The organism is Synechococcus sp. O70.2 (assembly GCF_047462135.1).
In the GTDB taxonomy this organism is placed as follows: domain Bacteria; phylum Cyanobacteriota; class Cyanobacteriia; order Thermostichales; family Thermostichaceae; genus Thermostichus.
In genome coordinates this window covers 165,347-210,476 of sequence record NZ_JANSIS010000005.1, presented here as the reverse complement: position 1 = coordinate 210,476, position 45,130 = coordinate 165,347, and the positions used below count along the sequence as shown (strand labels likewise).

The 45,130-nt window shown below is 60.0% G+C and carries 44 protein-coding genes (1 of these 44 only partly in view); 20 read left to right on the top strand and 24 right to left on the bottom strand.

Features of this window, described 5'->3' with window-relative positions; translation table 11 throughout:
• Positions 1–79: 79 nt before the first annotated feature.
• Positions 80–1,204: a 3-dehydroquinate synthase gene (aroB, locus tag NW812_RS07685; RefSeq protein WP_414395577.1), complete on the bottom strand. Its 1,125-nt coding sequence runs from the start codon at positions 1,202–1,204 to the stop codon at positions 80–82.
• 167 nt (positions 1,205–1,371) lie between these two features.
• Between aroB and psbE the strand changes: the two genes are divergently transcribed.
• From psbE to NW812_RS07655, 6 genes are all read left to right on the top strand, one after another.
• Positions 1,372–1,617: a cytochrome b559 subunit alpha gene (psbE, locus tag NW812_RS07680; protein ID WP_414360519.1), complete on the top strand. Its 246-nt coding sequence runs from the start codon at positions 1,372–1,374 to the stop codon at positions 1,615–1,617.
• 62 nt (positions 1,618–1,679) lie between these two features.
• Positions 1,680–1,829: a cytochrome b559 subunit beta gene (gene psbF / locus NW812_RS07675; RefSeq protein WP_414395558.1), complete on the top strand. Its 150-nt coding sequence runs from the start codon at positions 1,680–1,682 to the stop codon at positions 1,827–1,829.
• A gap of 6 nt (positions 1,830–1,835) precedes the next feature.
• Complete coding sequence (locus NW812_RS07670; protein WP_414395556.1) at positions 1,836–1,961, top strand: photosystem II reaction center protein L; 126 nt, start codon at positions 1,836–1,838, stop codon at positions 1,959–1,961.
• 118 nt (positions 1,962–2,079) lie between these two features.
• Positions 2,080–2,199, top strand: a complete 120-nt coding sequence (locus NW812_RS07665; protein WP_414395554.1) for a photosystem II reaction center protein J — start codon at positions 2,080–2,082, stop codon at positions 2,197–2,199.
• 488 nt (positions 2,200–2,687) lie between these two features.
• Positions 2,688–3,158, top strand: a complete 471-nt coding sequence (locus tag NW812_RS07660) for a photosystem I reaction center protein subunit XI (protein ID WP_414395552.1) — start codon at positions 2,688–2,690, stop codon at positions 3,156–3,158.
• Between the two features lie 38 nt (positions 3,159–3,196).
• Positions 3,197–3,310, top strand: coding sequence for a photosystem I reaction center subunit VIII (locus NW812_RS07655; RefSeq protein ID WP_414395550.1), 114 nt, complete (start codon positions 3,197–3,199; stop codon positions 3,308–3,310).
• A gap of 275 nt (positions 3,311–3,585) precedes the next feature.
• Here NW812_RS07655 and NW812_RS07650 read toward each other — a convergent pair whose 3' ends face one another.
• The 3 genes from NW812_RS07650 to NW812_RS07640 are packed head-to-tail and all read right to left on the bottom strand — an operon-like array spanning position 3,586 to position 6,048.
• Positions 3,586–5,151: an Hsp70 family protein gene (locus NW812_RS07650; RefSeq protein WP_414395548.1), complete on the bottom strand. Its 1,566-nt coding sequence runs from the start codon at positions 5,149–5,151 to the stop codon at positions 3,586–3,588.
• Complete coding sequence (locus tag NW812_RS07645) at positions 5,151–5,714, bottom strand: helix-turn-helix domain-containing protein (protein WP_414395546.1); 564 nt, start codon at positions 5,712–5,714, stop codon at positions 5,151–5,153. The genes NW812_RS07650 and NW812_RS07645 overlap by 1 nt, the downstream gene beginning before the upstream one ends.
• 49 nt (positions 5,715–5,763) lie before the next feature.
• Complete coding sequence (locus NW812_RS07640; RefSeq protein WP_414395544.1) at positions 5,764–6,048, bottom strand: hypothetical protein; 285 nt, start codon at positions 6,046–6,048, stop codon at positions 5,764–5,766.
• Positions 6,049–6,466: 418 nt separating this feature from the next.
• Between NW812_RS07640 and trpB the strand changes: the two genes are divergently transcribed.
• The 8 genes from trpB to NW812_RS07600 all read left to right on the top strand — a co-directional run bounded on the left by trpB (position 6,467) and on the right by NW812_RS07600 (position 16,006).
• Positions 6,467–7,729 carry a tryptophan synthase subunit beta gene (gene trpB, locus NW812_RS07635; RefSeq protein WP_414395542.1) on the top strand — a complete coding sequence of 421 codons (1,263 nt, stop codon included), beginning with the start codon at positions 6,467–6,469 and terminating at the stop codon, positions 7,727–7,729.
• A gap of 73 nt (positions 7,730–7,802) precedes the next feature.
• On the top strand, positions 7,803–8,543 hold the full coding sequence (locus NW812_RS07630) for a pantothenate kinase (RefSeq protein ID WP_414395540.1): 741 nt from the start codon (positions 7,803–7,805) through the stop codon (positions 8,541–8,543).
• 35 nt (positions 8,544–8,578) lie between these two features.
• Positions 8,579–9,715, top strand: a complete 1,137-nt coding sequence (gene aroC, locus NW812_RS07625) for a chorismate synthase (protein WP_414395538.1) — start codon at positions 8,579–8,581, stop codon at positions 9,713–9,715.
• A gap of 12 nt (positions 9,716–9,727) precedes the next feature.
• The gene (gene radA, locus NW812_RS07620; RefSeq protein WP_414395536.1) at positions 9,728–11,164 is read left to right on the top strand and encodes a DNA repair protein RadA; all 1,437 of its coding nucleotides are present in this window, start codon (positions 9,728–9,730) and stop codon (positions 11,162–11,164) included.
• Between the two features lie 376 nt (positions 11,165–11,540).
• Entirely contained in the window at positions 11,541–12,611 is a 1,071-nt protein-coding gene (plsX, locus tag NW812_RS07615; RefSeq protein ID WP_414395534.1) for a phosphate acyltransferase PlsX, read from the top strand.
• Between the two features lie 5 nt (positions 12,612–12,616).
• Entirely contained in the window at positions 12,617–13,624 is a 1,008-nt protein-coding gene (locus NW812_RS07610; protein WP_414395532.1) for a beta-ketoacyl-ACP synthase III, read from the top strand.
• A gap of 17 nt (positions 13,625–13,641) precedes the next feature.
• Positions 13,642–14,523 (top strand): ACP S-malonyltransferase, encoded by an 882-nt coding sequence (gene fabD / locus NW812_RS07605; RefSeq protein ID WP_414395576.1) that lies wholly within the window; start codon positions 13,642–13,644, stop codon positions 14,521–14,523.
• A gap of 70 nt (positions 14,524–14,593) precedes the next feature.
• Positions 14,594–16,006: a phosphoglucomutase/phosphomannomutase family protein gene (locus NW812_RS07600; protein ID WP_414395530.1), complete on the top strand. Its 1,413-nt coding sequence runs from the start codon at positions 14,594–14,596 to the stop codon at positions 16,004–16,006.
• A 56-nt stretch (positions 16,007–16,062) separates the two neighbouring features.
• On the opposite strand, the gene NW812_RS07595 is transcribed toward NW812_RS07600, so the two are convergent.
• The 10 genes from NW812_RS07595 to NW812_RS07550 form a co-directional block, all read right to left on the bottom strand.
• Positions 16,063–16,455, bottom strand: coding sequence for a VOC family protein (locus NW812_RS07595; protein ID WP_414395528.1), 393 nt, complete (start codon positions 16,453–16,455; stop codon positions 16,063–16,065).
• Between the two features lie 123 nt (positions 16,456–16,578).
• A complete protein-coding gene (gene thiC / locus NW812_RS07590; RefSeq protein WP_414395526.1) occupies positions 16,579–17,946 on the bottom strand; it encodes a phosphomethylpyrimidine synthase in 1,368 nt (455 codons plus the stop codon).
• 160 nt (positions 17,947–18,106) lie between these two features.
• Positions 18,107–19,435 (bottom strand): nitrate/sulfonate/bicarbonate ABC transporter ATP-binding protein, encoded by a 1,329-nt coding sequence (locus NW812_RS07585; RefSeq protein ID WP_414395524.1) that lies wholly within the window; start codon positions 19,433–19,435, stop codon positions 18,107–18,109.
• A gap of 13 nt (positions 19,436–19,448) precedes the next feature.
• Positions 19,449–21,176: an ABC transporter permease gene (locus NW812_RS07580; protein WP_414395522.1), complete on the bottom strand. Its 1,728-nt coding sequence runs from the start codon at positions 21,174–21,176 to the stop codon at positions 19,449–19,451.
• Positions 21,177–21,255: 79 nt separating this feature from the next.
• Complete coding sequence (cobM, locus tag NW812_RS07575; protein ID WP_414395520.1) at positions 21,256–22,050, bottom strand: precorrin-4 C(11)-methyltransferase; 795 nt, start codon at positions 22,048–22,050, stop codon at positions 21,256–21,258.
• 46 nt (positions 22,051–22,096) lie between these two features.
• The gene (ispD, locus tag NW812_RS07570; RefSeq protein ID WP_414395518.1) at positions 22,097–22,804 is read right to left on the bottom strand and encodes a 2-C-methyl-D-erythritol 4-phosphate cytidylyltransferase; all 708 of its coding nucleotides are present in this window, start codon (positions 22,802–22,804) and stop codon (positions 22,097–22,099) included.
• A gap of 98 nt (positions 22,805–22,902) precedes the next feature.
• Positions 22,903–24,309 carry an ammonium transporter gene (locus tag NW812_RS07565; protein WP_414395516.1) on the bottom strand — a complete coding sequence of 469 codons (1,407 nt, stop codon included), beginning with the start codon at positions 24,307–24,309 and terminating at the stop codon, positions 22,903–22,905.
• 119 nt (positions 24,310–24,428) lie between these two features.
• On the bottom strand, positions 24,429–24,767 hold the full coding sequence (locus NW812_RS07560; RefSeq protein ID WP_414395514.1) for a P-II family nitrogen regulator: 339 nt from the start codon (positions 24,765–24,767) through the stop codon (positions 24,429–24,431).
• A 65-nt stretch (positions 24,768–24,832) separates the two neighbouring features.
• Complete coding sequence (locus NW812_RS07555) at positions 24,833–26,257, bottom strand: IctB family putative bicarbonate transporter (RefSeq protein ID WP_414395512.1); 1,425 nt, start codon at positions 26,255–26,257, stop codon at positions 24,833–24,835.
• An 88-nt stretch (positions 26,258–26,345) separates the two neighbouring features.
• Positions 26,346–26,540 carry a hypothetical protein gene (locus NW812_RS07550; RefSeq protein ID WP_414395510.1) on the bottom strand — a complete coding sequence of 65 codons (195 nt, stop codon included), beginning with the start codon at positions 26,538–26,540 and terminating at the stop codon, positions 26,346–26,348.
• A gap of 238 nt (positions 26,541–26,778) precedes the next feature.
• On the opposite strand from NW812_RS07550, the gene holA reads away from it, so the two are divergent.
• Positions 26,779–27,756: a DNA polymerase III subunit delta gene (gene holA, locus NW812_RS07545; RefSeq protein ID WP_414395508.1), complete on the top strand. Its 978-nt coding sequence runs from the start codon at positions 26,779–26,781 to the stop codon at positions 27,754–27,756.
• A gap of 61 nt (positions 27,757–27,817) precedes the next feature.
• Here holA and NW812_RS07540 read toward each other — a convergent pair whose 3' ends face one another.
• From NW812_RS07540 to NW812_RS07530, 3 genes are all read right to left on the bottom strand, one after another.
• A complete protein-coding gene (locus NW812_RS07540) occupies positions 27,818–28,429 on the bottom strand; it encodes a cytochrome c oxidase subunit 3 (RefSeq protein ID WP_414395506.1) in 612 nt (203 codons plus the stop codon).
• 107 nt (positions 28,430–28,536) lie between these two features.
• A complete protein-coding gene (gene ctaD / locus NW812_RS07535; protein WP_414395504.1) occupies positions 28,537–30,243 on the bottom strand; it encodes a cytochrome c oxidase subunit I in 1,707 nt (568 codons plus the stop codon).
• A gap of 19 nt (positions 30,244–30,262) precedes the next feature.
• Positions 30,263–31,276, bottom strand: a complete 1,014-nt coding sequence (locus NW812_RS07530) for a cytochrome c oxidase subunit II (RefSeq protein WP_414395502.1) — start codon at positions 31,274–31,276, stop codon at positions 30,263–30,265.
• Positions 31,277–31,613: 337 nt separating this feature from the next.
• Here NW812_RS07530 and NW812_RS07525 point away from each other — a divergent pair, with 337 nt between their 5' ends.
• The 3 genes from NW812_RS07525 to NW812_RS07515 all read left to right on the top strand — a co-directional run bounded on the left by NW812_RS07525 (position 31,614) and on the right by NW812_RS07515 (position 35,387).
• A complete protein-coding gene (locus NW812_RS07525) occupies positions 31,614–32,663 on the top strand; it encodes a COX15/CtaA family protein (RefSeq protein WP_414395500.1) in 1,050 nt (349 codons plus the stop codon).
• Between the two features lie 4 nt (positions 32,664–32,667).
• Positions 32,668–33,729, top strand: coding sequence for a heme o synthase (locus tag NW812_RS07520; RefSeq protein ID WP_414395498.1), 1,062 nt, complete (start codon positions 32,668–32,670; stop codon positions 33,727–33,729).
• A 428-nt stretch (positions 33,730–34,157) separates the two neighbouring features.
• Positions 34,158–35,387, top strand: a complete 1,230-nt coding sequence (locus NW812_RS07515) for a TolC family protein (RefSeq protein ID WP_414395497.1) — start codon at positions 34,158–34,160, stop codon at positions 35,385–35,387.
• 6 nt (positions 35,388–35,393) lie between these two features.
• On the opposite strand, the gene rpsD is transcribed toward NW812_RS07515, so the two are convergent.
• The 3 genes from rpsD to NW812_RS07500 form a co-directional block, all read right to left on the bottom strand.
• The gene (rpsD, locus tag NW812_RS07510; RefSeq protein ID WP_414395495.1) at positions 35,394–36,005 is read right to left on the bottom strand and encodes a 30S ribosomal protein S4; all 612 of its coding nucleotides are present in this window, start codon (positions 36,003–36,005) and stop codon (positions 35,394–35,396) included.
• 106 nt (positions 36,006–36,111) lie between these two features.
• Positions 36,112–37,248, bottom strand: coding sequence for a GDP-mannose 4,6-dehydratase (gene gmd, locus NW812_RS07505; RefSeq protein ID WP_414395493.1), 1,137 nt, complete (start codon positions 37,246–37,248; stop codon positions 36,112–36,114).
• Between the two features lie 103 nt (positions 37,249–37,351).
• Complete coding sequence (locus NW812_RS07500) at positions 37,352–38,713, bottom strand: nicotinate phosphoribosyltransferase (RefSeq protein WP_414395491.1); 1,362 nt, start codon at positions 38,711–38,713, stop codon at positions 37,352–37,354.
• Between the two features lie 110 nt (positions 38,714–38,823).
• Between NW812_RS07500 and NW812_RS07495 the strand changes: the two genes are divergently transcribed.
• A complete protein-coding gene (locus tag NW812_RS07495) occupies positions 38,824–39,897 on the top strand; it encodes an isochorismatase (RefSeq protein WP_414395574.1) in 1,074 nt (357 codons plus the stop codon).
• A 1-nt stretch (position 39,898) separates the two neighbouring features.
• Complete coding sequence (locus NW812_RS07490; RefSeq protein ID WP_414395489.1) at positions 39,899–41,128, top strand: ATP phosphoribosyltransferase regulatory subunit; 1,230 nt, start codon at positions 39,899–39,901, stop codon at positions 41,126–41,128.
• Here the strand turns inward: NW812_RS07490 and gyrB are convergent.
• The 4 genes from gyrB to NW812_RS07470 all read right to left on the bottom strand — a co-directional run.
• Positions 41,125–43,053 carry a DNA topoisomerase (ATP-hydrolyzing) subunit B gene (gene gyrB / locus NW812_RS07485; RefSeq protein ID WP_414395487.1) on the bottom strand — a complete coding sequence of 643 codons (1,929 nt, stop codon included), beginning with the start codon at positions 43,051–43,053 and terminating at the stop codon, positions 41,125–41,127. The genes NW812_RS07490 and gyrB overlap by 4 nt on opposite strands.
• A gap of 157 nt (positions 43,054–43,210) precedes the next feature.
• Positions 43,211–43,756: a ribosome maturation factor RimM gene (rimM, locus tag NW812_RS07480; protein ID WP_414395486.1), complete on the bottom strand. Its 546-nt coding sequence runs from the start codon at positions 43,754–43,756 to the stop codon at positions 43,211–43,213.
• 33 nt (positions 43,757–43,789) lie between these two features.
• Positions 43,790–44,797 carry a Gfo/Idh/MocA family protein gene (locus NW812_RS07475; protein ID WP_414395484.1) on the bottom strand — a complete coding sequence of 336 codons (1,008 nt, stop codon included), beginning with the start codon at positions 44,795–44,797 and terminating at the stop codon, positions 43,790–43,792.
• A gap of 82 nt (positions 44,798–44,879) precedes the next feature.
• Positions 44,880–45,130 carry the 3' portion of an LL-diaminopimelate aminotransferase gene (locus NW812_RS07470; protein ID WP_414395482.1) on the bottom strand. Its footprint extends 985 nt past the window's final position, so only the last 251 of its 1,236 coding nucleotides appear in the window; its start codon lies off the right edge, out of view; the stop codon is at positions 44,880–44,882.

Here is a 45,130-nt window from a genome sequence, read left to right as displayed (position 1 = left end):
TCGTGGAAGCAGGAAGAAAGCGTCAACCTGGAGCAAAAGTCCGCTTTTGTCCAGCGTTGTATAAGTCTTTCAGAGCGCTTCAAGAGGTTTCCGTCATCGAAGCCAGAGCAGCCTGCACATCGGCTAGCTCAACTTGATCGGTCAGCTCCGCTTGGCCAATCCGGCGCGGCAAGACAAAGCGGATCCGTCCTTGTTTAACTTTTTTGTCGGCCTGCATGACCTGCAAGACAGCCTCCCAAGGGATCCCGGCAGGCCAGTGGCTGGGCAGCCCTGCCCTCTCGATCAGGTGCCGCTGCCGTTCGGCTTCGGTGGCACTCCACCAGCCTAAGCGACGGGCAATCTCCCCGGCAGCTACCATGCCGATGGCGACAGCTTCTCCGTGCAGATAGCGGCGGTAGCCGGTAACGGTTTCTAGGGCATGGCCAAGGGTATGGCCGTAGTTGAGGATGGCCCGCAAGCCCCCTTCGCGTTCGTCCTGCTGCACCACCCAGGCTTTGCACTCGGCACAGCGCCGCAGCAGATAGTGCAAGTCTGAGGGGGCAAAATCGGTGTAGCGGCCTAGCCTGGGCTGCTCTTCCAAAAACTCAAACAGGTCGGCGGCCTGGATGACACCGTATTTGATCACTTCGGCCAGGGCAGAGGTAAACTCCCGCCGGGGCAGGGTCTGCAACACCGTTGGATCCATCCACACCAGGCGCGGCTGGTAGAAGGCCCCAATGAGATTTTTCCCGCCAGGATGGTTGACGCCGGTCTTGCCGCCAATGGCCGCATCCACCATGGCCAAAAGCGAAGTGGGCACCTGCACCCAAGGGATCCCGCGCAGCCAAGTGGCGGCGGCAAACCCAACCATATCCCCGATGACCCCGCCTCCCAGGGCAATAAGGGTGGAAGAGCGCTCCAGGCCAAAGCTCAAGGCGGCGTCGTAGATCCTGGCCACCGAGCGCAGGGTTTTGTAGCGCTCGCCAGCAGGCAAAAGAAAAAGATGGGCAGCAAATCCTGCTTGTTGCAGGCCCTGCATCAACTTTTCGGCAAAGTGCTTGGCAATGCCCGGATGGCTCACCACCAGCGCCTTGCCGGCAAGTCCTCTGGCTCGCATCTGCGATCCCAAGTGGATGAGGTTGTGGCCCCTAGGGCCTTCTGGAGATTGGATGACGATGTCGTAGGAGCCGTGGGGAAGCTTGACAGGAATCAGACAGGGATCCATGGGCGGGGAATCCAGGGTGGCACGCTCTGTTACTTCACCTTCTCCCACCTGCAGGTTAGGACGGGATCCGGCTTTAACTTGTAGTTGTGCCTCGAAGTCCTTATGATTGAGGTATAGCCTCAAAAAGTTCAAAAAGCGCTTTTGCCCCTACCGCAGGGAGGAGTTTCATGGCTGGCAACACCGGAGAACGACCTTTTGTTGACATTATTACCAGTGTCCGCTACTGGGTCATTCACGCCCTGACCATTCCCGCCTTGTTTTTGGCAGGCTGGCTTTTTGTGAGCACGGGCCTAGCCTATGATATTTTTGGCACGCCGCGCCCCAATGAGTATTTCACCGCAGAGCGTCAGGAGTTGCCCATTGTAAGCGACCGCTTCAACGCTCTTGAGCAGCTGGAGAGGTTGACGCGCTAGAACGGGGTGAGGGCAGCAACTTCGCAACTGTTACAGTTTGTAAAAGAGGCAAGGTCTGAGCGATGGCAACTAAACCAGTTACTAAACCTGATGCTGACGAGCCTGTTTTTTACCCTGTTTTTACTGTCCGCTGGCTGGCAGTGCATACTTTGGCCATCCCAACTGTTTTCTTTCTGGGAGCCATTGCGGCAATGCAGTTTATTCAACGGTGAACCCCTATGGCTGATCAACCTGAAAAGAACCCTAATACCCAGCCGGTAGAGCTAAACCGCACCTCCCTATACCTGGGCTTGTTGTTGGTGTTTGTGCTTGGCCTGTTGTTTTCTAGCTACTTTCTCAACTGAAGCGAGGGTCATCCCTACTTCTAACAGTTGAGGAAGGACTGCAGGGAGCAGTGCAAACTCATTTTTGCTGGAAGTTAGGGGTGTAATCTCCTTTCGGTTCTTTTGGAGGCCAGTTGCTATGACCAGTCAAGCAAGGATCCCCCTATGGATAGTGGCTGTGGTTGTTGGGTTGGGGGTGATTACGGTGGTTGGACTCTTCTTCTACGGCTCCTATACCGGTCTTGGATCGCCGGTGTAGTTTAGAGAAGTAGGGGAGGGCGAGGAGCAGTAATCCTCGCTCTGTTTCGTTCTACCTCGCGTGAAGGGGAAGAGTGGCCGTGCGGCGCAGCTCGCCGTCCTGTCTTATCCAGTGGGGTGGCACGGCGTCGTTAGACCAGGGCGCAAGAGTCAACCTTTGCGTACCTCTATTTTGGGGTGCCCCTTGGCTTGATTTATGGAGGGGAGGATCTCGCGGTAGGAGCCGTATTCTTTTGACCTAGCTGCACTTCAGCTAGGTTTTTTTGCAGGATCTTAGAAACACCTGGGGGGCAGTGGTGCTGGGAAAAGCTGTTTGCCTAGGAAAAAGTCAAGGACTGGGGAGGCGCAGGCAAAAACGGATCCCTTGATGAGGGTCTATATCTCTGTTAAGCGAGCATGAACTTTTTTAACGATCCGGACGGCGGCTGCTAGGAGGAGAGCTGAGGCCCCGTAGAATGAATCCCAAAATTCCAGGCAGGATCTTCGGACATGGATTACGTTCGCACCTTCAATGACGATCCCTGCGAGGGGCATCTTTCAACGCCCATTAGCGATTCTCCTGTCACCCGTCTGTTTATCAACAATCTTGCCATTAACCGCCGCGGCCTCTCTCCTCTGCTGCGGGGGCTGGAGATTGGCTTGGCCCACGGCTACTTCCTGGTGGGGCCGGAGATTCTTCTAGGCCCGCTGCGCGATTATCCTGGGGCAGCCAATTTGGGCGGACTGGTTACGGCAATGGCCATTGTGCTGTTGGGAACCGCCTGTATGTCGGCCTATGGCAGCGTTACCTTTGGAAACAAGCCAGAAACGCCAGGAGCTAATCCTTTGTCCACAGCCCGCGGCTGGGGGGATCTAACAGCGGGGTTCTTCCTAGGGGGTATGGGTGGTGCCTTTGCTGCCTACTTCCTTTTGGAGAACTTTGCCGGGATCGATGCCATCTTCCGAGGACTGGTGAATTAGTTGTCAAGCTTGTCAAGGCACTGGAGGGGAGCAAGACTATGACCGGTTCTTACGCTGCCGCTTATCTTCCTTGGATTTTCATCCCCATTGTTGGTTGGCTGCTGCCGGCAGTAGCCATGGCTGTGCTCTTTCTGTACGTTGAGCGCGACTAACTCTAGTCTCGGTGGGTCTTGGAAGAGGGATCCCTTATCCAGGGATCCCTCCCTTTTTGGCAGGAGGGTGGACTTTGGCAAAACGGCTGTTTCACCATGGAAAAGTTGCTGCTGGTAGAAGGCCAAAAGCTAAAACTGGGTTCTCAACACCATCGTCCTAACCAAGCCAAAAAGCAAGGTTACAATACCCGTTTCCTGGGCGGCCTTGGCGGCGCTGGCGGTCCCACCGCTGGCTCACCAGGAAACCCAGGCAAGTCCAGGCCAGGTAGAATCCTCTAACTCAAGGTGGCTACGGGCTGAGCTTCTACCAAAGGCTGCTGAGTCTGCAAGTCGATAATGGTGGCTAGCAGGCGTCGCGAGGCGTCGATGGCAAATTCTACCCGCAGGCGGTCTTCCCCGACTCGCCCAGGGGGCTGCAGGCGGGCCAGGCAAGCTGGCTCAGTACCAGGGGTCAGGGATCGGAAATCGGTTTGCCGGGTAAGTTGGCGGCTGCTCATGCGCCCCAGCTCGTCGTAAACCACCTCGGCTTGGGCCACTTGGGCCACTTCCCCCACATCGAGGCGAACTTCGGTCTGGCCGTCGTTGGCCACCTGCAAGATCAAGGGCTCGGAGCGTCGGCAGGGGTAGGGGCTGCCCCGCTCGAACAAAGGGTAGTAGATATAGCTTTTTTGCAAGGGATCCCAGAGACGGATGGCGTAGCTGTGGTGGAGGCGATCCTCCAGCTTCACCTGGCAGCCTACCTGCAGGGCGCCCAGGGCCACGGCATCGAAGGGGCGTTCGCAGCGGACTTTCTTTTTGCCGAAGTAGGAGCGGAGCAGCTCCTGGACTGCCGGCAGTTGGGAGCTCCCTCCCACCAGAAGCACTTGCTCAATTTGGCTTTTGGCCAACCCCCTTGCCTGGGCGGTGAGGAGGACATCGTCTAGGCACTGGCGGATTTGATCCAAGAGCTGGTGGGCTTCTAAAATCTCCTCCAGCGCCTGCCGATCCAAGCGCAGCTCATAGGCGGTTAGGGCCTCGTCGTCAAACCAACTGCTCACGGCCTCGGGCTGAGTGGAAAGGGCAATCTTGAGCTGCTCTGCCTGTTCCAAAAGCGTAATCCAGCTCAGGGCCCCAAGCTGCTGTCGGCTCAACCCCAGTTGCCCCAGCAGGTATTCGGCAATCCAGATGTCGATGTCCACCCCGCCTACGTAGGCATCGGCTTTGGCAATCACCTCCGCCTTGAGAACGGAGTTACCTGCCTGGGGGGCCAGGGTGCGCACTAGGCTGAGATCCAAGGTGCCGCCGCCGAAATCCACCACTAGCACCACGGATCCCGGCTGGCCGACCGCATAGCCCAGGGCAGCGGCAGTGGCCTCGTCCACGATTTGAATGGGATCCCAGCCACAGGCGCCGGCCACCCTCCGCAGCCAGTTCAAGTAGCGCTCAAAGGAGCCGACAGGGGCTGTAAACACCACCTGTTGCGGCTGCAGGCCCTCCTTCTGGACAGCTTCCATCACCGCCTGCAAAAAAGCCTGGGCCACCCTCTCAGCGTCGTAGCGCTCCCCATCCAGAACTCGCGGCGGAGGCACAAACTCTGCCACCAACTCCCGCTTGAAGCCCTGAAACAGCCGCTGCGGATCCACCGCTCCCCAACGACCGGCGCGCACGGTTTCCCCTACGAGGAGCTGGTTTTTGCCCTTCACATAGACCAAGCTGGGAATGGCCGAGTGGGCTTGCTCCTGCCGGGAAAGACCGGGAAAGCTGAGCAGGCGGGGCGCTGCTTGGACGGGATCCCAAACTGCCACCACCGTATTGCTGGTCCCAAAGTCAATGGCTAGCGTCGCTTTGGAGACAGGTGCCATCAGCTCAGTCCTCCGGGCAGAGAGCGGCTGACTTTGGCAGGGCAGAGGATATAGTCTCCCCGGCGATAGCCAACAAAGCGGATGTAGACGGGATCCCCTGGCCGAATGCCCGGCTGATCTGGCTGGTGCAGTTGCGGGTCGAAGGGGACAGATTCAAGAGGGCTGCCGATGGGCTCATACCCCCAGTGCTGCAGCAGGGCATCCAAGGAGCGAAAGAGAGCCGTTACGTTTTGGGCCGGCCAATCGGGCTTGCGGCGGGCGATTTCGCGAACGGTGGGGTAGCTAGTAAGCAGCGGCTGCAGCAGGGAGAAGAGGACTTCCGGTGGTTCGGTGAATCCCATTTTGTCATGTCCGTTTAGGCGCAGCAGGAATCCCAAATCCCACTGCAGGGCGGCAGCCAGCTTTTGTAGTTGCTCCAGACGCAGGGATCCCCACTTCCCCTGGCGCACTTGGTTGAGGGCACGGCGGCTGATCCCTGCCCGTGCTTGCAAGGCCCGCCACGAGGAGAGGCCAACGGCCCGCATGCGTTCCTGCAGCCAATTGTCCAGCGGTCTCTCGGCCATTGAATTTTGCCAGGGATCCCTACGATCATGCCGCAACTTGGGTTTGGGCTCAGGGATCCACAAGGCTCAGGGAACGGCTTATAGCTTCCACATCCCGGTCGTAGCGCTCGCGCCGGTTGGCCGGGTACACGAATTCAAAGCCGGCTTGCAGGGAAGGTCGGACAAGCTTCTTGAGGTAAAAAATCCGCTGACCGTCTGGTTCGTAGCCAGAGATCACAAAGAAATCCCGACCGGCAACTTGGTAGGTAACCCGGCGTCGGATGATCGGCTGCGGCGCAGCTCTTCTTGCAAGGCGCTGGCAGGCGTTGCTTGAAAGACGTTGTAGCCGCCCCAAACGCGCAGCTCAGCTCCCGATTCCCGATAAATACCTGGCCGTCGCTGTTGTCAGCTTCCCCTTGGGGGATAAAGTCTGCCGGGTAGTCGATGCGGTAGCCAAAGCGGGCATTGATGTAGGGTTGAAAACCTAACTGGGCTGAGATTCCCTCACCAAGCTGAGCCCGGCAAGCAGACAGGCTAGGCACGCGGCAGATCTTCTTAACAAGGACTCCGTCCCGCTAACGCGAACGGTAGCCCTCTCCATACCCCTAAGTGTAGGCTGCTCTTGGAGAAGGCTGCGCCCAAAACCAAAATCCGAGGACTCCGGAAATCTTTTCCCTACAAAGAGGTCGGCCCATCTCCTTCCTGAGAGTTCTGTAGAATTGGGGAAGTTTATCTCCTATTGCCGGCTGCCAAACTCCTGCTAACCCTCTGCCATGACCCCGACTTCCCCAGCTACTGCTGCCCATCCTGCTGCTTTGGATCCCCTTGACCCGAGGGTGCGTCCGGATCCGCAGGGCCGGTTTGGGCCGTTTGGGGGCCGGTTTGTGCCGGAAACCCTGATGAGTGCCCTCACAGAGCTGGAGGAAGCCTTTGAGCGGCATTGGCGGGATCCCGACTTTCGCGCCGAGTTTCACAGCCTACTGCGGGACTTTGTCGGGCGGCCCAGTCCCCTTTACTTTGCCCAGCGGCTTACCGAGCACTACGGCGGCCCCCAGATCTACCTGAAGCGGGAGGATCTCAACCACACCGGCGCCCACAAGATCAACAACGCCCTTGGCCAAGTGCTGCTGGCGGTGCGCATGGGCAAGCGAAGGATCATTGCCGAGACTGGCGCTGGCCAGCATGGGGTGGCCACGGCAACGGTGTGTGCTCGTTTTGGGTTGGAATGCGTCATCTACATGGGGGCAGTGGACATGGAGCGGCAGGCCCCCAATGTGCAGCGGATGCGCCTGCTGGGCGCTGAGGTAAGGGGGGTCGAATCAGGCACAGCCACCCTCAAAGACGCCCTCTCCGAGGCCATCCGCGACTGGGTAACCAACGTGGAGACCACCCACTACGTCATTGGCACGGTGGCCGGACCCCACCCCTACCCGAAGCTGGTGCGGACCTTTCACGATATCATCGGCCAGGAGACGCGACAGCAGTGTCAAGAGAAATGGGGAGGCCTGCCGGACGTGCTGCTGGCCTGTGTAGGCGGCGGCTCCAATGCCCTGGGGTTGTTCAACGAGTTTGTTCAGGATCCCCAGGTGCGGCTTATCGGCATCGAAGCTGCCGGGGAGGGCTTGCACACCTCCCGCCACGCTGCTACTCTTAGCCGCGGTCGCATTGGGGTCTTGCACGGAGCCATGAGCTACCTGCTGCAAGATGAAGAGGGCCAGGTGCAGGAGGCCCACTCCATCAGCGCTGGCTTGGATTACCCCGGTGTGGGGCCGGAGCACAGCTACTTAAAGGAGATTGGGCGGGCTGAGTACTACGCAGTTACCGACGACGAGGCGGTGGAGGCGCTGCTATTGCTGTCGCGCCTGGAGGGAATCATCCCCGCCCTAGAGACGGCCCACGCCCTGGCCTACCTGAAGACCCTAGCCCCTCAACTTGGCCCCCAGCAGCGGGTAGTGGTCAATTGCTCTGGGCGGGGCGACAAAGATTTGAACACCGTTTTCAAGTACTTGCAGCAGCGGGGGCGCAGCCTAGCCTAGGGTCTCGCCTAGAGGAACTCAAGGCGCCTGCCGAAAATGGCAGCTTGCCGGGCAAATGAAGCAGAGCCGTTGCATGAGTTCTAAGGCCCAAGCAGACTTGTGGCTGGCTGCCGTGCTGGGCAACACCCACGTGCGCTGGGGCTGGTTTGCCGGAGAGACCCTAATCAAAGTAGAGCAGTTTCCCACCCACCAGCCCTTGGCCTGGCCAGAAGAGACGGAGCTGTGGCTAGCTGCTGTCGGCTCTGCCCCTTTGCCGCCGGCATCTCCTTGGGTGCATTGCCTTGAACTCTCCCAGGTGCCGCTGCGGGATCCCTACCCAAGCCTGGGGCTGGATCGGGCACTAGCTCTGTGGGCCGCTGGGATCCGCTACGGCTGGCCCTGTTTGGTCATCGACGCCGGCACTGCTTTAACCCTGACGGGAGCTGACCCTGAGGGATCCCTGGTGGGAGGGGCAATCCTACCTGGCCTAGGGCTGCAGGCGCAAGCCTTGGCCGACCACACCGCCCGACTGCCCAAAGTGCAGTGGGATCCGGCAGATCCCTTGCCCCCCCGCTGGGCCAGGGACACCGTGGCCGCCATCCACAGCGGCATCCTTCATACGCTGCTAGCGGGATTGCGGGAGTTCCTTGCCGACTGGCGCTGCCGCTTTCCCCAAGGCCCGCTGCTGCTGACCGGCGGCGATGGCAAGCTGCTCTACCTCCACCTGCGCCCCCTCGACCCAGAGCTGCGCTGGGATCCTCACCTGGTGTTGTGGGGAATTGCCAGCTGCCGTCAGTTGCACCGCGCCGCCCAGCAGTTGCCTAGGGCAGAATAAAGCTATCAGCACAGGGGGATTTTCAACGGGATCCCATGGCCAACGGCAACACCTTCGGCGTCCTGTTTTCTGTCACCACCTACGGGGAGTCCCACGGTGGGGCGGTGGGGGTGGTGGTGGACGGCTGCCCACCGCGGCTGCCCCTGAGCGAGGCCGACATTCAGGCAGAGCTGGATCGGCGCCGTCCCGGCCAGAGCCACATCACAACTCCCCGCCAGGAAGCCGATCGCTGCGAGATCCTCTCCGGCGTTTTTCAGGGCTTTACCCTGGGCACGCCCATCCACATCCTGGTGCGCAACCAGGACGCCCGCCCCCAGGACTACAGCGAAATGGCCACCACCTTTCGCCCTTCCCATGCCGATGCTACCTACCAGGCCAAGTACGGCATCCGCAACTGGCAGGGGGGAGGACGGGCCTCAGCGCGGGAGACCATTGGCCGGGTGGCTGCCGGAGCCATTGCCAAGAAGATCCTGCGCCTGGCGGCAGGGGTGGAGATCCTGGCCTACGTGCAACGGGTCAAAGACGTGGAGGCCCAGGTGGATCCCAGCTCAGTAACAGCCGAGCAGGTGGAAGCCAACATTGTCCGCTGCCCCGACCCACAAGCAGCGGCGGCCATGATCCAGAAAATTGAAGCAGCAGCACGGGAAGGGGATTCCCTGGGGGGAGTGGTGGAGTGCGTGGCCCGCCATGTGCCCCGCGGCCTGGGCTGCCCGGTGTTTGACAAATTGGAAGCCGACCTGGCCAAGGCGGTGATGTCCCTGCCCGCCAGCAAGGGGTTTGAGATTGGGTCGGGATTTGCCGGCACCTACCTGACCGGCAAGCAGCACAACGACGAGTTTTACATGACTCCCAGCGGCTGGCGCACCCGCAGCAACCGCTCCGGCGGCATCCAAGGGGGCATTAGCAATGGCGAAGACATCGTCCTCCGGGTGGCCTTCAAGCCCACTGCCACCATTCGCCAGCCCCAAAACACCGTTACCCTCGACGGCCGGGAGACTGTCTTGGCGGCGCGGGGACGCCACGATCCCTGTGTCTTGCCGCGGGCAGTGCCGATGGTGGAGGCGATGGTAGCCATAGTTCTCTGCGACCATCTGCTGCGCCACCACGCCCAGTGCGGATCCCTGGTCTTGCCGGAGGTGCCCCTTCCTGTCACCGCCGCTTCCCAAGGCTAGGAGTTGCCAGCCATGGCCAAGACCAAAACCGTCTGGGAGTGCAGCCAGTGCGGCGAGCGCTATCCTAAGTTTTTTGGCCGCTGCGACAACTGTGGCGCCTGGAACACGCTGACGGAGGTAGTCGTCACCCCCTCCCCCAAGTCTAGGCCCCTGCAGCGTCTTGTTCCCCCGCCTAGCCGCACCAACGGGATCCCCCAGTTAGCCCTCCCCATCACCCAGGTGTGCTCGGATCGCCACCCTCGCCTTTCCTCCGGCCTTGGCGAGTTTGATCGGGTGCTGGGGGGTGGCATTGTGCCGGGATCCCTGGTGCTCATCGGCGGGGAGCCAGGCATTGGCAAGAGCACCCTCCTGCTGCAGACTGCCGCGCATCTAGCCAAGCACAAGCCCACCCTGTATGTGTCGGGGGAGGAGTCAGCCCAACAGATCAAGCTGCGCGCCGAGCGGCTGGGGGTAGAAAGCGAGCAGCTCTACCTCTTGGCCGAGACCGAGCTGGAGGCCATTGTGGCCGAGATCCAGGCCCTACAGCCGCAGGTGGCGATCATCGACAGCATTCAGGCCATCTTCTGGGGGCAGCTCAGCTCAGCGCCGGGATCCGTTTCCCAGGTGCGGGAATGCGCCGGCCTGTTGATGCGAGTGGCCAAGAAGCTGGGGGTGGCCCTGCTCATCGTTGGCCATGTAACCAAGGATGGATCCCTGGCCGGGCCCAAGGTGTTGGAGCACCTGGTGGATACAGTTTTGTACTTTGAGGGGGATCGCTTCCAGAGCCACCGCCTGTTGCGCGCCGTCAAAAATCGCTTTGGGGCAGCTCAGGAAATTGGCGTTTTCGAGATGACTGCCTCTGGCTTGGTGGAGGTGGACAATCCCTCGCAGCTTTTTTTAAGCAGTCGGGATCAGGTTACGCCGGGAACAGCTACTATCGTCGCCTGGGAGGGCACTCGCCCCTTGGTGGTAGAGGTGCAAGCCCTAGTCAGCCCCACCAGCTACAGCTCCCCCCGCCGCACTGCTACGGGCATCGAGCTCAACCGCTTCCTACAGATCTTGGCAGTGCTGGAAAAACGGGTAGGGATCCCGCTTTCCAAGTACGATGCCTACGTCGCCTCCGCCGGGGGCATCCAGGTGTCCGAGCCCGCTACCGACTTGGGGGTGGCCGTGGCGGTGGCCGCTAGCTTCCGGGATCGCCAGGTGGATCCCTTCACGGTCTTGATTGGGGAGGTGGGGTTAGGGGGGCAGGTGCGCCCGGTGGCCCAGTTGGAGCAGCGCCTCAAGGAAGCGAGCAAGCTGGGCTTCCGCCACGCCATCATCCCCAACAGCCCCGTCTTGGCCGATGCGGGCCTGCGCCTGAGCCGAGTGCAGCGGCTGCTGGAGGCTTTGCTGGTAGCTCTGCCTAGCTCCGAGTCCGAAGCCCCACCTTGCCTTGTTGCTGAAGCCAGCTATGGGAGAACGTCCTAGAATGGGGGTTTACGAACGGCAACCGGATCCCTGGGCAGGCGGGCACACTATTAGCGTTGGCGAGGGATCGAGCTATAGCGCTGGTAGCCCTGTTTCTCTTCGTGGTGGACCTCATCGTCTCCAGCGTGAACGCCTAGGGGCAGAGCGATAGCTGCTCTTCCTAGGAAATCTGACCAAGAGGCTCCGCGCTAGCGGCATGTGGGTGACTGCCCTATCGCTGTAGGGGGCAAAGCCGCCCTGGGGCAGGTGGCCAGGGGGCAGGGCTTTGGATCCAGTTTTTTGGTAGAATTCGGTAGCCCCTTGCGGCTGACGGGATCTAGAGAGCGGCGATCCGCAAGGTCGGCTGACTAGAAGGGTTGCAGGGTGAGGTCAACTCGTGCGCATTGCGGTTGATGCCATGGGGGGCGACTACGCTCCCGCCGAGATTGTCAAGGGTGCCCTACTGGCCCAGCAGCAGCTGCAATTGGAGATTGCGCTGGTAGGTCGGCTAGAGGCCCTCGAGCCTTTTTTACCCCGGCCCCTGCCGCCTAAGGTTACCCTTGTGCCTGCCGAGGAAGAGGTGGGCATGGCCGAAGAGCCTCTGGCGGTGCGCAGAAAGCCGAAAGCCTCCATCAATGTTTGCATGCAGCAGGTGCGCGCTGGGCAGGCGGATGCAGTGGTAGCTGCCGGCAACACGGGTGCAGCAATGGCGGCCGCTTATCTCCACTTGGGTCGCTTGGCAGGGATTGACCGCCCAGCCATCGCTGCCCTTTTGCCTACCCTCAAGGGAAAGCCGGTGCTGTTGCTGGATGTGGGTGCCAACGTGGACTGCCGGCCACGCTTTTTGGAACAGTTTGCCCGCATGGGATCCCTCTACTGCCAGTGCGTCCTGGGGATTGAGAAGCCGCGGGTCGGCCTGCTCAACATCGGCGAGGAACCCAACAAGGGCAACGATCTAGCCCTAGCCACCCACCAGCGCCTGGCCCAGTTGCCAGGGATCCACTTTGCCGGCAATGCGGAGGGGCGAGACGTGTTGACCGGGGACTTTGACGTGGTGGTCTGCGACGGCTTTGTCGGCAACGCCCTGCTCAAGTTTGCTGAGAGCGTCGGCCAGGTGATCACTCAGGTGCTGCGGGAAGAGCTGCCCCGGGGCTGGCGCGGCAAGCTGGGTTGCTGGCTGCTCCAGCCTAACCTCCAGCAGGTAAAGCGGCGCATGGACTACGTGGAGTATGGGGGCGCCTTGCTGCTGGGGGTTAACGGCATCTGCGTCATTACCCACGGCAGCTCCAAGGCGCCAATGGTGTACCACGCCATTCGTCTAGCCAAAGAGGCGGCAGAGCAGAAAGTCTTGCAGCGACTGCAGGCGGAAATGGTTGACCCTCGCGAACCTGAAGCCAGCACCGAGCAGCGCCCTGGGAACACCTCCGGTCCCTTGCCGTTGGGATCCCTGGAGCGAGGGGAAGGGTAGGGCCCATGCCCAACAACCGCCTCCCCAGCGTACACCTTGTGGGGGTAGGGGCTGCCCTTCCGGATCCCTGCCTGAGCAACGATGACCTGAGCCAGATTGTTGCCACTTCTGATGAGTGGATTTGGCCTCGCACCGGCATTCGCCAGCGGCGCATTCTGCCCCCGGAGCTGAGTGTAGTGGATCTGGCGGCCCAGGCGGCAAGAGCTGCTCTGGATCAAGCTGGGATCCTGCCGCAGGAGCTCGACTTACTTCTGCTAGCCACTTCCACCGCTGTCGATCGCTTTGGCTCGGCCCCGCGGGTGCAGGCAGCCCTGGGGGCAAGTCGGGCAGTGGCCTTTGACCTAACGGCAGCTTGTACGGGGTTTGTGTTTGCGGTGGCCACAGCGGCCCAGTTTCTGCAAACTGGGCTGTACCGGCGGGCGCTGGTGGTGGCAGCCGATGTGCTCTCTCGCGCCGTCGACTGGACAGACCGCGCCACCTGCGTTTTGTTTGGGGATGGAGCGGGGGCAGTGGTGCTGGAAGTGGGAGAGGTGGGAGCCGATGGGATCCTCAGCATTGAGCTGCGCAGCGATGGCAAGGGCAGCGAGCTACTTAGCTTGGCCATGGCCACCGAAGCTAAGCCCCTGGTGGGATCCCTGCGGGTGGGGCAGTACCGCTGTTGCCCCATCGTCATGAACGGCCGCGAGGTCTATAAGTTTGCCGTCCAGGCGGTGCCAGAGGTTATCGAGAAAGCCCTCCTTCAGGCTGGGATTCCAGCCGAGGCAGTCCAGGGCTACTTCATCCACCAGGCCAACCAGCGCATCCTCGATGCCGTGGCCAAGCGCTTGCAGCTGCAGACGCAGCAAGTGGCCAGCGTCCTGGAGCGCTACGGCAACACCTCCGGCGCCTCGATCCCCATTGCTCTAGCCGAATGGATTGGTCAAGGGCGGTTTGGCCATGGGGATCTGGGGGTGATGGCGGGCTTTGGCGCTGGCCTCACCTGGGGAGCCATTGTCTTTCGCTGGGGCCGATGAGCTCGGGAGGGGTGGTGATGACCATTGCCTGGATCTATCCTGGCCAGGGATCCCAAGTGGTGGGCATGGGAAGGGATCTCCAAGACTGGCCAGGAGCTGCCCAGAAGTTGGCTTTGGCGCGGGAGGTGCTGGGGTGGGATCCCTTGGCCCTTTCCGAAGAGCAGATCCACCAGACCCGCTATACGCAGCCGGCCTTGTTTACCGTGTCGGCCCTCTTGAGTGACTACCTCTATGCCCAGGGCCAGACGCCTGGCTGCACTGCTGGCCACAGCCTGGGGGAGTACAGTGCCCTCTATGCCGCTGGAGTGTTTGATTTTGAAACCGGCCTGCGGCTGGTGAGCCTACGAGGCCAACTGATGGAGCGGGCAGGGGATCCCCCTGGCAGCATGGCAGCGGTGATTGGGTTTGATCGCACCAAGCTGGAGCACCTCTGCCAGATGACCCCCAACGTTACCATTGCCAACGACAACAGCCCGGAGCAGGTGGTAATCAGCGGCTCGGTGGAGGGGGTGCAGGCTGTCTGTGAGCAGTTGCAGGCCAAGCGCACCGTTCCCCTCAAAGTCAGCGGCGCCTTCCACTCCCCTTTTATGCAGGCAGCAGCAGAAAAGTTTGCCCACCGGTTGCGGGAAGTTGAGTTTCAGAAACCCCGGGTGCCGGTCTATAGCAATTGCACCGCCACGGCCAGCCGCGATCCCCAGGCCCTCAAACAGGCGCTGCTGGCCCAGATGACAGCCCCTGTGCGGTGGCGAGAAACGGTGCTGCAGATGGCTGCCGACGGCGTTCAAGAGGTGTGGGAAATTGGCCCTGGCAACGTGCTGACGGGCCTGGTGAAGCGGACAGCGCCCAGCTTGCGACGGCGCAACATCAGCAGCCTCAGCGACTACCCAGCGGGCAGCTAGAGCCCAAAGCGTTGGGATAGAGGCGGCTACTTCCGTGCTATGTGTAGTCGAGGGGGGCTTGGGGGCAACCATGGCGGCCAACTCCATTCGCTTTGGCACCGACGGCTGGCGAGCAGTCATTGCCGAGGGCTTTACGTTTCAGAACTTGGCCCTTGCCGCCCAAGCCAGCGCCCAGGTGTTGGCCCGCACCTATCCTGGCGAAGGGATCCTCATTGGCTACGACAACCGTTTTCTCTCTGAACGCTTTGCGGCCCACGCAGCTGAGGTGGTGGCTCGACTGGGGATCCCCGTCTACCTCTCCGCCTGTGCGGCCCCAACGCCGGCCTTTAGTTGGGGAGCCAAAGAGCAGGGCTGCCATGGCGCCCTGGTAATTACCGCCAGCCACAACCCGCCCCACTATTCCGGCCTTAAGGTCAAAGGTGGCTTTGGCGGCTCTGTGCCCCCGGAGGTCACCGCTGCCATTGAGCAGGAGCTGGGCAGCCTGCAGACCCTGGGATCCACCCGCGCCCCTATTCACACCTGGGATCCCTGGCCCGGCTACCTGGCTCAGCTTAGTCGCTTTGTGGATCTAGAAAAGCTTAGAAGCTCCCCAGCCAAGATCTGGGTGGATGTCATGTTTGGTTCCGGCGCCGGTGGCCTCAAGCGGCTGCTGGGGGAGAAGGTGATTGAATTGCAGGCGCGGCGGGATCCCTTGTTTGGCGGAGTCTCACCGGAGCCGCTGCCGCAAAACCTGCAGGCTTCTGCCCAGCTCATTGCCGCCGATCCTGCCCCCTTGAAAATCGGCTTGGTCTTCGATGGCGACGCCGACCGCATTGCTGCCCTCGACGGACAAGGCCATTTTCTCAGCCCCCAGGTGCTCATCCCCATCCTCATCGACCACTTGGCAGGGCGGCGCGGGCTGCGGGGGGAAGTCGTCAAAACCCTCAGTGGCTCGGAGCTGTTTGTCAAGGTGGCCGGGCGCTATGGCCTGCCGGTTACGGAAACACCCGTGGGCTTCAAGTACATTGCCGAGCGCATGCTGAGCACCCAGGTGTTGTTGGGGGGAGAGGAATCGGGTGGCATTGGCTACCTGGGCCACATCCCCGAGCGGGATGCCCTGCTTTCGGCGCTGTACTTGATCGAAGCCGTTACCGAAACCGGGCAAGACCTGAGCGCCCTCTACAGAGCTTTGCAGGAACGAGAGGGGTTTAGCTCGGTTTACCAGCGCCGCGACCTGCCCCTAGGGGGTCAAAGTCAACAAACCCAGCTATTCCAACGGCTGCAGAGGGATCCCCCGTCTGAGATTTTGGGACAGAAGGTGATCAAGCATTTCGACAAAGACGGCCACAAGTTTACGCTTGCCGACGGCAGTTGGGTGATGATCCGCGGCAGCGGCACTGAGCCTCTGCTGCGGCTGTATGCGGAAGCCCAAACCGCGGAAGCAGTGAACCATCTTTTGGATTGGGCGGCTGGGCTGCTCAGCAAAAAGGTGGGAGAAAACTGAGGCCTCCCACCATCTCTACTTCTGCGCAATAGTGGCTCAGAGTTCGCGCCACTGTTTTAAGAAGTTGCTTCTGTTGTCTTGGCTTTGGCTCGGTCAAAAGTGCCTGGCGGCTCGTAGACAAATTCAAACAGGTTGCCATCGGGATCCTTGCCATAGAAGGAGGCGGTACCGTCTCGGTGGGTGTGGATCTCGCCCACCGGGATCCCCTCTGCTTGCAGGCGCCGATGGTGCTCCTCCAGCTCCTCCCTAGTGCTGAAGACAAAGCCAAAGTGGGGCCCTGCCGCCCGGTAGCCTGGACCCAACAGCGCCAGCCCGTCGTCCCCAGCTTTCATGTAGGCCCAGTCGGGATCCTTCCAGACATTGACCATCCCCAACTTTTCGTAGAACTCTACCGCTTTGGAGACGTCTCCGACACGGATGGCAACATGTCCCAGTTGCCTAAGTGCCATATCCTCCTCCCTGCTCAATCCCTATAGCCCAGCATAGCCTGCGCAGGGGATCCCCTTCTCCCCAGGAACGGGGAACTTTGTGTGATACAGAGCTAACCTTGCTCCTATGCAGACAACCGGCGCTTATCCCATTGGCTGCTTGGCCAAGAAGCGCTCTAGTTCGTCTAAGGCCTCTGCATCCATCTTGGTTTGCATGGGGCAGAACTTAGGCCCGCACATCGAGCAAAACTCTGCCGTTTTGTAGATATCTGCCGGCAAGGTCTCGTCGTGGTATTCGCGAGCTCGCTCTGGATCTAGGGACAACTCAAATTGTCGATTCCAATCAAAGTTATAGCGGGCTCTAGCCATCTCATCGTCGCGATCCCTGGCCCCAGGCCGATGGCGGGCAATATCCGCAGCATGAGCAGCAATTTTGTAGGCAATGAGGCCATTGCGCACGTCCTCTGCATTGGGTAAACCCAAGTGTTCTTTGGGGGTGACGTAGCAAAGCATTGCCGCCCCATACCAACCGGCCAAGGCCGCCCCAATAGCAGAGCTGATGTGGTCGTAGCCAGCAGCAATATCAGTAACCAAAGGTCCCAAGACGTAGAAGGGAGCCTCGTCGCATTCCTCCATTTGCTTGCGCACGTTAAACTCAATTTGATCCATCGGCACGTGCCCTGGCCCTTCCACCATCACCTGCACATCGTGTTCCCAGGCCATGCGGGTCAACTGGCCCAGGGTTTTTAGCTCGGCCATCTGGGCCTCGTCAGAGGCATCGTGCAAGCATCCCGGTCGCAGGGCATCGCCCAGGCTAAAGGAAACGTCGTATTTCTTGAAGATCTCGATGATGTCGCGGAAGCGGGTATAAAGCGGATTTTGCTTGTGGTGGACCAACATCCAACGGGCTAGGATCCCGCCGCCGCGAGAAACAATGCCCGTTAGCCGGTTGCGCACCAGCGGCAAATGTTGAATGAGGATCCCAGCATGGATGGTCATGTAGTCCACCCCTTGCTGAGCCTGCTTTTCGATAATGTGCAAAATATCCTCTTCTGAAAGCTTTTCGACATTGCCATGGACGCTTTCTAGAGCTTGGTAGATAGGTACCGTGCCGACAGGAATTGGCGAGGCTTGGATAATGGCCGTGCGAATTTCATCCAAATTGCCGCCGCCGGTAGACAGATCCATAACCGTGTCGGCGCCGTATTTGATGGCCAACTTTAGCTTTTCCAGTTCCTCAGCCAAGCTGGAAGAGGTGGGGGAAGCGCCGATGTTGACGTTGACTTTGCAGCGGGAAGCAATCCCAATGCACATCGGCTCGAGGTTGGTGTGGTTGATGTTGGCGGGGATGATCATGCGACCCCGAGCTACTTCCGAGCGGATAAGTTCCGGGGGCAGCTGCTCCCGGCGAGCCACATACTCCATCTCTTCGGTAATGATGCCCTGGCGGGCATAGTGCATCTGAGTAACGTTTGCTTGCCCACGACGGCGGGCCACCCATTCGCTGCGCATGGCCTAACTCCGGTGCTTGCTTGCCTACGCTGGTACGAATCAGATCAGGTTCTGAGGAGGGGAGCCCCCAGATACCTCTAGCGTGCTGTGATCCTATCACCGAATTTTGGGACTTTCCGAAATCTAACAAAGGCTCAGAGGGAACGTTGAGGCCAACGGGCTATTGCGCAGAGGAACTCTCGCTTGGCTCCGGCAGGTAGAGTCGGTCTTCTGAGGCATCGTATTCAAAGAGCTCTGCATAGCGGCCCCAGTCAATGGCGGTGGCAAACTGCCGCTCGGCCTCTTCATGCGGGAAATGCTCGTCCCAGAGATCCAAGAAGAAGTCCGCCCGCATGGAGCGGCTGTTTTTTTCTTCCAGAGTCTGCAGGATGCTGCGGAACACGGGCACCCGTGCCAGTAGCTGTTGCCGGAAGAGATCCTTGCTGCGCAGGATGGTGGTGTTGGCAAAGTCTTGGCCAATCTCGGTGAGTTGGACCACCCTGCCGGTTACCTCGGCAAAGCCCAACAGCACTGCTGCATCCAGAATCGGCAGCAGGTCGTCTACGGCCAGTTGCAGCCGTTCAGCCAGCTCGGCAATTTCCACCCGTGCCTGCGGCCATTCCACAATGAGCTCCAGCAGACCGCTGATGCCGCCCACCCGCGCGTGGGGTAGAGGCAAGGCGTAGGGGGAGGGGGCCCTGGGGACAGCCACCTCACTGGTTACCGGGATCTCCGGATTGGTCATGATCTCGTAGATGTAGTCCACCAGGGACTTAAATCGGGGATCCGTACGTTCATGGGGTCGCGGCAGGTCGATTTTCACCTCTCCCCGGATCCGCCCTGGCTTGGAGCCCAGGATCACTACCCGATCCGCCAAAAACACCGCCTCTTCGATGTTGTGGGTCACGATGAGAATGCTCTGGGAAGGGAAGGCGTGGGTGTTCCACAGCTCGTCGATCTCCCCCCGCAGGTTCTCCGCTGTCAGCACGTCCAGGGCGCTGAAGGGCTCGTCCATGAAAAGCACCTTCGGCTCCAAGACAAAGGCGCGGGCAAAGCCCACTCGCTGCTTCATGCCCCCCGAGAGTTCCTTGGGGTAGGCATTCTCAAATCCATCCAGCCCCACCAGGTCGATGGCCTTGAGAGCCTTTTGCCGCCGGATCTCGCGCGGGATCCCTTGCGCTTTTAGCCCCAGCTCCACATTTTCTTGTACTGTCAGCCACGGCAGAAGGGCAAAGCTTTGAAACACCATGGCCACGTCGGGGTTGGGGCCGCGCAGGGGTCGGCCATTGCTCCACACCTGCCCTTGGCTAGGGGGGATCAAGCCTGCCATGATGCGCAGCAGGGTACTCTTGCCGCTGCCGCTGCGCCCCAGCAGGGCCAAGACTTCCCCTGCCCGCACCTCCAAATCAATCTGGCTTAAGACTGTAAACTCTCCCTTGCCCTCGGGCAAAGGAAAGCGCTTGTAGACGTTCTCAACCTTAATCAAAACAGGGGAAGTTGCCGAGCTCATAGATTGATAAAGACTAAAGGTGATATTTTTCCTCTGCCAATTGATACAACCGCCGCCAGAAGAGGCGATTGATGCCTACCACAAACAGACTCATCATGCCAATGCCCAAGGTAATGCGGGGCCAATCTCCCCCTGCGGTTGCTTCGGCAATGTAGGTGCCTAGGCCCGTAGCTTTTAGAGTTGTCGCTCCCCAGGTTACGATCTCGGAGACAATGCTGGCATTCCAAGCACCGCCGCTAGCTGTTATTCCTCCAGTGACCCAGGCGGAGAAGATCCCTGGGATGATCAGCTTTTGCCAGAGCTTCCATCCCCGCAGACCCAAATTCATAGCCATTTCTCGCAAATCGGTGGGGATGCTCTGGGCGCCGGCAATGGAGTTGAAGAGAATGTACCACTGCGCTCCCAGAGACATCAGCAAAATGCTGCCCCACTCAATGCTGATCTGGGCGCGGATGAAAAGCAATGTGGCAAAGGGAAAAAGAAAATTGGCCGGAAAAGCTGCTAGAAACTGCACCACTGGCTGCAGCAGCTTCGCTAGGCGTGGATTAAAGCCAATGGCCACCCCAATTGGCGTCCAGACCACAGTGGCTAAAGCCAAGAGCACGCTAACCCGCAGCAGCGTGAGGATCCCCAGGCCAAAGACTAGCATCACCTCCCCAAAGCCGACGGTGGTGGATACGAAATAGACAATCCAAACCCCAAGGCCGCCAATAGCCAACCAGGAGAGCCGGGTCAATAGCCGCTCACGGCGCCGCTCAGCCTCGGGGCTGAGGGGATCTCCCCAGCGGGGGCGGGTCAGGTAAGCCAACAGCCGATCCACCCCCTCTGCCAAAGGGGAAAACCCCCTGCCAATGAGCCGCGGGATCCGGGCGGTGGTGAGCAGATCATACAGCCAGGACTCCGGCACAGCCGCCCCAGCGCTCTGTTCCAGGCGAAACTTGTCTGACCAAGCAACCAGAGGCCGCCAGAAGAGCTGATCCACCAGCAGGATCACCACTGCCATGGTTAGGATCGCCCACCCCAGCTTGGGCAAGTCCTCGGCTTGAATGGCGGCTTCCACGTAGGATCCCAGGCCCGGCAGCGTATACTCCTGGTTGAGCACGCTAATGGCCTCGCTAGCGGCCACAAAGAACCACCCCCCGCCAAAGCTCATCATGGCGTTCCAGATGAGACCGACCATTGCCGCCGGCAGCTCCAACTGGGTAAAGCGCTGCCAGCCTGAGAGACGATACAGGGTAGCAGCTTCCACGAGCTCTTGCGGCAAAGTGCGCAGGGACTGGTAGAAGGAAAAGGTCATGTTCCAGACCTGGCTGGTGAAGATGGCAAAGATAGAAGCCGCCTCCAGTCCCAGCAAGCTGCCAGGAAAAAGGGCAATGAAGCCAGTGACAGTAATGGAGAGGAACCCCAACACCGGCACTGATTGCAGGATGTCTAGCAAGGGGATCAAAATTCGCTCTGCCCAGCGACTTTTCGCAGCCACGTACCCGTAGATCAGGGTGAAAAGAGTGGAGAAGGCGAGGGCAATGAACATGCGCAAGGTGGAGCGGGCGGCATAGTAGGGCAGCTTGCGCGGATCCAAGTCGATTCGGGGCACCACGGCTGGCGGCTGAAACTGCTCAAAAGCCCCTGCCCCCACCTGGGCCACTACCGCCAGGAGAACCAACGTGCCGAGAATGATGGCTCCATCGGCAGCCCCTGCTGGCAGCCGTCGAAGCACCTCCGGCGAAGGAAAAGTCCGCATCTCCCTCGAGGCAGCCTACGCCAGCACCCAGTGTACACCTTCCCGCCTAGCCAGAGCGGGAAGCTACCTGACTGGGAGTCTAGTGGCGAAGCTTGGGGCGGAAGAGGTGGGCGTGGTCAGGGCTGTAGAGCCGCGAGCGAGCCAAGCCACCTCCTGCCAGACCCCGCAGCACTGGGCTGATGAGATAGAGCACCGTGCGCTCTAGGCCAGCTTGCCGGCTAAGGGCAGCCATCTCCGCCAGGGATCCCAGCCAGATCTGCTCGTCCGGCCACCCCAAACGGTAGCAAATGGCAACGGGGGTATCGGCGGGATAGTGGGCTAGGAGATCCGCCTGGGCCTGTTCCACGTGGCGAGCGCTCAGGTACAGACACAAAGAGGCGCGGTGAGCCGCTAGACTGGCTAAAGCTTCTGCTTCCGGCACGCGCGTTCGACCGCTGGCACGGGTGAGGATGATGGTCTGCACCACTTCCGGCACCGTCAGCTCTACCCCTAAACGAGCCGCTGCTAGCTGAAAGGCGCTCACCCCTGGCACGATCTCAAAGGGGATCCCTGCCTCAGCCAACCGAACCAGCAGCTCGTGTAGAGCGCCGTAAAGACAGGGATCCCCATCCTGCAGCCGCACCACCCGCAGCCCTGCCTTGACCCGTTCCACAATTTGCGGCAGCAACGTCTCTAGGGTAAGGGAGCGCGTGTCGATGGCCTCAACCCCAGGGCGACAGTGGGCCAGCATTCCCTCTGGCACCAAAGATCCGGCGTAGAAGACTACATCTGCTTGCGAGAGGACTCTCTGGCCGCGCAGGGTTATGAGCTCTGGATCCCCGGGGCCAGCGCCAACAATGTAAACAGGCCAGTAGGGCGAAGGTGACTTGGGCATTGACTCTCTTTCTTTACTCTCGCAGCGTGCCTCCTAACAGTAGGAGCTAGGAGGCTGGAACGAGACGCTGCTGGAGGATTTGGGCTGCCAGCAGCATATCCAAGGGAGTGGTCAGCTTGAGATTGGACTCCTCCCCTTCCACGATGTAAACCGGCCAACCCAGCTTCTCGAATAGAGCCGCATCATCAGTTACCTGCCAACCTTGGGCCAGGGCCTCCCGATGGGCTTGCCACAGCAACGGCAGGCGAAAGCCCTGGGGCGTTTGCGCTGCCCACAGTCGACTGCGCTCTGGCGTCGCTTGGATTTGGATCCCCTTGGGGCCGCTCTCGGTCACTTTAATCGTGTCTTTGACAGGGATCGCCGCAATCAAGCCATCCACTTGCTGTAGGGCAGCGCTGCAGCGATCAAAGAGCGCCGGCGTAGCCAGGCAGCGGGCCCCATCGTGGATCAGCACCCGTTCTACCGTTCCCAGGCTATAGAGATACTCAACTCCCCTGTAAACCGACTCCTGCCGCGTGGCTCCTCCCACCAGCAGCTGTACTGGCTTGGCCGGAGCAACTGCCGCTACGATGGCCTCGATGGCTGGCCAGTCGGGGGGCTGGCAGAGAATGCCAATCCACTCAATGGAGCAGGCCCGAGCGGCAGCTTCCAGCGTCCAAGCCAAAATTGGCCGGCCCAAAAGCGGCAACAGCAGCTTGTTGACTGTCGCCCCCATCCGCTTGCCACTGCCGGCCGCCGGGATCAAGAGGTGCATGAAGCTGCAAGAACATCCAGCCGCTTTCCAGTTTAAAGTAAGGGGGGGCCCGCTTGGCCCCCTTCAGGATTGCCGGCACAGCAACCCTCGGCCCCGCCTCAAGACTGCTCCAAGTTGGCTGCAGCGCTGACAAAATCCGGGTAGGCCACGTTACCGTGCTCGCCCACATCCAAGCCGGCCAGCTCCTCTTCGGCACTGGTGCGCAGGCCAACGGTTGCCTTGAGGATCAAAAACAGGATCAAGCAGGTGATAAAGGGCCAGAAGAAATAGGCTAGAGCCCCCACGACCTGCACCCCAAATTGCGCCCAGGTCACTCCTGACTCGGCATGGGCAAACCAAGGGATCCCTGCCGCCAACAGCCCCCAGATGCCACAGGTACCGTGTACTGAAATGGCGCCCACCGGGTCGTCAACTTTCAGCACCGTATCCAAGATCACCACCGAGATCACCACCAGAATCCCGGCAACCGACCCAATGATCAAAGCTCCCAGCGGGTGGACGGTGTTGCAAGGAGCGGTGATCCCTACCAAGCCGGCCAGTACCCCGTTAGCGGCAAAGGTCATGTCTGGCTTGCCAAAATGCACCCAGCAGGTGATCATCGCGCCAATGGCTCCTGCCGAAGCTGCCAGCAGCGTGTTCATAGCGATCCAGCCAACATCAGGGCTGGCAGCAGTGGTCGAGCCAGCGTTGAATCCAATCCAACCCAAGGTGAGGATGAACACCCCCAGCATCCCCAGGGGCAGGTTGTGCCCAGGAATTGCCCGCGGCTCCCCGTCAGGGCCATACTTGCCAATGCGAGGGCCAACCACCATTGCCCCGGCCAATGCGGCAGCGCCTCCCACCAAGTGCACCACCCCTGACCCGGCAAAGTCGATAAAGCCCAGGTTTTCCAACCAGCCCTTGGTGCCGCCGTTGTAGTCGCCGAACAGGCCATTCCAGGCCCAGCTCCCCGAGATGGGGTAGATCAGCCCAGAGATGACGACAGAGTAGATGAGGTAGGCCACGAACTTGGTGCGCTCCGCCATGGCCCCGGAAACGATGGTGGTAGCGGTGGCGGCAAAGACCATCTGAAAGACGAAGAACGTAAAAGTCCAGTCCCCTGCTTCGTGGGCTTGCTGCCAGCTAAAAGCAAACCAGCTCCTGCCGACGAAGCCGCCACTCTGGCCAAACATCAGGCCAAACCCAATGCACCAGAAGGCGCAGCAGCCCATGCAGAAGTCCATTAGGTTTTTCATCATGATGTTGGCAGCATTTTTGGAGCGGGTAAAGCCCGTCTCCACCATAGCAAAGCCAGCTTGCATGAAGAACACTAAGGCTGCCCCCACCAGTGTCCAGATGGTGTCGGCGTTTTTCTGGACAGCTTCGGCATCCTGAGCGAAGGCGCTCTCCTGACCAAGTAGAAAAACCAGGGAAATCGTCAGCGCAGCAGCTAAGCCCCACTGGGCTGGTCGCCAGAGCCGCTGCACTACTTGGCCTTTGAGCCTTTGGATCATCATTGTAGACATGTTTTTCGACTCACCTAGCAAGACGGTACTTTTGGCAACGCCATTACAACGAAAAGATACGCCCTGCCACCTCCAAAGCCAAGATGAGGCTGAGGTGAGAGACTGCAAAAACAGCTCCTTCACAGGGCGTCTTGGTTCAGTTCACCGGTGCGGATGCGGATGGTTTTCTCGACGGGGCTGATGAAAATCTTGCCGTCCCCAATTTCGCCCGTGCGAGCTGCTGCAATTAGCTTCTCCACCACCGTATCCACCAGGTCATCCTCGACCACGATCTCCACCTTTAGCTTCTGCAGGAACTCGACGGTGTACTCGGATCCCCGATAGCGCTCAGTCTGTCCTTTCTGCCGACCAAACCCCCGCACCTCGGTTACGGTCATGCCGACAATTCCGGCATTAACCAGGGCTACCTTCACCTCATCAAGCTTGAAGGGCCGAATGATAGCTTCAATCTTCTTCATTTGCTTTCTCTGCCCCAGATAGCTCGGCTCACTTTTAGCATCGCTATCCCCCGCAAGTTGTAACTTCAGATACAGTCTTGTGACGGCGAGAGGAGCTTCCCTCTGGGACTATTAGACGAAGGCTGAGTCCTGGAGGAAGCCAGCTTGGCTGTAACGAGAGCCACCGCCAGCCACCACAGCATCTGCACCTGAGGGCGGTACCAGATGGTGTCCACCAGCCCGTGGGCCATCATGCCAGTGCAAGCCGCTAAGCCTGCGGCCACCCACAGGCCCTCGGGATCCCGGGAGCTAAGCAACCTGTTCCAGCATCTCCAGCCGTGATCCCAGAGCACCAGCAAAAACCAGGCAAAAGCCAGGGATCCAAGAAAGCCAGTCTCCACGGTAAGTTGCAGCGGCACGGAATAGGCCCCGAGGGCGCTGAAGTTGCCCCGCTGGTAGAGGGGATAGACGCGGCTAAAGGCAACATTGCCCGGGCCGATCCCCAAGATGGGAAAGTCGCGGATCATGTCCAACACTGCCGCCCAGACGTTGAGACGAAAATTGTTGCTGGTATCCAGCCTTCCCCAAAAGAGACTCCGAACCCTTAGCCGCAGGGGGCGTACCGTCAAGATCGCAAGCAGCAGCGCAGCTGCGCCCCCTCCCAACAAGGTCGGCACTGTCCATCGTCGCCAGCGGGCCGGCAGGCGGGGGGTATGCCATTGCGCCAGCAGCACCGCCATCATTCCCAGCGCTGCTAGGCCGCCAATCCAGGCGCCGCGACTGTAGGTCAGGACCAAGCAGAGGAGGTTGACGGCTGTTGTAAAGCCAACTAGGAGCTTTACTCCCCAGCCTGGCCAGAGGAAAACTGCGGCCAGACCTAGAGGAACAAGCGGAACCAGGTAGCCCCCATACAGATTGGGGTTGCGCAGATAGCTGTACACCCGCGTCAGGCCCGCCAAGCCCGACTCCGGATCTACCCAGGTGGCCAGTTCTGCTGCCCCGTAAAAGTATTGCCGCAGGCCATAGACCCCCATCGCCAAGCTGACCAAAAGCAGGGATCCGACAATCCAATCCCGGAACTGGGGCTTGCGCAGCAGACGATGCAACAACAAATAGCCGGCTAGGTAAAGTGTCAGTTTCAGCCAGCCCTCCCGTGCTGCGTAGGAAACCGGGGAGAGAATGGTTGCCAAGGTAGCAATTCCCCAGAAAAGGCCCAGGGGCAGGTGCAGCGGCAGACCCATCGGCATTTCCACCAAAGCGCCCAGGCCCACCAGAGCGGCCATGGCCAGCAAAATTAGCCCCAGGATGCCAGTGGAGCTCTGCGCAGAAAAGACCCAGTAGAGCAACACCAGCCCCAAGCCAAGCCAGTCGCCAGCTTGGACAAGTAAGCTACCTTGGCCCCAGTTTCTTAAGGATCCCAACAGGCCGCCCAGAAAGCTGCCCTGCCACCAGGACTCGATGGGAAAATCCCGCAGCAGCAGAGCTTGCCACGGTTGCCTTGCTTGTTCCACAGCGCTTCTCCTGCCCGCTAGGCGCCTCCTCTTCTTTTCCAAAGTCTATATCCCCAACGGCCAGGGGCAGGAAACCAAAGGCCAAAGGCTAGCTTCTTGTGCTTGGTTGGGAGCTCTCCACCTCTTCAGAGTTTAGAGGCGCCGCTCCCGACTGACCTGCGTTGAAGGCTTGGGAATTGCAGTAGTGAATTTGCACGCGGGTGGGCCGTCCTAAAGCCAGAGCGGATCCCAGGCAGCGGGCCAAAACTTGGACTTTGAACTCCAGTTCGCCCCTGCTGTCCATTGCTTGTAATCCTCCCTCGGATCCCATCTCTCAGGATTAATTTAGGAAAAGATTGATGACGGTTCTTCAGTGGGAATACAGAATTTGCCCACCTAGGGAAAAGGTAAAGATCTGCAAAGCTGACACCTCGTTCCAGAGAGGGAAGAAGCTTGAACTTGGCCAGGCTTTCTCTGGGAGGTTTCGGACAAAGCATGATTTAGGTAAAATAAAGCCTAGAGAAACTACGGAAAAGGGCAGTATGCCCGTTTACCTTTACTGGGGGGATGACAGCTATCGCTTGATGCAGGCGGTGCAAGAGCTGCGCGATCAAGTGCTGGATCCCAACTGGTCAGCCTTTAACTACGATCGCCTGCCTCCGGAAGCCACGCTTGCTGGTCTCAACCAAGCCATGACGCCGCCTCTGGGATCCAATGCCCGCTTGGTTTGGCTGGAAGAGACAACGCTTACCCAGCATTGCCCGGAAGAGCTATCCAAAGAACTGGAGCGGACGTTAGCCTATTTGCCTCCCACCACCCATTTGCTCTTGACCACTAGCAGCAAGCCGGATGGGCGGCTCAAATCTACCCAGCTCCTAAAAAAAGTGGCCATTGTCCGCGAGTTTTCCCAACTGGCTCCCTGGGATGAAGAGGGCATTCTCAAGCAGGTACACAGCGAGGCCCAGCAGCGGGATCTCAAGCTCAGCCCAGAGGCAGCCCAGAAGTTAGCTGAGGCGGTGGGCAACGATAGTCGCCGATTGGCAATGGAATTGGAAAAGCTGGCTTTGTTTACGGCAGGCCAACGGGATCCCATCTCCCCTGAGCAAATCGAGGCCCTGGTTCCGGCTAGCGCCTACAGCAGCTTTCAACTGGCCGCCTCCCTGCGCCAGGGCAACTTGGATCGGGCCCTGCAGATCCTGACCCATCTGCTGGATGCCAACGAGCCAGCCCTGAAGATTCTAGCGGTTTTGGTGGGCCAATTCCGCACCTGGCTTTGGGTAAAGCTGCTGCTTGAAGAAGGAGAACGGGATCCCAAAGTCATCGCCCAAAAAGCAGAGATCGCCAATCCCAACCGGGTTTACTTCTTACAGAAAGAGGTGGGATCCCTAAAAAGCTCGACGCTGCTGGGGGTGATGGAGCAACTTTTACAACTGGAATATCAGCTCAAGCAAGGTCAGCCAGAGCGAGAAGTGTTTCAAGAGGCTCTGATTCAGATCGTGGCTATTCTCCAGAAATCTTGAACTTCTCCGCCCTTGTTGCTCAGTCTAGGGACAGTTCTGACAATTCTCTGAGCTTCGGTACTCAAAGCAGATAGAGCAGGATAAATAGCACAATCCACACCCCATCCACAAAGTGCCAATAGATCTCAGCGGCCTCGACGCCAAAGTGATGTTGGGCACTGTAGTGCCCTGGCTTCAGGGATCGCCAAAGCACCGCCAAAATAAACAGCAACCCTGCTGCCACGTGCAGCCCGTGAAACCCGGTCAAGACATAGAAGGCGCTGGCAAACAAATTGGTGGTGAGGCCAAACTCCAGGTGGCTGTACTCGTAGAGCTGCCCAGCCAGGAAGATGGCACCCATCAGGGCAGTGAGAGCAAACCACAGTCTCAGGCCCTTGACATCATCGGCCTTGATGGCCAACCCGGCTTTGTGAATAACCAAGCTGCTGGATAGCAAAATCACCGTGTTGATGCTGGGCAAAAGCAACTCCAACTCCGGCGTCCCTTCCGGTGGCCAGACTGGGGCGGTAAGGCTGTAGGCCAAGTAGGCCATGAACAGGCCCAAGAATAGACAGCCTTCCGCTACCAGGAACATCAATAGACCAAAAACGCGATGATCTGGGTGCTCAGCATGAGCGGCGTGAGCCTGAGGGTGACCGAGCATCACAGCATCAGAACTGAGGGATCCTTGCATATTCTTGCCCAATCAAACCGTTCGCGTTAGCGGGACGTAGTCCTTTTCTTGAATTCCTCCCAAGACCATGGGGGCAGGCCAGCCGAGAATACCCACCCAGCAAGCCACTAAGAAGAGGTAGTCTCCGCTTCTGCCAACGCCAGCTCCCGCAAGCTCTTCAACTGGGCAGCAAAGTAATCCAGGGTTTCCTTGCTGTGCAGGCCGTAGTCGTAGGGACCAGTCAGCAGAACGGGATCCCCGTAGAAGTTGTGGGGGGGCGGTGGGGAAGAGGTCGTCCACTCCAGCGTCAAGGCCTGCCAGGGGTTGTCTCCGGCCTTGGGACCGGCCACCCAGGAGTAGATGGCGTTAACCAAGAAGGGCAGCGTGGAAATGGCAAGAATAAAGGCCCCCACGGAGCTAATCCAGTTGAGGTCGGCAAATTGGGGATCGTACTGGGCCACGCGGCGGGGCATCCCCATCAGGCCCAGCTTGTGCATTGGCAAAAAGCACATGTTGAAGCCGACAAAGGTTAGCGCAAAATGCACCCGCCCCCAAAACTCGTTCAGCAGCCGCCCGGTCATCTTGGGGAACCAGTGGTAGATGCCGGCATAGATCCCGAACACGCTGCCACCAAACAACACGTAGTGCAGGTGGGCCACCACAAAGTAGGTATCGTGGACGTGAATATCCAGGGGAACTGAAGCGAGGATAATGCCGCTCAACCCCCCAATGACAAACATCGAGATAAAGCCAAGGCTAAACAGCATGGCCGACCGGAAGTGGATTTTGCCGCCCCACAAAGTAGCTAGCCAACTAAACACCTTGATCCCCGTGGGAACAGCAACGGACATAGTGGCAATCATGAAGAACACTCGCATCCAGTCTGGCGTGCCGCTGGTAAACATGTGGTGCGCCCAGACGATCAACCCCAAAAAGCAAATGGCCAAGCTGGAATAGGCGATGGCCTTGTAGGCAAAGATGGGCTTGCGGGCATGCACCGGCAAAATCTCGGAGATGATGCCGAAGACCGGCAAGATCATGATGTAAACCGCCGGGTGGGAGTAAAACCAGAACATGTGCTGGTACACCACCGGATCCCCGCCACCGCTGGGGTTAAAAAAGGACGTGCCCGCCAACAGGTCAAAACTCAGCAAGATCAACGCGCCAGCCAAAACCGGTGTTGCAATGAGGGTGAGAACAGACGCTGCTAGCATGGCCCAGCAAAACAGCGGCATGTCCTGCATCCTCATGCCGGGCATGCGCATTTTCAGGATGGTGGTGATGAAGTTAACTGCGCCTAGGATTGAAGACGTCCCCGCCAGCAAGATACTCAGGATCCAGAGCTCTTCCCCCACCTTGCCGCTAACTAAACTCAGGGGCGGGTAGGAAGTCCAGCCAGCAGATGGGGGTTCTAGAAACAAGCTAGCCAAGAGCAAGATCCCAGTAGGCGGAACCAGCCAAAAGGCCACTGCATTGAGCTTGGGAAAGGCCATGTCCCGCGCCCCAATCATCAGCGGCACGAGGTAATTGCCGAAGCCCCCCACCAAAGCCGGCACAATCCACAAAAAGATCATGATCGTGGCGTGCAGGGTAAAGGCGCCATTGTACCGCTCAAAGCCAAGAAAGTCCGCCTCTGGGGTAGCCAGCTCGGCTCGTACTGCTACAGCCAGCGCTCCCCCCACCAAGTAGAAGAAAAAGGTGGTCACCAAATACTGGATCCCGATGACCTTGTGATCCGTGGAGAAGGTCAAGAAGCGCCACCAAGGTTCTGCAGGCGGATCCAGGCTGCTCCTGGGGGCAGCAACGAGGCTAGGATTGTCCTGTAGCTGAGTCATTGCAAAAAAGCTCCTAGTTTCAGCCTGTTCCCGTTCGCGTCAGCGGGACGGAGTCCTTGTGGAGTTTGAGAGAGGTCAAATCCGCAGGCGAGACCCCCAAACGCTGGTGGTGGACTTGGGCAAAAGCCGAAGCAGCCGCAGGGGAATCAGCCGGAGGGTGATGATGGGTGGTAGGAGAGTCTGCAGCAAGAGCTAGGGCACTGCTATCGCCGCGAGCGGCTAAAAGTTGCTCCTGCTGCCAGTGCTCGAAGTCTTCTGGTCTTTCCACAATCAATTGCGTAGCCATCACCCCGTGGTAGGGGCCGCACAGCTCCGCACAAATGATGGGGTAAGTCCCCAACTGGGTAGGCACAAACTCCAGGTGGGTCTCTCGGCCTGGAATGAGATCCTGCTTTAGGCGAAATTGCGGCACCCAGAAGGCATGGTTGACATCAAGGGCCGTCATATTCAAGCGCACCCGCCTGTTGAGGGGAAGGTGCAGCTCACTAGTCACCAAGCCCGATCCATAGGTAAACAGCCAACCGTATTGCATGCCCTGCACCTGAACCACCAGATCCGGCTGGCCCATCTCTTTCCCAGGTAGCACCACAGGGGTATAGGCATAGCCCGGCTCCCCTGCCTTGGCTTCCTCGGAAGAGCCCATCCCCATGGCCGCGTGCATATGCCCGCCCACATTGGTGCCTCCGTAAATAGCCTGGTAGACATCTATGCTGGCTAGGCCCAACCAAAGGATGATCAGAGCCGGCACTGCTGTCCACACGATCTCCAACAGCACATTGCCGTGACTGGGATCCCCGTCGCCGTGCTCCCCCCGTCGCTTGCGGTAGCGGATGACACAGTAGAGGAGCACCCCTTCCACCACCAGAAAGATGCCGGTGGCGATGGTGATGGTGCTGTTGAAGAGGCTATCGAAGAGGGGAGCTGAGTTGGCTGCCGCTTCGGGGAGGAGATGGTGATTCTGGCCATACCAGAGGCTGGCTAGGGCTAACAGAACCCCAATCCCCACCAAAAGGATATTTTTGAGGGCACTCACAGCTGCTTTTCCCCCTGCTACTGCCTGCCCACTCCAGCAGATTCTGTCAGCAGAGCCAGAGCAGGCTTGTACTCATTTCCATTCAACTTGCAGGAGCTGGAGAGAAGTGTCTGTCCTTAGGGATCTTTTCGGGATCTCGGTCGGAGCGCCGGATCCCTAGCTTCACAGCGGCCGTCTACTGAGGAAGCGTAGCTCAGCACAAAGAAATTCTTAAAAAGCCTTTGCCAACCGCAAAGCCGCATTTAGAATCCGTTGCAGAAAGACCTGCCTTTTACTTAGTGCAGAGTGTTGGCCTCTTTCCATAGGCAGGCTTGATTGAAGTATTTTTTCAACTGCAATGGACCCCTCAATTCCTCGATCTCGCCTCCTCTCTTCTTGTCCCGTTCGCGCCAGCGGGCCGGAGGCCTTTCCCTTGCCAGGGAGGGAGCTTTCTCTGCGCATGGGGCGAGCTCTGCTGGGTCTAGCAGCGGCCACTTGGCTGTTGATGGGGCTAGGCAGTGCGACTCGAGTTATGAATGCTGGACTTGCCTGTCCAGACTGGCCTCTCTGCTATGGGGAGCTGCTGCCCACCGAGCAGATGAACCTGCAAGTGTTTCTGGAGTGGTTTCACCGCCTGGTGGCTGCTGGTGTGGGCTTGGCCACGCTGGTGCTAGTGGGGTTTGCCTGGCTGAAGCGCAAGGCCTTGCCCAATTGGCTGCCCTGGGGTCTGAGCTGGGCTTTTGTCTTGGTCGTGGCCCAAGGGATCCTGGGCGGGCTGACAGTGACGGAGCTGTTGCGTTTTGACATTGTGACGGCTCACCTGGGCACGGGCCTGCTATTTTTTGCCACGCTGCTCACCCTCGGGTTGCTCGTTTTGCCGCGCTTTGCTTCTTCCATTCGCGCTAGCGGGCCGGAGGCCTTGGAGGGGAGAGCTGCAGTTGGCTATTTGCCTTGGCTGGGTTTGGTGGCGGTGTTGCTGGTGTATGTCCAGAGTCTGCTGGGGGCCTTGGTGGCCTCGCGATGGGCTTTGCACCAGTGCTTGGCTGCGGGCGAGTTGTGTGGGGTCATGAACAGCCACTTGCTGGGAGTAGCTCCAGCCACGCTAGCGGTGGTGGGGGTGGCGGCGGCCACAGGTCGGCGGCGGGTCCCAAAGATTCTCAAGCTGCTGGGCTATGGGTCGGTGGGGCTTTTGCTCGCCCAGGTGGGGGTTGGTGTTCTCACCTATCGCTACCGGCTGCAGGTGGAGCCCTTGACGGTAGCCCACCAGATGGTTGGGGCAGCTTTGCTGGGGTGTTTGCTGGGTTTTACGGTGCTGGCCTGGCGCCTGCGCAACAGTGCCCCTAGGCAGGGAGAAGACAGGGCTGGCACTCAGCCAGGGGCCGCGGCTGTAGCAATGACTGGTGAGTAGTTCCATGGCAGAGATCCTTCAAAGCTACCGCCCAGCCGCTTGCCATTCGCGCCAGCGGGCCGGAGGCCTTAACGCCACGCCAGGGGCTAGTCAGTGCCCAAGCCTAGGCCAACTTTTGCGCAGCTATAGCCAGTTGGTGAAGCCGAAGATCATCGCCTTGCTGTTGGTGACCACGGCTGGCGCCATGTGGATGGCAGGCAATACGGATCCGTTCAAGTTTGGCGTCACCCTCCTAGGGGGTGGGATGGCGGCAGCAGCAGCCAATGTCCTCAACATGGTGTACGACGCCGATATCGACCGGCTGATGGAGCGAACCTGCCACCGTCCTCTGCCTGCTGGCCGCATTCAGGCGCGCCACGCTCTGGTGTTTGCCGGGATCCTTACCCTGGTCTCCTTCAGCTTACTGGCCTATTTCACCAACCTCCTGGCCGCTGGTCTGGCCATGGCAGGGATCCTAGTGTACGTAGGGGTCTATACCCACTGGCTGAAGCGCTCCAGCCCCCAGAACATCGTGATCGGCGGAGCTGCGGGGGCGATCCCGCCTTTGGTGGGCTGGGCAGCAGCTACGGGCAAGCTGAGCTGGGCCGCCTGGGTGATGTTTGCCATCATCTTTCTGTGGACCCCGCCCCACTTCTGGGCTTTGGCGATTCTAAAGCAAGAAGACTATGCCCGCGCCGGCGTGCCCATGCTGCCGGTGGTAGCAGGAGAAAGGCCAACTGCCGCTCAAATTCTTCTCTACGCGCTGCTGGTGGTTCCGGTTAGCTTGTTGTTGGTCTACCCCTTGCACGTACTGGGATCCTTGTACCTAAGCGCGGCAGTGCTGCTGGGATCCCTTTTGGTTTGGAAAGCCATGCAGCTGTTGCGGAGGCCGCAGGATCGGGAGCGGGCAGCCTCTCTCTTCACCTTTGCCAACCTCTACTTGCTGCTGTTGTGCGGCGCCATGGGCTTGGACAGGTGGTCGTTGACCCACGCCCTCTGGGAGCAAGCCCTTGCCTCCCTCCAGGGGATCTATGCCCCTCTAGTGGCGCTGGCCGGCCAGCTTGTAGAAGGGGGATCCCTGGGTTGACAACTCACCGATTACCCTAGTTGGCTCAGCCGGCAGCATTGTGGGGCTTGCGAAAAACTGTTCTATTGCCCACCCTTGTTTTGCGATACTGCTTGCTACGGGTGGGTATGTTTGAGAGCAACAGCACGATAGCGATGCAGCCTCTGGTCAAAGGGCGGCCTCAACGTCTTCCCGGCCAGCCAAGCTTATCAGGGTTCCGCCTCTCCTGGGGCCTCCTAGTCAACTTGCTCTGGGCTCTGCCTGCCCTTGCCCAAGCAGAAGTGCCTGACTCTGCCCCCTCCCTCCTCTTAGATAGCCGAGCCATCCGCACTCCCAACCTGCCTCCCACCCTCTCTGTTCCTCCCGGAGCCCGCCCTGCTACTCCCCCCCCAGTCCCGCAGGGGGCCACCAGAGCGGAAGAATTAGTGGCGCCTCAATCCCCTTTGGAGGTGCGTATTGAGCGGAGGGAGGGCCTATCTCTCCAAGAGGCGCTGGAGATTGCCGTTGCCCAAAACCCGGCAGTACAGCAAGCAAGGCTGGCCGTCAAACGGGCTGAAGCCGGCGTGGCCTTGGCGCAAGCAGCCTTTGCCCCTACCCTCTCCACGCGCGTCAACTACCAGTACAGCGAACCTCCTGCCCCCGGCAGCGGGCCCAGGCGCCCATCCCATACCCTCTCGGCCAACGTGTTGCGGCTAGACTACACAGCCTTCGACAACGGGGCCAGGGCGCAAAACCTGAAGCTCGCTGAGGAAGCTCTGCGCGTTGCCCAACTGCAGCTCGAGCAAACCCTGCAGGCAGTGAAACAAGCTGTGGCCAACGCCTACTACGACCTGCAGAGCGCTGATGCCCGCGTGGCCATTAGCCAGGCTGCGGTTGCCAGTTCTGAAGCCACCCTGCGGGATGCCCAAGCCCGCGAACGGGCCGGTGTGGGTACCCGCTTCGAGATCCTCCAGGCGGAGACTGAATTGGCCAACAACCGACAAGCCCTGCTGGCAGCCCAAAACGACCAACAACTGAGTCGTCGCCGCCTGGCCGAACTGCTGAACTTTCCCAGTCCCACCGATGTGCTGGCTGAAGAGCCTGTCGAGCCGATGGGAGAGTGGGATCTGAGCCTAGAGGAAACCATTGTTGCTGCCTTTGCCAAGCGTCAAGAGCTGGAGCGCCAGCGCCGAGAGCTGGAGCAAGCCCAAGCTCGGCTGCGCCTAGCCCAAGCTAGCAACGGTCCCCAAATTAGTTTGTTCGCCAGTCTCGACGCGGCAAACGATTTTAGGGCCGACCGCAACAGTTTCGATGTCGGCTATTCGGTTGGCGCTAACTTTAACTTGACCTGGTTTGATGGGGGAAGGGCGGAGGCCCAGGCTCGCCAAGCCGAGATCGACAGGCAGGCGGCTGTGAGCAATTTCGTTGGCACTCGGAATGAAATTCAACGCAGCGTAGAAGAGGCCTTCCTCACCCTCAGCTCTAGCCGGGAACGGATTGAGACGGCCAAAGTGGCCATCGCCTCGGCAGAAGAAAGTTTGCGGCTAGCACGGCTGCGCCTTCAGGCTGGTGTAGGCACCCAGACAGAGGTGATCAACGCCGAGGCCGCCCTCACGACTGCTCGGGGCAATCTTGCCAATGCGGTGATTGCCTACAACCGTGCTCTGACCCAGCTGCGGCGGGCCATCGGCAGCCTCTAGGGATCCCTAGAGCTTGCGGGAGTAGTACTCAACTACCAACAGCTCGTTGACGGGCGCGCAGATTTGCTCGCGCGAAGGCAGATCCTTAATGCGGCCGCGCAGCTTCTCCTTGTCAAACTCCAGGTAATCCGGCAAAAACAGCCCTGGGTACTCGGCGTAGGCAGCCACTAGCCTGCGGGAGGACTCCTTGTTCCTAACTGTAATCACATCGCCCACCTTGCACTCATAGCTGGGAATGGTTACCTTGCGGCCGTTAACTTCAATGTGGCCGTGGGTCACCAACTGCCGCGCCGCCGGAATCGTTGGGGCCATGCCAAGGCGAAACACAATGCAGTCCAGACGCATCTCTAGAAGCTGCAGCAGAGCTAGCCCCGTAGATCCCTTGGAGCGGCGTGCCTTGCGCATGTAGCGGATCATCTGCCGCTCGCTTACCCCGTAGTTAAAGCGGACTTTTTGCTTTTCTTCTAGGCGGATGGCGTATTCAGACTTTTTCTTGCGCTCTGCCCCATGCACACCTGGGGGGTTGGTGTTTTTGGGGCGCTTGCGAGTCAGGCCAGGCAGGTCAAGCCCTCCGAAGCGGCGAATGATCCTCAAGCGGGGTCCTGTGTAGCGAGACATGCAGGCTTTCTCCAAAAGCAGCAGATAAATAAGTGGAACGCCAAAAAATTGGCGATCTCCTATGTTAAGCTCTCAGCCCCTTTTTAGGGCAAGGGAGCCGCTGCCATCAGTCGCGGCGAAGCTTCAATTGGGTGCGGATGAAGGCGCGATCCTCGCTGAGCAGGCCGTTGAGGGTGCGCCGCTCCCCCAAGATGGGATCCGGATCCAAGCCAATGGCCTCTAGATCTGCCAGCACCATCAGCTCCACCAGTTGGGCAAAGGTTACCTTGGGCTGCCACCCCAGCACCCGCTTGGCCTTGGAGGCGTCCCCCAAGAGCAGATCCACCTCCGTTGGGCGGTAGTAGCGGGGATCGATCTCAATAAGCACGCGATCCTTGTAGACTCCCTGTTCTTCCAGTCCGGATCCCCGCCAGGTAATGGGCATGCCCACCAGAGCAAAAGCCCGTTCTGCAAACTCCCGCACGCTGTGGGTTTCGCCAGTAGCCAGCACGTAGTCATCTGGCTGGGGCTGCTGCAGCATCATCCACATTCCCTCGACGTAGTCTTTGGCGTAGCCCCAGTCCCGCTTGGCATCCAGGTTGCCTAGATAAAGCTTGTCCTGCTTGCCGGCTACAATACGGCTGACGGCACGAGTGATCTTGCGGGTAACAAAGGTCTCGCCTCGCCGCGGGCTTTCGTGGTTAAACAAAATGCCGTTGCAAGCGAAGAGGTTGTAGGCTTCGCGGTAGTTGACCGTCTGCCAGTAGGCGTAGACCTTAGCACAGGCGTAGGGACTGCGGGGATAGAAGGGGGTGGTCTCTTTTTGCGGGATCTCCTGCACCAGACCAAACATCTCCGAGGAGCCGGCCTGGTAAAACTTCACCCGGATCCCAGTGCGCTGTTGGTAGTCGCGGATGGCCTCCAGGAGGCGTAGGGTGCCCATGGCTACTGAATCAACAGTATATTCCGGGGCATCGAAACTCACCCGCACGTGGGATTGGGCCCCCAGGTTGTACACCTCCGTCGGCTGCACCTGCTCCAAGATCCTGCGCAGGGTGGTGCCATCGGTGAGATCCCCGTAGTGGAGAAACAGCCTAGCCGTGGGATCGTGGGCGTCCACGTAGAGGTGGTCAATACGGTCGGTGTTGAAGGTGCTGGCCCGGCGGATAATGCCGTGGACTTCGTAGCCTTTTTGCAACAACAGCTCGGCCAGGTAAGAGCCATCCTGGCCAGTAATGCCAGTAATCAAGGCACGTTGGGTCATGGGGTTAGCACCCGTAGGACAGCAAATTGCCCAGCTCAAAACCTAGAGCTGCAGCTCCTAAGGCAAAAATTATAAGGCACGCCTTCTGTAGGGGAACTAACGCCTAGGAAGAGCCAAGCTGACGCTCTTTAACCTGCTGCAGGGCTGGGCTCAGGGCCACCGGCCACGGATCCGGCTGGCGCAGTTGCCGCACCCCTGGCGGTAAGCGCAGCACCGAGGCGCGGCTAGTGCGGGCGATGGCTTCTAGATCAGGCAGAGGCTCCAGCAGCACGCCCCGGCGCATGATCTGGCGCAGCAGCGGTTCGTAGCCAGGGGGTGAGGTCTCGTCAGCGTGGCCGAGCAAGTCTCCCTCTGGGCCGCGGAAGATTTGCTTACGTCCTGGCAGGGTGGCTTTGGCAAAGGAGGCCTTAGCCACGGGAATCCCGTTGATCTCCACCAATTTGTACACTCCGTTCACCCCCTCGCCGGTAACCAGGCGGGTGCCAACCCCATAGCCGCTAATCGGTGCCTGGGAGCGGTGCAACCGCTCGATCTCGTATTCATCCAGATCGCCACTGACAAACACCGGCGCCCCCTGGGGCAGGATGGCCTTGACCTGGCGGGAGAGGGCTTCCAGATCGCCAGAGTCGATACGCACGCCACCAATTTCGCCTCGGGATCCCAGTTGATCCGGCTGGGTGGCTGCAAAGAGCTGGGCGGCGGTGCGCGCCCCTTGGATGGGATCGTAGGTGTCAATCAGCAGAACCGCTTGGGGAAAGTAGCGCCGGAAAGCTTGAAAAGCACGGGTCTCATCCCCCGAGAGGGCGGCAATGGCCATCACGAGAGAATGGGCCATCGTGCCCGCTGGCTTGCGTCTCAATTTCAGGGCTGCCAAGACATTGGAGGTGGCATTGAACCCCGCCGCCAGAGCTGCCCGCGCTGCCCACAGGCCTGCTTGGGGGCTGAAGGCCCGCCGTGTGCCAAACTCCAACAAAATGGCCTCATCTCCAGCAGCATCGCGCATGCGGGCCGCCTTGGTGGCAATCAGGGTTTGGTAGTTGAAGGTCGTCAGCAGATAGGTTTCCACCAGTTGCGCTTGCCAGAGAGGAGCCTCCACCCGCAGCAGAGGCTCGTTGGCAAAGACGGCTGTTCCCTCGGGTACCGCCCACACATCCCCCTCAAAGCGGCAGCTAGCCAGCAGCTCCCAAAAGCGTTGCGGTGCCTCGGCAAAAATGCCCGTCTCCCGCAGCGCCTGCAGGGCTTCCGGCGGAAAGTGCAACTGCTGTAGGTATTCCACCGCTTGGGCTAGCCCCATGGCGATGAGGTAGCCATAGTCCGTGGGCAAGCGCCGCACAAATAGCTCAAAGGCCGCTGGCTGATTCTCCAGGCCCTCCCCCACGTAGCAGGCGGCCATGGTGAACTGGTAGAGATCTGTCAGCAGGCCATAGTCTTGAGGCTGTAGGGAGGAAAAGTCTGGGCTGACCATGGAACCCTCAAGCAAGCCAGGGAGGCAGCATGCAAAAAGCGGTTGCCCAAGTTGGAGCTACCATGGTAGCAAGTTCAGCCTGCCAGGGATCCCTAGAAACGGGAAGCGCCATGGACACCTCTGCTCCGCAGTTGACAACTCCGGTGCCGCCACCTCTGCCTCTCCCCTCCCACTTTGATCCTGAGCGGGTGGGGGAAATTTGGCGGGTGTCCTACCAACAGCGGGCGCTGGAGGCGGAGCAGTGGGCCCGGGAGTACCGCATCCCACCAGCGGCAGCAGATCGAGTACGGGTGGGCCTGTTGCTGATTGATGTGCAAAACACCTTCTGCATTCCTGGCTTTGAGCTGTTTGTGGGGGGGCCCAGCGGCCTGGGGGCGGTGGAGGACAATCGCCGCCTGTGCGAGTTTATCTATCGCAACCTGGCCCACATCACTCAGATCGTGGCCACCTTGGACACCCACACCGCTATGCAGATCTTCCACCCCATCTTTTGGGTGGATGCCCAGGGATCCCACCCCGAGCCAGCTACAGCCATCTCGGCAGATGAGGTCCGCTCGGGCCGCTGGCAAGTCAACCCTGCCATGGCCGCCAACCTCACCCAGGGGGATCTGAAGCGGCTGCAGGCCTATGTCCTCCACTATGCTGAGCAACTGGAGAAAGGGGGAAAATATCCCCTCATGGTCTGGCCCTACCATTCCATGCTTGGCGGGATTGGCCATGCGCTGGTGCCGGCAGTGGAGGAGGCAATCTTTTTCCACGCCATCGCCCGCTGCAGCCAGCCTCGCTTGGAGCTCAAGGGATCCAACCCTTTGACGGAAAATTACTCTGCCCTCAGCCCGGAGGTCTTGACAGGGCCGGAGGGGGATCCCATCGATGAGAAAAATGCATCCCTTATCCGCCACCTCCTGGAATTTGACGCCCTGATTGTCGCTGGCCAAGCCAAAAGCCACTGCGTTGCCTGGACGGTGAGCGACTTGCTGCAGGAGATCCAAGCTAGGGATCCCAGCCTGGCCAAGAAGGTCTACCTTCTGGAAGATTGCACCTCGCCGGTAGTGATCCCTGGCTTGGTCGATTTTAGTGAACAGGCGGAGGCAGCCTTTGCCCGCTTTGCTGCAGCGGGGATGCGGCGAGTGCGCTCTACCGATCCCCTCTGGAGTTGGCCTGACTTTCCCCGGCCTCTTTAGGATGCGGCAGGACAGCCTGTACGATCGCGTCGGCGGTGATCCCCGCCCCGAAGCTAGTTCCCTGCGCCCCCCCACTGGCGCTCGCGACTTCCTACCGCGGGAGGTTCAGCGGCGGGAAAGGCTGGAGGCGCAGCTAACTCAGGTTTTTCGCCGCTACGGCTATCAACGCATCATCACGCCCACCCTGGAGCGGCTGGAGACGCTACTGGCTGGAGGATCCATCCGCGGCGAGGCCGTGCTGCAACTGCGGGATGGGGAAGGAACGATGCTGGGGCTGCGCCCCGAGTTTACCGCTTCTATTGTGCGGGCGGCGGCTACCCGGCTGGCGGGCGGGCCCCTGCCCCTGCGGCTTTACTATCACGGCAACGTCTTCCGCAATAGCCGGCGGGAGGAGGGATCCTACACTAGCCAAGAGTTTTTCCAGTCTGGAGTGGAGCTCATCGGTGCAGGCGGGTGGCTAGCAGATGCCGAGATCTTGCTGCTTTTGGCCGATTGCGTGCGCGCTGTCGGCCTCAGCAACTGGACGTTACTTTTGGGAGATGTGGGCTTGACCGAGAGCCTGCTCAACCCTGTTGCTCCCAAGGCCCAGGCGGCAGTGCGCCGCGCCATAGCCCAGCTTGACTACGTCTACCTGGAGTCCGCCCCTTTGCCAGAAGCAGCCCGCCAAATTGGCTTGCAGATTCTGGGGCTGCGCGGCCAGCCTGACCAGGTTCTACCTCAGCTTGCCCAGCTTCCGGTGCCGTCGGAGCGGCTGCGGGATCTGCGGCAGTTGTGCCAGATCCTAGAGGCCCATCAGGTGCGGGTGGTGCTAGACCTTAGCTTGCTGCAGACTCTAGCCTACTACACCGGCATTGTCTTCCAGGCAGTGGTGGGGGGAGAGGTCATCGCCCTGGGCGGGCGCTACGACCGGCTCTATGCCCTCTATAGCCCGCAGCAACTCGAGCAGCCAGGGATTGGTTTTACCCTCCTGCCAGATACCCTGCTGCGGCTTTTGCCCCCCGATGCTCAGGCCGAGGCCGCGACCTGCAAGCGGTTGGTGGTGCCGCTGGTGCCGGCAGGGATCCCGGCAGCCCTAGCCTTGGCTGCCCGCTGGCGGGAGTCAGAGGCGGTGGAGCTGGAGTTGCTGGATCGGACGCCCGAAGAGATCGAGGCCTACGCCCGCCAGTGCCGGATCCCCGAGATTGCCTGGGTGCAGGCTGATGGCAGCTACCACATCTCCCACGTGGACTAAATATCCAGAGCCGCCAGATCCAACTGGCCGCTGTGGGCTTCAATAAATTCCCGCCTGGGGCCGACGGCATCGCCCATCAAGATGGTGAAGATGCGATCCGCCTCGGCGGCATCCTCGATGGTGATTTGCTTGAGAACGCGCGTTGCCGGGTTCATGGTGGTTTCCCAGAGCTGCTCCGGCATCATTTCCCCCAAGCCCTTGAAGCGCTGGATGGTGTACTTGGCGTTGGCCGGCAGGCTGCGCAGAACTTGCTCCTTTTCCGCCTCGTTGTAGCAGTAGCGCACATTGTTGCGGCCCCACTCAATCTTGTAGAGGGGCGGACAGGCAATGTAGACGTAGCCCTGCTCCAAGAGCGCCTTCTGATAGCGGTAAAAGAAGGTAAGCAGCAGGGTGCGAATGTGGCTGCCGTCCACGTCGGCGTCGGTCATGAGGATGATGCGGTGGTAGCGCAGCTGGCTGGGATCAAACTCTTCCCCCTTGACCCCCAAGCCCAGCGCCGTGATCATGGCCTGAATCTCAGCGTTTTTGTAGATCTTGGCGGGATCGGCCTTCTCGATGTTGAGGATCTTGCCGCGCAAGGGCAGCACTGCCTGGAACTGGCGATCCCGGCCCTGCTTGGCGCTGCCCCCTGCCGAGTCGCCCTCGACCAAATACACCTCCGACTCTGCGGGGTCGCGGCAACTGCAGTCGGCCAGTTTCCCCGGCAGCGTGGAGGACTCCAAAGCCGACTTGCGGCGCACCAATTCCCGGGCCCGGCGGGCCGCCTCGGCGGCGTTGAAGGACTGGATGGCCTTGTCGACAATCCCCCTAGCCACGTTGGGGTTGAACTCGAGGTACTCCGTGAGGGCCTCCGAGACAATGGTCTGGACAATGCCCCGCACCTCGGTGTTGCCCAACTTGGTTTTGGTCTGCCCCTCAAACTCGGGGTTGGGCACCTTGACCGAGACAATGGCCGTCAACCCCTCCCGCACGTTTTCGCCCGCCAGGTTGGGATCAGAATCTTTGAGTTTGTTGAGCTTGCGGGCTTGGCTGTTGATGGTGAGGGTGAGGGCAGTCTTCAATCCCTCCAGGTGGGTGCCCCCTTCGGTGGTGCGGATGTTGTTGGCAAAGCCAATGACCGTATCGGTGTAGACATCTCCACACCACTGCAGGGCGGCTTCTACCTCAACCCCATCCCGCTCCCCGTGGATGTAGATAACGTCGGCGTGGAGGGGGGTTTTCTCGTGGTTAATAAAAGCCACGTATTCCTTAATGCCACCCGTAAATTGATAGACTTCGCAGCGGACGGGATCCCGCCGCAGATCGCTGAAGGTAATCTTCAAGCCGGCGTTGAGATAGGCCAGCTCCCGAAAACGGCTTGCTAGCAGATCGTAGTCAAACTCCCGCTCGGGGAAAATCAGGGCATCTGGCTTAAAGCGTACCTCTGTGCCTCGCTGGTGAGATCCCGGAGGCTGCGGCTCAGCCTTTAGGGATCCCACGACTGCCCCCCGCTCAAAGCGCTGAAAGTAAACCTTGCCATCTCTCCAGACTCTGGCCTCTAGCCACTCCGAGAGGGCATTTACTACTGAGACGCCAACGCCGTGCAGCCCCCCGGAGACTTTGTAGCCGCCTCCCCCAAACTTGCCGCCGGCATGCAACACGGTCATGACCGTCACTAGCGCCGGCTGCCCTGTTTTTGGGTGGATGTCTACCGGGATGCCGCGGCCATTGTCCAGCACCGCCACTGAACCGTCGGGGTAGAGGGTAACCTGGATCTCGTTGCAGTAGCCGGCCAGGGCCTCGTCGACCGAGTTGTCCACCACCTCATGCACCAAGTGGTGCAATCCCTTTGGCCCCGTGGAGCCAATGTACATACCAGGCCGCCTGCGCACAGCCTCCAAGCCCTCTAGAACTTGGATCTGCTCTGCACCGTAGTTTTCTGTCATTGCAATCGCAGCCTCGCTAGCACAAGTCCGGAAAAATTGACTCTTGAGGCCAGAGAAGAGGCCATTACCCAAAACACTGCCGCCATGATAGCACAAAAGCCTAGAAGGGCAAAACAGCGGCCTTCGAGGGCCGACTTAGCCAGGGGGTGCAGGAGGGCTAGCTGTCTGGGCCAAGAAAGCTCTCCACCAGGCCCGGTGGCGGCTGCACCTGCAGTTGGCCTTTTTCCAGATCCACCACCGGCACCAGAGCTTTCACGAAGGGGATCAACACCTGCCGCTTGTCGGGAGTAGAGACCTCCAAGACATCTTGGCCACCAGCCCAGATGGCCGAAACATGCCCCAGCAGCCGCCCTTGATGGTAGACGGCCAGACCAATGAGATCGCGGTAGTGGTACTCCTCCGGCCCTAGGGAGGGGCGCTGGGAAGCAGGCACCAGCACTTTAGCGCCCACCCAAGCCTCTGCCGCTGTGCGATCCGAGATCCCTTCTAGCCGCACCAAGTACAGGCCCTTGTTCGGAAAAAACCGCCCCTCAACTAGAGAATGCAGGAGGGGCTCGGGGTCGCTATCCCGCTGCAGCCAGCGGGGCCCTGGCTGGGTGAAGCGCTCCGGAAAATCCGACCAACACTTAACTCGCAGCCAGCCCCGTAGACCGTGGGCCGCCACCACCTGTCCCACTAGCAGCCAAGCGCGATCCCTAGACATGGCGCTAACCAAAGCCAGGTCGCCACAAGAATACTAATCCTGGACGCAGACGACCTGCTGCGTCTGGGCAGATTGCTCAGCAGCTTCGGCCACAGCAAGGGCGTGGAGCATTTTCTCAGTATCCACGTAAAGAGGGCTGCCCTGTCGCAGGTGATCTAGCACCAGGCGGGTATCTTGCTCAAACAGGCCGCGGCGGGAGCCGGTCTCCAGGGGGTGGGCGCTGCCGGGACGCAACAGCGTCGCCTCTTCGCCGTTGATTAACAGGCCACCGCGCTGGCCATGGAACTCCAGTAGGCGCTGGGAACACCACAGCGAATCCCCTTTGCCGTAGGTCAACACTGCCAGCAGCCCGTTGGCAAAACTCAGTTGGGCCGTGCAGTAGCAACTGCTGTAGCGGTGGGGCAGGTCTGGACCGTCGTAGCGCAGTTGACAGCTCACCCGCTCTACTTTCCCCAACAGGTCCACCAGGCGGTGGATGCGGGAGACAGCCCCCGTGAGAGGAAAGCCGAAGAGGTCGGGCCGATAAGTCCAGCGGTCAGGGGCAGGGTGGGTGGCAGTGAGGGTAATGTAGCGAACGGCAAGCAACTTGCCCAGCCCTGCCAGCTCCCGTCTCAGCAACTGGTGAACGCCGCTGAGGAGCTCGATGTGCTCCACATGCAACAGCAGCCGCCGTTCCGCAGCCAATTGCACCAGCGAACGAGCTTCGGCAGCGCTGAAGGCCAGGGGATATTCCACAACAGTGTGGATCCCGGCTTCCAGAGCGGCACGGGCGATGGCTGCATGATCCCGATTGATGGTGCTGACAAACACCAAATCCAGCCGCTGCTCGCAAAACAGGGAAGACCAGTCGGAATAGGCAGTAGCCCCAAACTCAGCAGCAAAGGCGGCACTTCGCTGGGGCGTTCGGCCAGCAACAGCCACAATCTTCACCTGCTCATCTTTGCGCAAGGCCTCTGCCCGTGAGCGAGCTGCGTAGCCAGTGCCGATGATCCCCACCCGCAAGGTCTGTCCCCTCTCGTAGCCCGTTTCTGTCTGTAGCATCCCATAGAGCCCCACACCAGGGATCTTGCCCTCTCCAGCTTGTCCGGGAAGATCCCTGCTCCCCCGCCAAAGCTCTAGCCCCTTAGCTTCCAAACACGCTGACAATGCGGCGCATCGCCTCCTCCACGTTGGCGCGGCTGTTAAAAGCCGACAGGCGCAGATAGCCCTCGCCAGCGCTGCCAAAGCCAGATCCGGGGGTGCCCACCACATGGCAGGTGTGCAGCAGCTTGTCGAAAAACTCCCAACTACTTAGCCCCTCCGGGGCTTTTACCCAAACGTAGGGAGCGTTGACGCCGCCGTAGGCCTGGAGGCCGGCTTTGGCCAACTGCTCAC

What these genes read in the sequence shown, in the direction of transcription:
- aroB (WP_414395577.1), bottom strand. Translation starts at nt 1,204, where the DNA reads ATGGATCCCTGTCTGATTCCTGTCAAGCTTCCCCACGGCTCCTACGAC.
- psbE (WP_414360519.1), top strand. Translation starts at nt 1,372, where the DNA reads ATGGCTGGCAACACCGGAGAACGACCTTTTGTTGACATTATTACCAGT.
- psbF (WP_414395558.1), top strand. Translation starts at nt 1,680, where the DNA reads ATGGCAACTAAACCAGTTACTAAACCTGATGCTGACGAGCCTGTTTTT.
- NW812_RS07670 (WP_414395556.1), top strand. Translation starts at nt 1,836, where the DNA reads ATGGCTGATCAACCTGAAAAGAACCCTAATACCCAGCCGGTAGAGCTA.
- NW812_RS07665 (WP_414395554.1), top strand. Translation starts at nt 2,080, where the DNA reads ATGACCAGTCAAGCAAGGATCCCCCTATGGATAGTGGCTGTGGTTGTT.
- NW812_RS07660 (WP_414395552.1), top strand. Translation starts at nt 2,688, where the DNA reads ATGGATTACGTTCGCACCTTCAATGACGATCCCTGCGAGGGGCATCTT.
- NW812_RS07655 (WP_414395550.1), top strand. Translation starts at nt 3,197, where the DNA reads ATGACCGGTTCTTACGCTGCCGCTTATCTTCCTTGGATTTTCATCCCC.
- NW812_RS07650 (WP_414395548.1), bottom strand. Translation starts at nt 5,151, where the DNA reads ATGGCACCTGTCTCCAAAGCGACGCTAGCCATTGACTTTGGGACCAGC.
- NW812_RS07645 (WP_414395546.1), bottom strand. Translation starts at nt 5,714, where the DNA reads ATGGCCGAGAGACCGCTGGACAATTGGCTGCAGGAACGCATGCGGGCC.
- trpB (WP_414395542.1), top strand. Translation starts at nt 6,467, where the DNA reads ATGACCCCGACTTCCCCAGCTACTGCTGCCCATCCTGCTGCTTTGGAT.
- NW812_RS07630 (WP_414395540.1), top strand. Translation starts at nt 7,803, where the DNA reads ATGAGTTCTAAGGCCCAAGCAGACTTGTGGCTGGCTGCCGTGCTGGGC.
- aroC (WP_414395538.1), top strand. Translation starts at nt 8,579, where the DNA reads ATGGCCAACGGCAACACCTTCGGCGTCCTGTTTTCTGTCACCACCTAC.
- radA (WP_414395536.1), top strand. Translation starts at nt 9,728, where the DNA reads ATGGCCAAGACCAAAACCGTCTGGGAGTGCAGCCAGTGCGGCGAGCGC.
- NW812_RS07610 (WP_414395532.1), top strand. Translation starts at nt 12,617, where the DNA reads ATGCCCAACAACCGCCTCCCCAGCGTACACCTTGTGGGGGTAGGGGCT.
- fabD (WP_414395576.1), top strand. Translation starts at nt 13,642, where the DNA reads ATGACCATTGCCTGGATCTATCCTGGCCAGGGATCCCAAGTGGTGGGC.
- NW812_RS07600 (WP_414395530.1), top strand. Translation starts at nt 14,594, where the DNA reads ATGGCGGCCAACTCCATTCGCTTTGGCACCGACGGCTGGCGAGCAGTC.
- NW812_RS07595 (WP_414395528.1), bottom strand. Translation starts at nt 16,455, where the DNA reads ATGGCACTTAGGCAACTGGGACATGTTGCCATCCGTGTCGGAGACGTC.
- thiC (WP_414395526.1), bottom strand. Translation starts at nt 17,946, where the DNA reads ATGCGCAGCGAATGGGTGGCCCGCCGTCGTGGGCAAGCAAACGTTACT.
- NW812_RS07585 (WP_414395524.1), bottom strand. Translation starts at nt 19,435, where the DNA reads ATGAGCTCGGCAACTTCCCCTGTTTTGATTAAGGTTGAGAACGTCTAC.
- NW812_RS07580 (WP_414395522.1), bottom strand. Translation starts at nt 21,176, where the DNA reads ATGCGGACTTTTCCTTCGCCGGAGGTGCTTCGACGGCTGCCAGCAGGG.
- cobM (WP_414395520.1), bottom strand. Translation starts at nt 22,050, where the DNA reads ATGCCCAAGTCACCTTCGCCCTACTGGCCTGTTTACATTGTTGGCGCT.
- ispD (WP_414395518.1), bottom strand. Translation starts at nt 22,804, where the DNA reads ATGCACCTCTTGATCCCGGCGGCCGGCAGTGGCAAGCGGATGGGGGCG.
- NW812_RS07565 (WP_414395516.1), bottom strand. Translation starts at nt 24,309, where the DNA reads ATGTCTACAATGATGATCCAAAGGCTCAAAGGCCAAGTAGTGCAGCGG.
- NW812_RS07560 (WP_414395514.1), bottom strand. Translation starts at nt 24,767, where the DNA reads ATGAAGAAGATTGAAGCTATCATTCGGCCCTTCAAGCTTGATGAGGTG.
- NW812_RS07550 (WP_414395510.1), bottom strand. Translation starts at nt 26,540, where the DNA reads ATGGACAGCAGGGGCGAACTGGAGTTCAAAGTCCAAGTTTTGGCCCGC.
- holA (WP_414395508.1), top strand. Translation starts at nt 26,779, where the DNA reads ATGCCCGTTTACCTTTACTGGGGGGATGACAGCTATCGCTTGATGCAG.
- NW812_RS07540 (WP_414395506.1), bottom strand. Translation starts at nt 28,429, where the DNA reads ATGCAAGGATCCCTCAGTTCTGATGCTGTGATGCTCGGTCACCCTCAG.
- ctaD (WP_414395504.1), bottom strand. Translation starts at nt 30,243, where the DNA reads ATGACTCAGCTACAGGACAATCCTAGCCTCGTTGCTGCCCCCAGGAGC.
- NW812_RS07525 (WP_414395500.1), top strand. Translation starts at nt 31,614, where the DNA reads ATGGACCCCTCAATTCCTCGATCTCGCCTCCTCTCTTCTTGTCCCGTT.
- NW812_RS07520 (WP_414395498.1), top strand. Translation starts at nt 32,668, where the DNA reads ATGGCAGAGATCCTTCAAAGCTACCGCCCAGCCGCTTGCCATTCGCGC.
- rpsD (WP_414395495.1), bottom strand. Translation starts at nt 36,005, where the DNA reads ATGTCTCGCTACACAGGACCCCGCTTGAGGATCATTCGCCGCTTCGGA.
- gmd (WP_414395493.1), bottom strand. Translation starts at nt 37,248, where the DNA reads ATGACCCAACGTGCCTTGATTACTGGCATTACTGGCCAGGATGGCTCT.
- NW812_RS07500 (WP_414395491.1), bottom strand. Translation starts at nt 38,713, where the DNA reads ATGGTCAGCCCAGACTTTTCCTCCCTACAGCCTCAAGACTATGGCCTG.
- NW812_RS07495 (WP_414395574.1), top strand. Translation starts at nt 38,824, where the DNA reads ATGGACACCTCTGCTCCGCAGTTGACAACTCCGGTGCCGCCACCTCTG.
- NW812_RS07490 (WP_414395489.1), top strand. Translation starts at nt 39,899, where the DNA reads ATGCGGCAGGACAGCCTGTACGATCGCGTCGGCGGTGATCCCCGCCCC.
- gyrB (WP_414395487.1), bottom strand. Translation starts at nt 43,053, where the DNA reads ATGACAGAAAACTACGGTGCAGAGCAGATCCAAGTTCTAGAGGGCTTG.
- rimM (WP_414395486.1), bottom strand. Translation starts at nt 43,756, where the DNA reads ATGTCTAGGGATCGCGCTTGGCTGCTAGTGGGACAGGTGGTGGCGGCC.
- NW812_RS07475 (WP_414395484.1), bottom strand. Translation starts at nt 44,797, where the DNA reads ATGCTACAGACAGAAACGGGCTACGAGAGGGGACAGACCTTGCGGGTG.